The organism is Streptomyces sp. DF42 (genome assembly GCF_058267695.1).
This window is the reverse complement of record NZ_CM177859.1, coordinates 3,649,867-3,705,000: the sequence shown is the minus strand read 5'-3', so window position 1 is coordinate 3,705,000 and position 55,134 is coordinate 3,649,867. Positions and strand designations below refer to the sequence as shown.

The window sequence follows — 55,134 nt, the reverse complement described above, 5'->3', positions numbered from 1 at the left end:
GGGTGAAGCCGCGCCGGAAGGCAGTGGTGGACGGTTCACGAGTGAGAATGCAGGCATGAGTAGCGATACACACGTGAGAAACGTGTGCGCCGATTGACTAAGGGTTCCTGGGTCAAGCTGATCTGCCCAGGGTAAGTCGGGACCTAAGGCGAGGCCGACAGGCGTAGTCGATGGATAACCGGTTGATATTCCGGTACCCGCTGTGAAGCGTCAAACATTGAATCAGGCGATGCTAAGTCCGTGAAGCCGTTCCGGACCCTTCGGGGAATGGAAAGTGGTGGAGCCGACGGACCAGACTTGTAGTAGGTGAGTGATGGGGTGACGCAGGAAGGTAGTCCAGCCCGGGCGGTGGTTGTCCCGGGGTAAGGGTGTAGCCCGTCATCCAGGTAAATCCGGATGGCATGTGGGTGAGACCTGATGCCGAGCCGATTGTGGTGAAGTGGATGATCCTATGCTGTCGAGAAAAGCCTCTAGCGAGTTTCATGGCGGCCCGTACCCTAAACCGACTCAGGTGGTCAGGTAGAGAATACCGAGGCGTTCGGGTGAACTATGGTTAAGGAACTCGGCAAAATGCCCCCGTAACTTCGGGAGAAGGGGGGCCATCACTGGTGATGACATTTTCTGTCTGAGCTGGGGGTGGCCGCAGAGACCAGCGAGAAGCGACTGTTTACTAAAAACACAGGTCCGTGCGAAGCCGTAAGGCGATGTATACGGACTGACGCCTGCCCGGTGCTGGAACGTTAAGGGGACCGGTTAGTGCGCTTTCGGGCGTGCGAAGCTGAGAACTTAAGCGCCAGTAAACGGCGGTGGTAACTATAACCATCCTAAGGTAGCGAAATTCCTTGTCGGGTAAGTTCCGACCTGCACGAATGGCGTAACGACTTCTCGACTGTCTCAACCATAGGCCCGGTGAAATTGCACTACGAGTAAAGATGCTCGTTTCGCGCAGCAGGACGGAAAGACCCCGGGACCTTTACTACAGTTTGATATTGGTGTTCGGTTCGGCTTGTGTAGGATAGCTGGGAGACTGTGAACTCTGGACGCCAGTTCAGGGGGAGTCGTCGTTGAAATACCAGTCTGGTCGTGCTGGATGTCTAACCTGGGTCCGTGATCCGGATCAGGGACAGTGTCTGATGGGTAGTTTAACTGGGGCGGTTGCCTCCTAAAGAGTAACGGAGGCGCCCAAAGGTTCCCTCAGCCTGGTTGGCAATCAGGTGTTGAGTGTAAGTGCACAAGGGAGCTTGACTGTGAGACCGACGGGTCGAGCAGGGACGAAAGTCGGGACTAGTGATCCGGCGGTGGCTTGTGGAAGCGCCGTCGCTCAACGGATAAAAGGTACCCCGGGGATAACAGGCTGATCTTCCCCAAGAGTCCATATCGACGGGATGGTTTGGCACCTCGATGTCGGCTCGTCGCATCCTGGGGCTGGAGTCGGTCCCAAGGGTTGGGCTGTTCGCCCATTAAAGCGGTACGCGAGCTGGGTTTAGAACGTCGTGAGACAGTTCGGTCCCTATCCGCTGCGCGCGCAGGAATATTGAGAAGGGCTGTCCCTAGTACGAGAGGACCGGGACGGACGAACCTCTGGTGTGCCAGTTGTTCTGCCAAGGGCATGGCTGGTTGGCTACGTTCGGGAGGGATAACCGCTGAAAGCATCTAAGCGGGAAGCCTGCTTCGAGATGAGTATTCCCACCCACTTGATGGGGTAAGGCTCCCAGTAGACGACTGGGTTGATAGGCCGGATCTGGAAGCCCAGTAATGGGTGGAGGTGACCGGTACTAATAGGCCGAGGGCTTGTCCTCAGTTGCTCGCGTCCACTGTGTTGGTTCTGAAACCACGAACAGCCCCGTTGTCGGGCCACGACAACGGTGCGGCAGGTTCAACAGTTTCATAGTGTTTCGGTGGTTATAGCGTGAGGGAAACGCCCGGTTACATTCCGAACCCGGAAGCTAAGCCTTACAGCGCCGATGGTACTGCAGGGGGGACCCTGTGGGAGAGTAGGACGCCGCCGAACAAATTGTGAGAAAACCCCCGGCCGGGGATACCGGTCCGGGGGTTTTCTGCGTTTTAGGGCTTATGCTCCGGGGCCCTTCAGAAGAGAGCCCCTTAGTATTACAGACGCCCTGCTGTCTTCAGTGCCAGATATGCATCTGCCAGCGCCGGCGCCAGTTCCTCCGGGGTCTCGTCGACGACCGTGACGCCGTGACGGCGGAGTTGCTCCGCGGTGCGGTGACGTTCGCTCTGCGCCTGGGCGGCAGCGGCAGCTTCGTAAACGGCCTCGGTGTTTCCACGGGCCGTCGTCATGCGGGCGATATAAGGATCTGCCACCGATGCCACCAGAACGGTGTGCCGCTGGGTGAGCTGAGAGAGGACGGGGAGCAGGCCTTCTTCCACGGGTGCGGTGTCGAGGCTCGTCAGCAGCACGATGAGGGAGCGGCGGGGAGCCGTGCGGAGCGCGCTTGCAGTCAGGCCTCGGGCATCCAGTTCGACCAGTTCGGGTTCGAGCGTCGCCATCGCGTTGACCAGGGACGGCAGGACGTCGCGGGCGGTACGCCCCTGGACGAGGGCGCGTACCCGGCGGTCGTATGCCATCAGGTCCACCCGGTCGCCTGCGCGGGACGCGAGTGCTGCCAGGAGGAGGGCCGCGTCCATGGAGGCGTCGAGGCGCGGGGCGTCGCCCACGCGGCCCGCAGAGGTGCGGCCGGTGTCCAGGACGAGCAGGATGTGGCGATCGCGCTCGGGGCGCCATGTGCGTACGGCGACCGAGGACTGGCGGGCCGTTGCGCGCCAGTCGATGGACCGGGTGTCGTCACCAGGGACGTACTCGCGCAGGCTGTCGAATTCTGTTCCCTCGCCGCGGGTGAGAACGCTGGTGCGGCCGTCGAGCTCACGCAGACGGGCGAGTTTCGAAGGCAGGTGCTTTCGGCTGGTGAACGGTGGCAGCACCCGTACCGTCCAGGGGGCCTTGTGGGTGCCCTGGCGGGCGAGCAGACCGAGGGGGCCGTACGAGCGGATGGTGATCCGGTCGGCCTGGCGGTCGCCGCGGCGGGTGGGGCGTAGGCGGGTGGTGACGCGTCGGCGTTCGCCGGCGGGAACCGTCAGGCGGTGGCGGGAGGCTGCCACCTCTGTTCCGGGCTGCCAGCTGCTGGGTGGCCAGGCATCGCGCAGGCGCACCCGAAGAGGGCGGCTGGACGGGTTGGTGACGGTGAGGGTCACCTCTGCGGCCTCGCCCAGGCGTACGGACGTATCGCCGGAGCGGGTCAGGCCGAGGCGTCGCACAGGTGCTGCGAGGGCGAAGTCGCAGGCGCAGGCCACGGCCAGGGGGGCGTTCACCGCGAGGATGCCCGTCCAACTGGCGCCCCAGATTCCGACGGGGAGGGAGCCGAGGGCCGCGAGGAGCGCGGCGCGTCCGGTGAGGGCCATCAGCGGGGGACCGGGACGTGGGCGAGGATCGCGTTGATGACGGAGTCGGCTGTGACCCCTTCCATCTCTGCCTCGGGGCGGAGTTGTACGCGGTGGCGGAGAGTGGGGAGGGACAGGGCTTTGACGTCGTCGGGAATGACGTAGTCGCGGCCCGTGAGCCACGCCCACGCGCGCGAGGTGGCCAGGAGGGCCGTGGCGCCGCGTGGGGAGACGCCGAGGGTGAGCGACGGGGACTCGCGGGTGGCTCGGCAGATGTCCACCACGTAGGCGGTGATCTCCGGGGAGATCGTCGTTTTGGCGACGGCTGCGCGGGCGGCCTCCAGGTCGGCAGGACCGGCCACCGGGCGTACGCCCGCGGCGTGCAGATCGCGCGGGTTGAAGCCCTCGGCGTGGCGGGTGAGGACGTCGATCTCGTCCTGACGGGAGGGCAGAGGGATCGTCAGTTTGAGCAGGAAACGGTCCAGTTGGGCTTCGGGGAGGGGGTATGTGCCCTCGTATTCGACCGGGTTCTGGGTCGCCGCCACCAGGAACGGGTCGGGTAGCGGGCGCGGGGTGCCGTCGACCGTGACCTGGCGTTCTTCCATGGCTTCCAGGAGGGACGACTGGGTCTTCGGGGGCGTGCGGTTGATCTCGTCGGCGAGGAGGAGGTGGGTGAAGACCGGGCCGGGCTGGAACGAGAACTCGGTGGTGCGGGTGTCGTAGATCAGGGAGCCCGTGATGTCGCTCGGCATCAGGTCGGGGGTGAACTGTACGCGCTTCGTGTCGAGTTCGAGTGCGGATGCGAGGGCGCGGACGAGCAACGTTTTGGCGACCCCGGGGACTCCTTCTAGGAGTACGTGTCCACGGCAGAGGAGGGCAACGACGAGGCCGGTCACGGCGGGGTCCTGGCCGACCACGGCTTTGGCGATCTCGGCGCGCAGGGCTTCCAGGGAGGCCCGGGCCCTGCCCGGGTCCCCGGTGTACCCGGCGTTGTCAGTGGTCGGGTCCATCATGGACGGCGTACCTCTCTTTCGAGGGCGTCGAGTTGGTCGGCGAGGGAGATGAGGGCCGCGTCGTCGCTGGGCGGCGGGCCGAAGAGGAGAGAGTCCAGGGCCTGTCCGGAGCCGTGGAGATGGGCGGACAGAGCGGGGAGCAGGGCCTCGGGCGCGTGCGCCTGAACGACGGAGACGCCGACGAGGGGGGCGAGGCGGATGCGGGTGGAGGAACGAAGAGCGGCGGCTGCGCGATCGCGGGCGTTCGCTTTGCGGTAGAGACGGGCGCGGCCTTCGACGGTTTCGGAGGCGCGGATCGCCACGGGGAGTCTTTCGGGCACGAGGGGGCCCAGTCGGCGTGCCCGCCAGAGGGCGGCTAGGGCTGCGGCGACGAAGAGTTGCAGCGTGCCCCAGAGCCAGCCGGAGGGGAGCAGGTCGAAGAAGCCCTTTTCGTCGCCTGTGCCGGTGGCCGAGTTGTCGGAGAGCGAGGGGAGGTACCAGACCAGATGAGGGCGGGAGCCGAGGAGTTGAAGGGCGAGCGAGGCGTTGCCCTGCTTGTCGAGGTGGTGGTTGAAGAGGATGTCGGGTGCGCCGAGGACGACCGTGTCGCCGTCCCCGAACGCGTCCGGGATTCGCAGGAGCGTGGCGAGGCGCTTGCTGGGGTAGCACTCGTCGGCGCCGAGGTGGGTGGTCGTGTAGCGGATGCCGCCCGTGTCTGCAGTGCCCGCGCGGCGGGCGGCGGGCAGTTGGCAGTCGGGGGAGAGCGTCGAGTCGAAGCTGGTGGCGGGGTCCGCGGTGACACCGGGGGCGAGCTTTTCCACGGACCAGCTGCCGGGGGCGACCAGGACGGTGCGTCCGCCGGAGTCTGCGATCGCGGAGTGCAGCTGCGACTGTTGACGGTGCGTCAACACGTCTGGGACGGCGACCAGGAGTGTGGTGTCCGGAGCTGCTGCGGCGCGAGCTTCGTCCAGGGTGGTGACCGTGCGCGTGGTCACATTGTGATCCGCGAGGAGCTCTGCGACGGCGCGGCTGCCGTAGGAGTCGGCGGAGCGCGGGTCGAGTTCGCCGTGCCGGGCGTCGGAGCGGATCACGGCGATCACCACGGCTGCCGCCAGGAGGAGGACGACGGAGAGGGCGATGCCTCGCGCGCGGGTCCACACCTGGCGTGTGGTGGGCGAGACCGAGGTGGTCGGGAGTGTGACCTCGGTGGTCATCCGGCGGCTCCCTGGCGGGCGTTGTGGGCCGTGCTGGGGCTGCTGTTCGCGAGCTGGGGCTTGGTGCGATCGAGGTCGCGGTCGAGTTCGGCCATGCGGTGGTACGACTGCTCGCTCGCCCTTCGGCCGCCGTACGTCACGTCGTCGAAGTCCCGGGCGGCGGCGCGCAGCCGGTCCGTGTGGGAGGGCATGGTGCGGCCCGCTGCCGCGGCTGCCTCGTCCGCGGTGCGGCCGGGGCGTACGTCCAGGAGCGCCCGCTCCTCGAGGGAGCGGACGATGGCGCGCATGCGTTCCTGGACGGCCTGGTTCCAGTGGCCTTGGGCGGCGTGTGCCTCGGCTGCCGCGCGGTGTTCGGCGGCGCTGCGGGGGCGGTCGTCGAACAGGGCGGCCGACGGGGTCGGTTCGCGGCGTGGCGTGCCCAGGCGCCACCACAGTGCGCCCAGCACCGCGAGGACAGCGACGATGACGACGACGAGGCCCAGCGTGCCTCCTGGTGTCGCGGCCGCAGCCGAGCCGAACAGTTTGTCGACCCACTCCCAGAAGGCGTTCAGGGCGCGCTCGAACAAGCTGGGGTCGTTCTCGTGGTACATGCGCTTGGACAGCTCGCGACGGGCCGCATCGCGCGCGGGATCCCGCGGAATCGTCACCGGCGGTTCGTCGCCGGAGCGTATCGACGACAGGACGGAATTGTCGCCGGCACGCAGCAGCGTGCGCACGGCCGCTTCGGCGGCGGCGCGTGGCAAGGCGGTCGGCACTGCTGTGAGAACTCCCCCCGTCACGCTCACTGCATCAGCCTCCCGCGCCGGCTTCGGTGCCGTAGCCCTGGACACCGGCGGCGCGGGCCAGTTCGAGGTCGAGGGCCTCACGGCGGATGCGCATGTCGATGTAGAGGAGCACGGTGACGCCGGCACTGATCGGGAATGTGATCATGGAGCCGATCACCGAGCCCAGCCCGCTGATGACGAGGAACATCCAGCTGAGGTCGCCGCCGCCGCTGTTGTTGAGGAGACTGGCGATGCCGTCGCCGCTGAACAGCGCGGCGAGAAAGGTGAAGGGGATGACGACGATCGCCGAGATGATGCTCGCGATGATCCCGGCGAGCAACTGGATGCCGAAGACACGCCACCAGGAGCCGCGGACGAGCTTCGCGGACCGGCCCATCGACTTCACGACGCCCTGCTTCTCCAGCATCAGAGCCGGCGAGGCCAGGGAGAAGCGGATCATCAACCAGAGTGCGACGATTCCCGCGCCGATGCCGCCGAGGACGGCGAGCGCGACACCCCCGTCGGCGTTCCCGAAGACGGCCACGAGGATGCCGGGCAGCGTGCCTGCGAGGACGACTCCGACGGTGATGACGGGCAGCAGCACGATCAAACCGAGCAGCTTGACGACCTGAGGGCGGGCGTCGCGCCAGGCCTCGCCGGTGCTCACGGACCGGCCGAGGACGGCACGGCTGGTGACGGTGGTGAGCAGGGCGGTCGCGGCGACTGTCGCGATCAGGGAGATCAGGAAGACGGCGCTGGAGCTGAGCATGACCTCGCCCAGGGCGCGGGTCAGTTCACCTGCGGTGGCGCTCGGGTCGTCGAGGGCCGCGGTGCTGGTGTCGTTCAGCACGAGGCCCTGAAGAAGGATGACGAGGATCTCCGTAACCACGGCGACGGTCAGGGAGATGCCCAGGACGGTCCGCCAGTACGTGCGCATGGTGGAGACCGCGCCGTCGAGGATCTCGCCGACGCCGAGAGGGCGGAGAGGGATGACGCCCGGCTTGGCGGCGGGCGGGGGACCGCCCCAACCGCCTCCCCATGCGGGGTATCCGGGAGTGCCGTAAGGCGGGTAACCACCAGGACCGGGAGCGCTGTGGCCACCGGGGCCGGGGGGAGGCTGGGTGCCCCATCCGGGGCCGGGGGGCGGTGGTGGCGGAGTAGGCCGGCCGGGGCCGGTGGGCGCGGACCACTGGGCGGGTGGCGGCTGTTCCTTCGACCATTGCGAGCCGGTGCTCTGCGCGTCGCGGCTGTCCTGCGGGTCGGGACCGGGCTGGTCCGCGCGCTCCGCGGGGCCGGGACGGTCGGTGGGCTCGGCAGGGCCGGACGCGCCGGGCTCCTGCCCGTCGGAGGGGGCAGATCCGGGCGAGGCCCAGCCCGGAGTGTCTTTCATCGTCGCTCCTTCACGGTGCCCGTCCGCGGTCGCGGCGGCAGGTTGGCAGCCATCGTGCCATGGGGTGGTCACCCAGGTACCGGCCGAGGTATGGGCTGCACACCTTCAATTGTCCGCCGGATAAGGGGCAGACTGACGGCATGGCTGATCAGTACGCGCAATCCGGCGAAGACAGCAGGCCGACCGAGACACCGGCGATCCGTTGGGAGGAACCACCCGAAGGCCCGGTACTGGTCCTTCTCGACCAGACGAGGCTGCCGGCAGAGGAGGTCGAGCTTGTCTGCACGGACGCACCCGCGCTGGTGGAGGCGATCCGTTCGCTGTCCGTGCGCGGGGCACCTCTGCTCGGCATCGCGGGAGCGTATGGTGTCGCGCTCGCCGCCGTGCGTGGCTTCGACGTGGACGATGCCGCGGCCGCGCTGGCGGGCGCCCGGCCCACCGCGGTGAATCTCGCCGTCGGTGTGCGCAGGGCTCAGTCCGCCCACCGGGCCGAATTCGCCAAGAGCGGTGACGCCGGGCAGGCCGCGGCGGCGGCGCTTGCCGCGGCGCGGCGGCTGCACGAGGAGGACGCCGAGGCCAGCGCTCGTATGGCAGAGCACGGGCTGGCCCTGCTGGACGAGCTGCTCCCCGGCGGCGGGCACCGGATCCTCACCCACTGCAACACCGGGGCGTTGGTGTCGGGCGGAGAGGGGACGGCGTTCGCGGTGGCGCTTGCGGCGCACCGGGCGGGGAGGCTGCGGCGGCTGTGGGTGGACGAGACCCGTCCGCTGCTGCAAGGAGCTCGTCTGACGGCCTACGAGGCGGCGCGCCGTGGCATGGCGTACACCCTGCTCACGGACAACGCGGCGGGCTCGCTCTTCGCGGCCGGCGAGGTGGACGCTGTGCTGATCGGGGCGGACCGCATCGCGGCCGACGGATCGGTGGCGAACAAGGTGGGGAGCTATCCGCTCGCAGTACTGGCGAGGTACCACCATGTGCCGTTCATCGTGGTGGCACCGGTGACGACGGTGGATCCGGACACCCCGGACGGGGCTGCCATCGAGGTCGAGCAGCGCCCCGGGCATGAGGTGACCGAGGTCACAGCTCCTCAGGTGCCGGTGGCCGGAGCGGAGGCAGGAGGTGGGATTCCGGTGGCGCCGCTGGGGACCCAGGCGTACAACCCGGCGTTCGACGTCACGCCGCCCGAGTTGGTGACCGCGATCGTCACGGAGGAAGGCGCCGTTTCGCCCGTGACGGCTGAGGCGCTCGCTGAGCTGTGCGCCAGGTCACGAACAGCTGATCAGCACACGGGGTGCGCGGAGCCGTAGAGCGGAGAGCTGTGTATCGAGGTCGGTGCGTCGGATGATGGTGAGGGCGTTCAGGACCGTTCTGCGCGCTGCGGTTCCCGCCGACCTGAACAGATCAACGACCTGTGCACGGCCTTCTACGCCCGGCGCGGACAGAAATCCGATGGGCACCGTCCGACCCGGCGCGTGAAGGCCGAGTGCCGAACACGAAGGCACGCGCCGCCGTCGTGGCGTCCGCGCAGCCCGCCTGACCCGAGCCGGTGGGCCGACCATGTGGTCAGGGTGCGCCTACGCTGGGTAGCTGACATCCGTTACGGACATCGACGTCGCGGGACAGGGGCAGACAGTGACGGCCGAGTACGACTATCGTCACGGGCCAGTGAGCCTGCTCACCTGCACCTTCGCCACCGTTATGAGAATGGGATGATGTCGTTTATGAAGGGACGAGTCCTTGTCGTCGACGACGACACGGCACTGGCCGAGATGCTCGGCATCGTGCTGCGTGGTGAAGGTTTTGAGCCGTCGTTCGTAGCTGACGGCGACAAGGCGCTGGCCGCATTCCGTGAGAGCAAACCGGATCTGGTGCTGCTCGACCTGATGCTGCCAGGGCGGGACGGCATCGAGGTGTGCCGTCTGATCAGGGCGGAGTCCGGTGTGCCGATCGTGATGCTCACCGCCAAGAGCGACACCGTCGACGTGGTGGTCGGGCTGGAGTCGGGCGCCGACGACTACATCGTGAAGCCGTTCAAGCCGAAGGAGCTGGTCGCCCGGATCCGGGCGCGGCTGCGGAGGTCGGAGGAGCCGGCGCCGGAGCAGTTGGCCATAGGCGACCTGGTCATCGACGTGGCGGGTCACTCCGTGAAGCGGGACGGGCAGTCGATCGCGCTGACGCCGCTGGAGTTCGATCTGCTGGTGGCGCTGGCCCGGAAGCCGTGGCAGGTGTTCACGCGTGAAGTGCTGCTCGAGCAGGTGTGGGGTTACCGCCACGCCGCCGACACCCGTCTGGTGAACGTGCATGTACAGCGGCTGCGTTCGAAGGTCGAGAAGGACCCCGAGCGGCCGGAGATCGTGGTGACCGTCCGCGGCGTCGGTTACAAGGCAGGACCGAGCTGACATGACCGGTGACAGTGCCGCTTCGGCGCCCGGGCCGGGTGAGGCCCGCGCGGGGCGGCCTGTCGGCCGGAAGACGGCGGGCTCCCGCTGGGGACGTCTGCTCGAGGGCGGGCTGCTGCAGGGCGGAGTCCAGGGCAGCCCGGTCCTGCGCCTGTTCATACGCTGGGTGCGGCGCCCGCTGCTGCCCGTCATGCGGCTGTGGCGACGCAACATCCAGCTCAAGGTCGTCGCCACGACGCTGCTGATGTCGCTCGGTGTCGTACTTCTGCTGGGCTTCGTCGTCATCGGGCAGGTGCGCAACGGCCTGCTTGACGCCAAGGTGAAAGCCTCCCAGAGCCAGGCCACGGGCGGGTTCGCGGTGGCCAAGCAGAAGGCCGACGAAGAGGCGGCGGCCGGAACCGGTGACGGCGGCACGACGGCGGACGGCCGTCCCTCGCAGAACGTCATCCAGTGGATGAGTGAACTGGTGTCCTCGCTGTCCAGCGGTGGTCAGGGCGCCTTCGACGTGGTGACGCTGCCTGCCGGCGACAACAGCGGTGGCGGGCGCGGGCCGCGTGCCTCCGGGGATGTCGACCCCTCCGCGAGCGTTCCCGACGACCTGCGCTCACGGATCAACGACGATACGGCGGCCTCCCAGAGCTACACCCGCATCGTCTACAGCAACAGCAACGAGTCCCAGCCGGCGCTGGTCATCGGCAAGCAGATCAACGACCCCAACGGCGACCCGTACGAGCTGTACTACCTCTTCCCGCTCACGCAGGAGGAGAAGTCGCTGAGCCTGGTCAAGGGCACGCTGGCGACCGCCGGGCTCTTCGTCGTCGTCCTTCTCGGGGCGATCGCCTGGCTGGTGGTGCGGCAGGTTGTGACGCCCGTGCGAATGGCGGCCGGTATCGCCGAGCGGCTGTCCGCAGGGCGGCTGCAGGAACGTATGAAGGTCACCGGCGAGGACGACATCGCGCGGCTCGGTGAGGCCTTCAACAAGATGGCGCAGAACCTGCAGCTGAAGATCCAGCAGCTGGAGGATCTGTCGCGGATGCAGCGTCGGTTCGTGTCGGACGTGTCGCACGAGCTGCGGACGCCGCTGACGACCGTACGGATGGCCGCGGACGTCATTCACGAGGCGCGGGAGGACTTCGATCCGATCACCGCGCGGTCGGCCGAGCTGCTGGCCGACCAGTTGGACCGGTTCGAGTCGCTGCTCGCGGATCTGCTGGAGATCAGCCGCTTCGACGCGGGTGCCGCGGCGCTGGAGGCGGAGCCGATAGACCTCAGGGAGGTCGTGCGGCGGGTCGTCAGCGGGGCCGAGCCGCTCGCCGAGCGCAAGGGGACGCACATACGGGTGGTGGGCGACCTCCAGCCCGTCGTCGCGGAGGCGGACGCCCGGCGCGTGGAGCGGGTGCTGCGCAACCTCGTCGTCAACGCCGTGGAGCACGGCGAGGGCAAGGACGTGGTCGTCAAGCTCGCCGCGGCGGGCGGAGCGGTGGCGGTCGCGGTGCGCGACTACGGCGTCGGGCTCAAGCCCGGCGAGGCCACGCGCGTGTTCAGCCGCTTCTGGCGGGCCGACCCGGCACGCGCGCGTACCACCGGCGGTACGGGCCTTGGGCTGTCCATCGCCCTGGAGGACGCGCGGCTGCATGGCGGCTGGCTGCAGGCGTGGGGCGAGCCGGGTGGCGGCTCGCAGTTCCGGCTGACGCTGCCGCGGACCGCGGACGAGCCGCTGCGGGGCTCGCCGATACCGCTGGAGCCCAGGGACTCGCGGCGCAACCGCGGACTCAACGACGCCGGGCTGCCGCGCGGGGGCGGGGACAAGTCCGCCACCGTGCCCGTGCAGCCGACCGGCGACCAGATACCGCCGATAGCCTCCAGACTGACCGGCGCGGCCCCCACCGCCGATCCGACGGCACTGCCAGGGAACGGCGCGCGCGTGGTGCCCCGGCCCGTCTCCGGGGCGCGACGGCAGGACGAGACGCCCGGCGAGGACAGGGCGCTGAGCGAGACCTCGCGTCCCCCGGGCACCGCGCCGGAGGACTCGAAGAAGCAAGGGGAGGCATTTCGTGGGCGCTGACCGCGAGGGGGGCGCCGGGCGCGGACCGTTGCGCATGGTGGTGTACGGCGTCTGCGGCGTCGTACTGCTGGCGGGGTGCGCCTCGATGCCCGACAGCGGGGACCTGCGTGGCGTCGACTCCACACCGCGGCAGGACACTCAGGTGCGGGTCTTCGCCATGCCGCCCCAGGACGACGCGCAGCCCTCGGACATCGTCTCGGGTTTCCTCGAGGCGTTGACCAGCGACGATCCGAGCTATTCGACGGCGCGCCAGTACCTCACCAAGACTGCCTCGCAGACCTGGAAGCCGGGACTGTCCAGCACGGTCCTCGCGGACGGGCCGGGTATCGACCCCAACCGTCTGGGCGGCCGTGAGGGCAGCGGCGACCTCACGTTCACGCTGACCGGCACGAGGGTCGCCAGGGTGGACGAGCAGCAGGCGTACTCGCCCGCAAGCGGGACCTACAACGCGCCGGTGCATCTCACGCGTGACAAGAGGACCAAGCAGTGGCGCATCGACACGCTGCCGCAGGGCGTGGTCATGGGCAAATCGGACTTCCAGCGCAACTACATGTCCGTCAACAAGTACTACTTCGCCTCGAATGCCGCGGCCGGGACGTCGACGCAGACGGCGGCCGTCGGAGATCCCGTGTACGTGCGGCGCCGCGTCGACCCCATGACACAGATGGTGCGGTCGCTGCTCAACGGTCCCACGACCTGGCTCGACCATGTGGTGCGGACGAGTTTCCCCACGGGTACGGCGTTGCAGAAGGGCGCCGGCACGCTGACGCCCGACGACCAGAACAAGCTGACCGTGCCACTGAACGAGAAGGCGGCCCGCGTCGGTGTGAAGCAGTGCAGTGAGATGGCGGCCCAGCTCCTGTTCACGCTGCAGAACCTCACCCCGGCGGTGGACCAGGTCGAGTTGCTGTCCGGTGATACGCGGCTGTGCTCGCTCTCCGAGGACCACGCAGACGACGTGGCCGCGCGGGGCTCGATGGAGCATCCCGGCTACGTGTACTTCATCGACGACAAGAGCCGGCTCGAACGGATAGCGGTCGGCAACAACGGCACCAAGGACGATCCGGTGCCCGGAGCACTGGGCGAGGGCAGCAAGGCGCTGCGGTCGGTGGCCGTGTCACGCGACGAGGACACCGCGGCGGCCGTCGGTGGCGACGGCAAGAACCTGTACGTCACGTCGCTGGTGTCCGGCAGTTCGCTCGGGGACCCGGTGCTGGCAAGCCGGGGCAAGTCGGAGCAGGACCGGCTGACGCCGCCGAGCTGGGACGGGAACGGCGACCTCTGGGTGGCCGACCGGGACCGCGACAAACCCCGGCTGCTCCTGCTGGAGCAGGGCAAGGGTGTGCCGCTCGTGGTGAAGACTCCGGAGCTGGACGGCCGCATCGATAACGTCCGGGTGGCTGCCGACGGGGTGCGGATTGCGCTCGTGGTGACGAAGAACGGCAAGAAGTCGCTGTTCATCGGACGGATCGAGCGGCGGCAGGAGGCCGCGGAGGACCGGCCGACGGTTTCCGTGCTCGGACTGCGGTCCGCGTCACCGGAGTTGGAGGACGTCACGGCCATGTCGTGGGCCGGGGACAGCCGGCTCGTGGTGGTCGGGCGCGAACAGGGCGGACTGCAGACCATGCGGTACGTCCAGGTCGACGGCTCAACGCCGGAGGGGCCCGCGCCCGCGGCCCTCAGCGGGATCAAGGAGATCACCGGGGCGGAGTCCGACGGACTGCCGCTGGTGGCGTACTCGGAGGACGGGATCGTTCGGCTGCCGGCCGGGACGCAGTGGCAGAAGGTCACGGACGGGGTGGCGCCGGTCTATCCGGGGTGAACCGCTGCCCCGGGGCGGTGTGCGTCCGGGACGAGTTGTCCACAGGGAGTTGTCCACAGGGGTGGCAGGGCGGCTTGGGCATTGGCACAGTGGTGCGCATGCGGGGGTGGTGGCAGGACCTCACCGACCTGGTGCTGCCGGCCGAGTGCGGAGGCTGCGGAAGGCCTCGCACGGTGCTCTGCCCTGAGTGCCGTGCAGCCCTGAGCGGGGCCGCACCGAGCCGGGTGCGACCGGTGCCGGAGCCGCCCGGGCTGCCCGTGGTGCACGCGGCCGCCCGGTACGCCGACGAGGTCCGGGCCGTGCTCCTGGCCCACAAGGAGCGCGGCGCGCTGGCACTCGCGGCACCGTTGGGCACGGCTTTGGCAGGAGCTGTGCGGGCGGGGCTCATGGACAGGTCCGGCACCGTGGCCGTGGGCGGTGACAGACCCGTGCTGCTCGTGCCCGTTCCGTCGGCGCGCAGGGCGGTGCGCGCGCGGGGGCACGATCCTGCGCGGCGGATCGCGCTCGCGGCGGCGAGTGAGCTGCGGCGGACCGGGACCGCGGCCAGAGTGCTCGCCGTGCTGCGACAACGGCGTGCCGTGGCCGACCAGGCGGGGCTCAACTCCCGGCAGCGGCTGGACAATCTGGCGGGTGCGCTCGCGGTGGCACCCGGCGGCGAGCGGCTGCTGCGCGGCGGTTCGGTCGTGCTCGTCGACGACCTGATGACGACGGGTGCGTCCCTTGAGGAGGCGGCGCGCGCCGTGCACACGGCAACGGCGGCAGAAACGGGGCTGATTTCCAGCGGCGATGCAACTACGGCCGTGTACGCGTCAGCTGCCCGGGAAAGCACAGGGGAACGGACGGCTGGATCAATGGACGAAGGGATCGACAGGAGGCACTCAGTGCCGGGAAAGGCGGGTGCAGGCGGCCCGGGTGACGTGATCCGCGCAGCTGTGGTCGCGGCGTCGCCAGATTCCTTCGAAGTAAACCGGAACTGACTGTCAACTTGCATCGTTGCAGGTAATGAGAGGGTCAATTCACCTGAACGGAGGTACGCCGCGGTAGAGGGTGACGACATCCGTCCGCGCGAGATATGTTCGGTTGTGAGAGAAAGGCGCAGGCCATCTCTCTCATACGCGAATGCCGGGCTGCGGGTTTTCCACAATCATCCGCAGTGGTGGAGTGGAGATCTTGCCCGCGGGGGAGGAGGTGGAAGTCACCGAGTCCGAGGTTCCGGAGCTGCCGGAGCCTGGTGCAAAAGGGAGATGCTCCGCCGTTGGAGCGGAGTGATCCGGGAACGGAGTTCTGCGTGGACATCGTCGTCAAGGGACGCAAGACCGAGGTGCCCGAGCGGTTCCGCAAGCACGTGGCTGAGAAGCTGAAGCTGGAGAAGATCCAGAAGCTCGACGGCAAGGTGATCAGCCTCGACGTCGAGGTGTCCAAGGAGCCCAACCCCCGACAGGCCGACCGTTGCGACCGAGTGGAGATCACGCTCCGCTCCCGCGGTCCGGTGATCCGGGCGGAAGCAGCGGCCAGCGATCCGTACGCGGCACTCGACCTGGCGGCGGAGAAGCTGGACGCCCGGCTGCGTAAACAGCACGACAAGCGATTCTCTCGCCGTGGCTCGCGCAGGATCCCGGCCGCCGAGGTCCCCGACCATGTCCCGGGCGCGGCGACTCTCAACGGGAACGGCCACCCCGTCCACGAGGAAGAGCCGGACGGAGTGCCCACCAAGAAGATCGGCTCGCTGGAGGTCAAGGGCGAAGGCCCCCTGATCGTCCGCGAGAAGACCCACGTCGCCTCCCCGATGACCCTCGACCAGGCCCTCTACGAGATGGAACTGGTCGGGCACGACTTCTACCTCTTCGTCGACTCCGAGACGAAGGAACCGAGTGTCGTCTACCGGCGGCACGCCTATGACTACGGCGTCATCCACCTCAGCACCGATCCGATGGTCGCCCAGGGGCATTCTCCCGCGCCCGGCGGCACGCTGGGCGGCTGACCCGCGCGGCTGACGGCTGAGCCGGTGCCCCTGGAGCGCCTGTGCGCCCCCAGGGGCACCGGTGTGCGACCCCTTCGACCCCGCTCTGTCACCGCGTTGTCGTCCGGGCATGGAATCATGGCGGCAGCGGTCCAACCGGTGGGCCGTTGCCTTGGGTTGGCGATGGCGCAGCACCACAGGCCACAGCCTTCAGGGGGAGGAACGATGGCGGACAGCTTCGGACCGATGCATGACGAGGGTGCCGACGGCGGCGTCGTCGGCATGGGCCCGGACGGGGGAGCTCCACGCAAGGAGCCGATCCGGGTGCTTGTCGTGGACGACCACGCCCTCTTCCGCCGGGGCCTGGAGATCGTGCTCGCGGCCGAGGAGGACATCCAGGTCGTCGGGGAGGCCGGGGACGGCGCGGAGGCCGTCGACAAGGCCGCCGACCTGCTGCCCGACATCGTCCTGATGGACGTGCGGATGCCCAAGCGGGGCGGGATCGAGGCTTGCACCTCCATCAAGGAAGTGGCCCCCAGCGCCAAGATCATCATGCTGACGATCAGCGACGAGGAAGCCGACCTCTACGACGCGATCAAGGCGGGTGCGACCGGTTATCTCCTCAAGGAGATCTCCACGGACGAGGTGGCCACCGCCATTCGCGCGGTGGCCGACGGGCAGTCGCAGATCAGCCCTTCGATGGCGTCGAAGCTGCTCACCGAGTTCAAGTCGATGATCCAGCGGACCGACGAGCGTCGGCTCGTCCCCGCGCCGCGGCTGACGGACCGCGAGCTGGAGGTCCTCAAGCTCGTGGCCACGGGCATGAACAACCGGGACATCGCCAAGGAGTTGTTCATCTCCGAGAACACCGTGAAGAACCATGTGCGCAACATCCTGGAGAAGCTGCAGCTGCATTCCAGGATGGAGGCGGTGGTGTACGCGATGCGGGAGAAGATCCTCGAGATCCGGTGACGCTCAGCCGAGTGCGCGGGCGAGCTCCTTGGCCAGGGCCTCGCGCAGTTCGGGCGTCTCCGTCCGTTCCACCCGTACGTCCGTGCAGTCCACCCAGCTCGCGGCTTCCGCCAGGGCCTGGGCCACCGCGGGGACCGCCTTGGGGCCGTCCAGGGTGACCTGCCTGGCCACCAGCGTGCGGCCCTCACGGGCAGGGTCGACGCGGCCGACCAGACGGCCGCCCGCGAGCACCGGCATCGCGAAGTAGCCGTACACCCGCTTCGGCTTGGGGACGTAGGCCTCCAGACGGTGGGTGAAGCCGAAGATCCGCTCCGTGCGTGCCCGTTCCCAGATCAGGGAGTCGAACGGGGACAGGAGTGTGGTGCGGTGGCGGCCGCGTGGCAGTGCCTCCAGGGCCGCCGGGTCGGCCCAGGCCGGCTTGCCCCAGCTCTCGACCGTGACGGGGACCAGGCCGGAATCGGCGATGACCGAGTCGACCTGCTCGCCCTTGAGCCGGTGGTAGTCGGCGATGTCCGCGCGGGTGCCGACGCCAAGGGACCGGCCCGCCAGACCGACCAGCCGGCGCAGGCACTCCGTGTCGTCCAGCTCGTCGTGCAGCAGTGCCTCCGGGATCGCGCGCTCGGCGAGGTCGTAGACCCGCTTCCAGCCGCGGCGCTCCACGCACACCACCTCGCCGTGCATCAGGGCGCGCTCGACGGCGACCTTGGCGCCGGACCAGTCCCACCACTCGCTGGTGCGCTTGGCGCCGCCCAACTCCGTGGCCGTGAGGGGGCCTTCGGCGCGGAGCTGCTTGATGACCTGGTCGTAGGCGCCGTCCGGGAGGTCGTGGTTCCAGTGCGGGCGGTTTCGGTAGGCGCGGCGGCGGAAGGCGAAGTGGGGCCACTCCTCGACGGGGAGGATGCACGCGGCGTGCGACCAGTACTCGAAGGAGTGCGGGAGGTCGGACGCGGCCTTCCAGTAGGCACTCTCCACCGTCTGGCGGCCGACGGCGCCGAGGCGGGCGTACGCGATGAGCTCGTGGGAGCGCGCCAGGACCGAGATCGTGTCCAGCTGGACCGCGCCGAGGTGGCGGAGGACGCCGCGGACGCCGGCCCTGCGGTCGGGCGTGCCCATGAAGCCCTGGGCGCGCAGGGCGATGCGGCGGGCGTCGTCTGCCGAGAGGTCGGTGATGGGGCGCGGGGTCGTCATGGTCCGCACGATAGGCGCCGGGACTGACAATCGCCGGTGGCCTGCACATTCGTCACGAGGCGCCCGGTGCGGAGGCAGGCGCCGGGAGATACGGCGCCGTCGAGGCAAGGCCCAGGTCCGAGGGCAGCAGCGAACCCACCCAGCAGTCCCGGCGTACGCCCTGGTGGATGATCGCGGAGCGCAGGACGCCCTCGATGACGAAGCCGGCGCGTTCCGCCACCGCGCGGGAGGCTCTGTTGCCGACCTCCGCACGCCATTCCACCCGGTCCACCGACAGGTGGGTGAAGGCCCAGCGGGAGGCGGCGACGGCGGCTTCGGTGACATAGCCGTTGCCCCGGTGCTCCTTGGTGCCCCAGAAGCCGATCTCGGTGACGCTCAGGGAGTGCATGGTGAGGCCGAGCATGCCCACCAGTTCCTCCCCTTCGGGGAGGAAGAGACCGAAGGTGAGCATCGAGCCGCTCGCCCAGCTCTCGGGGACCAACTCGTGGGTGAAGCTCCGCGCGTGCTCGGGGAGATAGGGCGAGGGGATCGAGGTCCAGCGCTGGATGTCGGGGTCCTGGGCGGCGGCGTACACGGCGTCGGTGTGTTCGGCGCCGACGGTGCGCAGAAGGAGACGGGCGGTCGTGAGCGTCACGGGTTCCATCGGCCGATTCTGCTGGGACGGCCGACGAGCACGCCATGTTTTTAGCCGTGTGTGAGCGGGTGATCACAATTCGCGCAATTCGTCGGCGAGGCGCGGCACCATCCGCGAGGCCCGGCCGTTGACCCTTTTGAAGAAGATTTGAGGCGGTGCGAGAAGCCGCCTGCCGTCGTCGTCCCGGCAGGCCTCCCGGCTTGGCGGTCTCCTCGCATACGATGGCCGTTGCTCAGCAAGTCAAATGGAAACCGACCGTCCCAGGCCCGACCGGCAAGGAGACCAACCCCCGTGTCCGTCCTCTCGAAGATCATGCGTGCAGGCGAAGGCAAGATCCTGCGCAAGCTGCACCGCATCGCGGACCAGGTCAAGTCCATCGAAGAGGACTTTGTCGACCTCTCCGACGCCGAGCTGCGGGCCCTCACCGATGAGTACAAGCAGCGGTACGCCGACGGAGAGAGCCTGGACGACCTGCTCCCCGAGGCGTTCGCCACCGTTCGCGAGGCCGCCAAGCGTGTCCTTGGACAGCGTCACTACGACGTCCAGATGATGGGTGGTGCCGCGCTCCATCTCGGTTACGTCGCCGAGATGAAGACCGGTGAGGGCAAGACCCTGGTCGGCACCTTGCCCGCGTATCTCAACGCGCTCTCCGGTGAGGGCGTCCACCTCATCACGGTCAACGACTACCTGGCCGAGCGCGACTCCGAAATGATGGGCCGCGTCCACAAGTTCCTGGGCCTGACCGTCGGTTGCATCCTCGCCAACATGACGCCGGCCGAGCGCCGCGAGCAGTACGAGTGCGACATCACGTACGGCACGAACAACGAGTTCGGCTTCGACTACCTGCGCGACAACATGGCGTGGTCGAAGGACGAACTGGTGCAGCGCGGCCACAACTTCGCCATCGTCGACGAGGTCGACTCGATCCTGGTCGACGAGGCCCGTACGCCGCTGATCATCTCCGGCCCGGCCGACCAGGCCACCAAGTGGTACGGCGACTTCGCCAAGCTGGTCACGCGCCTGAAGAAGGGCGAGGCGGGCAACCCGCTGAAGGGCGAGGAGGAGACCGGCGACTACGACGTGGACGAGAAGAAGCGCACGGTCGCCATCCACGAGCCCGGCGTCAGCAAGGTCGAGGACTGGCTGGGCATCGACAACCTCTACGAGTCGGTGAACACCCCGCTGGTGGGCTACCTGAACAACGCCATCAAGGCCAAGGAGCTCTTCAAGAAGGACAAGGACTACGTCGTCATCGACGGCGAGGTCATGATCGTCGACGAGCACACCGGCCGTATCCTCGCGGGCCGCCGCTACAACGAGGGCATGCACCAGGCGATCGAGGCGAAGGAAGGGGTGGACATCAAGGACGAGAACCAGACCCTCGCCACGATCACCCTGCAGAACTTCTTCCGCCTCTACAGCAAGCTCTCCGGCATGACCGGTACGGCGATGACCGAGGCCGCCGAGTTCCACCAGATCTACAAGCTTGGCGTCGTCCCGATCCCGACCAACAGGCCGATGGTCCGCAAGGACCAGTCGGACCTGATCTACCGCACCGAGGTGGCCAAGTTCGAGGCGGTCGTCGACGACATCGCCGAGAAGCACGAGAAGGGCCAGCCGATCCTCGTCGGTACGACGTCGGTCGAGAAGTCCGAATACCTCTCTCAGCAGCTCTCCAAGCGCGGCATCCAGCACGAGGTGCTGAACGCGAAGCAGCACGACCGTGAGGCGCCGATCATCGCCCAGGCCGGCCGCAAGGGCGCCGTGACCGTGGCCACGAACATGGCCGGTCGTGGTACGGACATCAAGCTCGGCGGCAACCCGGACGACCTCGCCGAGGCGGAGCTGCGCCAGCGCGGCCTCGACCCGGAGGAGCACATCGAGGAGTGGGCCCAGTACCTGCCCGCCGCTCTGGAGCGTGCCGAGCAGGCCGTGAAGGCGGAGTTCGAGGAGGTCAAGGACCTCGGCGGGCTCTACGTCCTGGGCACCGAACGGCACGAGTCGCGTCGTATCGACAACCAGCTGCGCGGTCGTTCCGGCCGTCAGGGCGACCCCGGCGAGTCCCGTTTCTACCTCTCCCTCGGCGACGACCTGATGAGGCTCTTCAAGGCCCAGATGGTCGAGCGCGTGATGTCGATGGCGAACGTCCCGGACGACGTGCCGATCGAGAACAAGATGGTCACGCGCGCGATCGCCTCCGCCCAGTCTCAGGTCGAGCAGCAGAACTTCGAGACCCGTAAGAACGTCCTGAAGTACGACGAGGTCCTCAACCGCCAGCGTGAGGTCATCTACGGCGAGCGGCGCCGCGTCCTGGAGGGCGAGGACCTGCAGGAGCAGGTCGTGCACTTCATGGACGACACGATCGACGCGTACATCGGCGCGGAGACCGCCGAGGGCTTCGCGGAGGACTGGGACCTCGACCGGCTGTGGGGCGCCTTCAAGCAGCTCTACCCGGTCAAGGTGACCGTCGAGGAGCTGGAGGACGCGGCCGGTGACCGCGCGGGTCTGACCGCCGAGTACGTCTCCGAGTCCATCAAGGACGACATCCACGAGCAGTACGCGTCGAGGGAGTCGCAGCTCGGCTCCGAGATCATGCGTGAGCTGGAGCGCCGGGTCGTGCTGTCGGTCCTGGACCGCAAGTGGCGCGAGCACCTCTACGAGATGGACTACCTCCAGGAGGGCATCGGCCTGCGCGCGATGGCGCAGAAGGACCCGCTGGTCGAGTACCAGCGGGAGGGCTTCGACATGTTCACCGCGATGATGGAGGGCATCAAGGAGGAGTCCGTCGGCTACCTGTTCAACCTGGAGGTCCAGGTCGAGCAGCAGGTCGAGGAGGTCCCGGTCGAGGACGCCCAGCCGGTCGACATGGGCAAGCAGGACGCGGTGCCGGCGCAGGCGGGCTCGCGTCCCGAGATCCGTGCGAAGGGGCTGGACGCTCCGCAGCGCCGGAACCTGCACTTCTCCGCACCGACCGTGGACGGCGAGGGGGGCACCGTCGAGGGTGACTTCGGCGACGACGACGAGCCCGTGCGCTCCGAGGCCGACGGTCTCACGCGCGCGGAGCGGCGCAAGCAGTCCCGGGGCGGGCGGCGCCGCAGGAAGTAGGAAGCGGCGCCTGGGCGCCGTAGGAGCGGCTTGAAGGGTCGGGTCACCTCGGGGTGGCCCGGCCCTTCGGCGTACTGCCCGTCCTAGCCGTCCGTGGGGCGCGGTGGGCGCGGGCCGCCGAGCTCGACCGCCGTGCAGCGCCAGCGCAGGTCCTGGCCGCGTTCCAGGCGGAAGGCCATGGCCCGCAGCTGGTCGCCGGCGCCGACGCGCGCGAAGGCCTCGACGGCGCCGGGACGGGCTTCGTAGTAGCCGATGTCGCGGACGACCGGGCGGGTGCCGCGAGCGCGCAGAGGGCCGCGTTCCGCGAGCCAGGCCAGTTCGTCGTAGGCCCGGCCCGCGGTGTGCCGCAGCATCGAGTGGACCGGGCGCTGACCGCTCAGCACGGCGAGCAGGAGATCGGCGAAGACGTCGGTGGGACGGGGGCGGGGGGCCGGCCTGGGGTGGCCGGCCGTGATCCCGGCGGCCGGGGCGGCCGATGCGGCCTCACCCGGGGCGGGAGCGACGTCCGGCGGGGCGTGGGTGGTGGTGCGGCAGGCGGGTGCCATGGGGGTGCTCGCGCCGGGGTCCGGGGCTGACGGCGCGGTGGTCTTCGGCGGGGTGACCGGCCTGGCGCGTGCGGCGGTCGCGCTCATGGCCGGCCCTGCGGGTGCTGCCGGCGGGCGGTTGTCCTCGGGCCTGGTGTTCGGAGAGTGGCCGACGGCCCGGGAGCCCGGTGGACGGCCGCCGCCCGGTGCGGTCCGGGTCGGGGTTCCGCCCGGGACACGAGGAGGGGCGCCGCCGGGGCGGCGGGAGTCGCGTCGGCCGGGAGGGCGGGTGCCCGGCTGGTGCTGCGCCCTGGTCATGACCTTGTGCATGCGCTTCCCCGATCGGAGGGCCCGGTTGATACCGGGCGGTAACTTCGCGTTGGGGATCTTGTACGGGGCGCGGGACCGCCGCGGCAAGGACCTGAGGGCCCGGGTCGGCACGGCTGGATTCTTCACCCATCAGGGTGACGGAGGGGGTGCCGGAGCCCATGATCACGGGGGCGCGCCGGGTGACTTCCCGGGCGGGAGGTGGACGCCTCCTGGCCTGGGGGCAGGGACTCGAAAGGGGACCCCCGCACGTATCCTGAAGCCCCTCCGGACGGCGCGGCTGCCGCGCCCGGTACCCGACCACGAAAGCGGCCAGACATGCGCGTCTACGTCCCCCTGACCCTCTCCGGTCTCGCCGAGGCGTACAAGACGGGAGAGCTGGGGGCGGGGCCGCTCGCCGCCTACGCCGTCACGCCCGCCCTGCGCGAGTGGTACCTCTCCGACGACATCGAGGAGCTGGAGTACGCGGCTCTGAACCGCGCCGCGCTGGCCTCGCTGCGGCTGCTGGCCGCGGACCCCGGGGCGGTACGGCGCCGGGTCGTGGTCGCCGTCGACGTGCCCGACGGTGCGGCAGCCGCTGACCCCGACCGGGGTCTCGACACGGCCGCGCTCGGCGAGGTACGGGTGACCGGGACGGTACGGCTTGCCAAGGCGGCCGCCGTGCACGTCGACCTCGACGACGCCGAGACGGACGTGGCCGCCGCGGCCGAGGCGCTGGAGGCGGCGGACCGCGGGGACGACGACGCGCAGTTCGTGGTGGACGGCGCCGAGGACCACGAACTGCTGTGGTACGCGACGCAGGAGATCCCCAACCTGGTGGACCTCGGGACCTGAGCCCTCCCGCGCCCGGCTCAATGCCTGTCTGACCTCTCCACACCTGTCTGACCTGTATCTCTCTTGATTGTCAGTGGTGGCGGGTACGTTTTCGGCATGGGGATGCAGACAGGGACGCACATCGTCTGGGACTGGAACGGGACGCTGTTCCACGACAATGACGCGATCATCGGGGCGACGAACGCGGCATTCGGCGAACTGGGCCTTGAGCCGATCACGATGGAGCAGTACCGGGCGCTGTACTGCGTGCCGGTGCCGAAGTTCTACGAGCGGCTGCTGGGGCGACTGCCCACGGACGCCGAGTGGGAGGTCATGGACGTGACCTTCCACCGCTACTACACCGAGCACCGGGTCGGCTGCGGGCTCACCGCCGGCGCGGTGGAGCTGCTCGCCGGATGGCGGTCGGCGGGCCGCAGCCAGTCGATCCTCAGCATGTACGGGCACGACGAACTCGTCCCGCTGGTGCGGGGGTTCGGGATCGAGGCGCATTTCATACGTGTCGACGGGCGGACCGGGCCCTCGGGTGGCAGCAAGGCGGAGCACATGGTGCGGCATCTCGCCTCGCTGACCGGTGTGGACCCGGCTCGTACGGTGGTGATAGGCGACGCCGCCGACGACGCGGTGGCCGCGCGGCACGTGGGGGCGCGGGCCGTGCTCTACACCGGCGGTTCGCACGGGCGGGCCAGTCTGGAAGAGGTGGGCGTGCCGGTGGTGGACTCGCTGGCGGAGGCCGTCGCGGAGGCGGAGCGGCTGGCGGCCTGAGCCGGCGGGCGTACGCGCGGCGGTGGGGTCGGTCAGGTCACCGGTGCCTTCGCGCGCAGCACGGTCAGGAACTCGCGCATCCAGCCCGGGTGGTCCGGCCAGGCGCGGGACGAGACCAGGGTGCCGTCGACCACCGCCTCGGCGTCCTGGAAGCTGGCGCCCGCGGCCTGCATGTCGGGTTCCAGCGCCGGATACGCCGTGACGCGGCGGCCGCGCAGACCGTCCACCGCGGCGGTCAGCAGGGGCCCGTGACAGATCTGGGCCACCGGCTTGTCCGCGTCGAAGAAGGACTTGAGGATCTTGCGGAGTTCGGGGTCGTTGCGGAGGTACTCGGGGGCGCGGCCGCCCGGGATGACGAGGGCGGCGTACTGGCCGGGATCGACCTCGGCGAAGGCGAGGTCGGCCGGCCAGGTGTAGCCGGGCTTCTCGGTGTAGGTGTCGAAGCCGGGTTCGAAGTCGTGGACGACGAACCGGAGCTGCTTGCGGGCGGGGGCCGCGATGTGGACTTCGTAGCCCTCCTCGCGGAGGCGCTGGTACGGGTACAGGACCTCGAGTGACTCTGCTGCGTCGCCGGTGACGATGAGGATTTTCGCGGTCATGTCGGGCGGCTCCCCTCGGGAGGGCGTGCGCTGTCATGGGCAACGTGCCTCTTTGAGGGCGGTCCTGCCAAGGGGTCCGGTCGTTTTCGAGCAAGGGGGATCAGATGAAGGGCTGCAATCGCCGACCCGCACGACAACAGGGCTCACGCCCCTGTGCAGAGTGTCAAAGTTCGACCCCTAGTTTTGTGCACATACGGCTCATGACGGGCCCCCCATGGTGAGCGATAGCCTTATGGCGTGATCAGCGCGATAGCTCGCGGGGGCATCCATGCCCCTGCCCTACGCCCGGTGAGCACGGAACACCTCCGTGGCCGGGTGGCGGTCGCTGGTCCTCGCGGGCGGGACGGGGTCGCACGGACCCCCAGGACGCCGCACACCCCCCGGAAGCAGACGACGCCGAGAGCAGCGTCACACCCCGTGGGCGCGTCGGCAATGGCCGATACCCCCCCGCTCATCTCCCCTTGCGGCATAGCGTCGGAGCAGACCGGACACCCCGCGTCACGGCGTCACGTCCCAGGGGAAGAGCCCGTACTTTCTTCTACGTCACGCAACGGCGCGCGACAGGAGCCAGAGGACAATGCAGACCAAGCTGGACGAAGCCAAGGCCGAGCTGCTAGAGAGGGCCGCCCGGGTAGCTGAGAACAGCCCGGTCGGGGGGCACCTACCGACCGGGACGACGGATGAGGGCACGCCCGACCGGGACAGCGTGCTCGCGTTCCTCCAGCGCTACTACCTGCACACCGCCCCGGAGGACCTCAGCGACCGCGACCCGGTCGACATCTTCGGAGCCGCACTCTCGCACTACCGGCTGGCCGAGAACCGCCCGCAGGGCACGGCCAACGTGCGGGTGCACACGCCCACGGTGGAGGAGAACGGGTGGACGTGCAGCCACTCCGTCGTCGAGGTCGTCACCGACGACATGCCCTTCCTGGTCGACTCCGTCACCAATGAGCTGACGCGGCAGGGGCGCGGCATCCACGTCGTCATCCACCCGCAGATCGTCGTCCGCCGGGACGTCGCCGGCAAGCTCATCGAGGTGCTCAGCGCGCAGTCGGGCGGCGACCTTCCGCACGACGCGCACACCGAGTCCTGGATCCACGTCGAGATCGACCGCGAGACCGACCGCGGCGACCTCAAGCAGATCACCGCCGACCTGCTGCGCGTCCTGTCCGACGTCCGCGAGACCGTCGAGGACTGGGACAAGATGCGGGACGCTTCGCTGCGCATGGCCGACGAGCTGCCCGCCGAGCCCGTCGCCTCCGACCTGCGCGAGCAGGACGTCGAGGAGGCCCGCGAGCTGCTGCGCTGGCTGTCCGCCGACCACTTCACCTTCCTCGGCTACCGCGAGTACGAGCTGCGCGAGGACGACTCGCTGGCCGCCGTGCCCGGCACCGGCCTCGGCATCCTGCGCTCCGACCCGCAGCACGCCGCGGACGAGAGCCACCCGGTCAGCCCGTCCTTCGAGCGGCTGCCCGCCGACGCCCGCGCCAAGGCGCGCGAGCACAAGCTCCTCGTCCTGACCAAGGCGAACAGCCGCGCGACCGTGCACCGGCCGTCGTACCTGGACTACATCGGCGTCAAGAAGTTCGACGCGGACGGCAACGTCGTCGGCGAGCGCCGCTTCCTCGGTCTGTTCTCCTCCGCCGCGTACACCGAGTCGGTCCGCCGGGTTCCGGTCATCCGCCGCAAGGTCGAGGAGGTCCTGGAGCGCGCCGGCTTCTCGCCCAACAGCCACGACGGGCGCGACCTGCTGCAGATCCTGGAGACCTACCCGCGCGACGAGCTCTTCCAGACCCCGGCCGACGAGCTCGAGACCATCGCCACCTCCGTCCTCTACCTCCAGGAGCGCAGGCGGCTTCGCCTCTACCTGCGCCAGGACGAGTACGGGCGCTACTACTCCGCCCTCGTCTACCTCCCGCGCGACCGCTACACCACCGGTGTCCGCCTCAGGATCATCGACATCCTGAAGGAGGAACTCGACGGCACCAGCGTCGACTTCACGGCCTGGAACACCGAGTCGATCCTGTCCCGGCTGCACTTCGTGGTGCGCGTCCCGCAGGGCACCGAGCTGCCGCAGCTGTCCGACGCCGACAAGGAGCGCATCGAGGCGCGGCTGGTGGAGGCCGCGCGTTCCTGGGCCGACGGCTTCGCCGAGGCACTGAACGCCGAGTGCGGCGAGGAGAAGGCCGCGGAGCTGCTGCGCAAGTACGGCAGCGCCTTCGCCGAGGGCTACAAGGCGGACCACACGCCGCGTGCCGCGGTCGCCGACCTCGTCCACCTCGAACAGCTCAGCGAGGCGCAGGCGGCGAGCGGCAAGGACTTCTCGCTCAGCCTGTACGAGCCCGTGGGCGCCGCCCCCGAGGAGCGCCGGTTCAAGATCTACCGCAGGGGCGAGGCCGTCTCCCTGTCGGCGGTGCTGCCGGCCCTCAGCCGGCTCGGCGTCGAGGTGACGGACGAGCGGCCGTACGAGCTGCGCTGCTCGGACCGCACCACCGCGTGGATCTACGACTTCGGCCTGCGCATGCCCAAGTCGCAGAACGGCGGCGGCGACTACCTCGGCGACGACGGCCGCGAGCGCTTCCAGGAGGCCTTCGCCGCCACCTGGACCGGCAAGGCGGAGAACGACGGCTTCAACGCCCTCGTGCTCAGCGCCGGGCTGAACTGGCGCCAGGCGATGGTGCTGCGGGCGTACGCGAAGTACCTCCGGCAGGCGGGCTCCACCTTCTCGCAGGACTACATGGAGGACACCCTCCGCAACAACGTCCACACCACCCGGCTGCTGATCTCCCTGTTCGAGGCGCGGATGTCGCCGGACCGCCAGCGCGCGGGCCGCGAGATCGTCGACGCCCTCCTCGAAGAGGTGGACGCGGCCCTCGACCAGGTGGCCTCCCTCGACGAGGACCGGATCCTGCGGTCCTTCCTGACGGTCATCAAGGCGACCCTCCGTACGAACTTCTTCCAGGAGGCCGCGGGCGGCAAGCCGCACGCGTACGTGTCCATGAAGTTCGACCCGCAGGCGATCCCCGATCTGCCGGCGCCGCGCCCGGCGTTCGAGATCTGGGTGTACTCGCCGCGTGTGGAGGGCGTGCACCTGCGCTTCGGCAAGGTCGCACGCGGAGGTCTGCGCTGGTCCGACCGGCGTGAGGACTTCCGGACCGAGATCCTCGGCCTGGTCAAGGCACAGATGGTGAAGAACACCGTCATCGTGCCGGTCGGTGCCAAGGGCGGCTTCGTCGCCAAGCAGCTGCCGGACCCGAGCGTGGACCGGGACGCGTGGCTGGCCGAGGGCATCGCCAGCTACAAGACGTTCATCTCGGCCCTGCTCGACATCACGGACAACATGGTGGCCGGCGAGGTCGTGCCCCCGGCCGACGTCGTGCGCCACGACGAGGACGACACCTACCTCGTCGTCGCCGCCGACAAGGGCACCGCGACCTTCTCGGACATCGCCAACGGGGTCGCGGAGACGTACAACTTCTGGCTGGGCGACGCCTTCGCCTCCGGCGGCTCCGCGGGCTACGACCACAAGGGCATGGGCATCACCGCCCGCGGTGCCTGGGAGTCCGTCAAGCGGCACTTCCGGGAGCTGGGCGTCGACACGCAGAGCGAGGACTTCACGGTCGTCGGCATCGGCGACATGTCCGGCGACGTGTTCGGCAACGGCATGCTGCTGAGCGAGCACATCCGCCTGGTCGCCGCCTTCGACCACCGGCACATCTTCATCGACCCGAACCCGGTCGCGGAGACCTCGTACGCCGAGCGCCGCCGCGTGTTCGAGCTGCCACGCTCCAGCTGGGCCGACTACAACACCGAGCTCATCTCGGCCGGTGGCGGCGTGTTCCCGCGCACCGCCAAGGCCATCCAGCTCAACTCGCACATCCGTGAGGCCCTCGGTATCGAGGGCAAGGTCTCCAAGATGACCCCGGCCGACCTGATGAAGGCCATCCTCCAGGCCCCGGTGGACCTGCTGTGGAACGGCGGCATCGGTACGTATGTGAAGGCCAGCACGGAGACCCAGGCAGACGTCGGCGACAAGGCCAACGACGCCATCCGCGTCGACGGCGCCGACCTGCGCGTCAAGGTCGTCGGCGAGGGCGGCAACCTGGGTCTGACCCAGCTCGGCCGGATCGAGTTCGCACGGCACGGCGGCAAGATCAACACGGACGCCATCGACAACAGCGCGGGCGTGGACACCTCCGACCACGAGGTGAACATCAAGATCCTGCTCAACGGCCTGGTGGCGGACGGCGACATGACCGTCAAGCAGCGCAACAAGCTGCTCGCCGAGATGACCGACGAGGTCGGCCACCTGGTCCTGCGCAACAACTACGCGCAGAACACGGCGATCGCCAACGCGCTCGCCCAGTCCAAGGACATGCTCCACGCCCAGCAGCGCTACATGCGCCACCTGGTGCGCTCGGGCCATCTGGACCGGGCGCTGGAGTTCCTCCCGGCCGACCGCCAGATCCGCGAGCGCCTCAGCGCGGGCCAGGGCCTCACCAGCCCGGAGACGGCCGTCCTGCTGGCGTACACGAAGATCACGGTCGCCGACGAGCTGCTGCACACCTCGCTGCCGGACGACCCGTATCTGCGCGGTCTGCTGCACACCTACTTCCCGGCCGCGCTGCGCGAGAAGTTCACCGACCAGATCGACGGCCACCCGCTGAACCGTGAGATCACCACGACCGTCCTGGTCAACGACACGGTCAACACGGGTGGCACGACCTATCTGCACCGCCTGCGCGAGGAGACCGGCGCCTCGCTGGAGGAGATCGTCAGGGCGCAGACCGCGGCCCGCGCGATCTTCCGCTCCGCACCGGTGTGGGACGCGGTGGAGGGGCTGGACAACCAGGTCGAGGCCGCCGTCCAGACCCGTATCCGCCTGCACTCGCGCCGGCTGGTGGAGCGCGGCACGCGCTGGCTGCTCAACAACCGGCCGCAGCCGCTGCAGCTCGCCGAGACGGTCGACTTCTTCGCCGAGCGCGTCGAGCAGGTCTGGCAGCAGCTGACGAAGCTGCTGCGCGGAGCGGACCTCGAGTGGTGGCAGCAGATCTACGACGAGCTGACCGGCGCCGGCGTCCCGGACGAGCTGGCCACACGGGTGGCGGGGTTCTCCTCCGCGTTCCCGGCGCTGGACATCGTGTCGGTGGCCGACCGCATGGGCAAGGAGCCGATGGACGTCGCCGAGGTCTACTACGACCTCGCCGACCGGCTGCACATCACCCAGCTCATGGACCGCATCATCGAGCTGCCCCGCAGCGACCGCTGGCAGTCCATGGCCCGCGCCTCCATCCGCGAGGACCTGTACGCGGCCCACGCGGCCGTGACCTCGGACGTCCTGGCCGTGGGCAACGGCACCTCGACTCCCGAGGAGCGCTTCAAGGCGTGGGAGGAGAAGAACGCGGCGATCCTGGGCCGGGCACGCTCGACCCTGGACGAGATCCAGGGCTCGGAGACGTTCGACCTCGCCAACCTGTCGGTGGCGATGCGGACGATGAGGACACTGCTGCGGACGCATTCGTAAGCCCTGTGGCCACGTCGTAGGCCTACGCAGGCCTATGCGGGCCTACGCGACGAGGGCGCCCGGAGCCGAACGGCTCGGGGCGCCCTCGTCGTTGAAGCGTCAGAACGTCAGAACGTCAGGCAGTCAGGAGGCGACGGCGACCTTGGGCTTCGGCTTGGCCTTGTCGCTCTTGTCACCGGTGAAGGCCTCGTACTCCCTCATGACGTCCTCGGTCGGTCCGTCCATGCGCAGTTCGCCGCGCTCCAGCCACAGCACGCGTTCGCAGGTGTCGCGGATCGACTTGTTGTTGTGGCTGACCAGGAACACCGTGCCCGCGTGTTTGCGCAGTTCGCGGATGCGTTCCTCGGACCGCTTCTGGAAGGACCGGTCGCCGGTGGCGAGCGCCTCGTCGATGAGGAGCACGTCGTGGTCCTTGGCGGCGGCGATGGAGAAGCGCAGACGGGCGCCCATGCCGGAGGAGTACGTGCGCATCGGCAGGGTGATGAAGTCGCCCTTCTCGTTGATGCCGGAGAAGTCGACGATGTCCTGGTAGCGCTCCTTGACCTCCTCGCGGGACATGCCCATGGCGAGGCCGCCGAGGTAGACGTTGCGCTCGCCGGTCAGGTCGCCCATCAGGGCCGCGTTGACGCCGAGGAGAGAGGGCTGGCCGTGGGTGTAGATATGGCCGTTCTCCACCGGCAGCAGGCCCGCGACCGCTTTCAGCAGCGTCGACTTGCCCGAGCCGTTGGTGCCGATCAGGCCGATCGCCTCGCCCTTGTAGGCGACGAACGACACGTTCTTGACGGCGTGCACCTTGCGCACGCCCGCCGCCTTCTCGGCCTGCCCCCGGCGCAGCATGCGGTTGAGGGCGGCGGTCGCGGAGCCGCGTCCGGCGCCGGTGCCGTTGACCCGGTAGACGATGTCGACGCCGTCGGCGACGACCGTGGGGATCTGGTCGGCGGGGAGCGCGTCGGTGAGCTGGGGGAGCGCGTCGGTGTACGCGTCCGCGTACTCGTCGGTGAACTCGTTGGTGTACTCAGCCACGGCCGTACGTCTCCTCAGCCTTCCAGAAGTAGATGAAGCCGCCGACGCCGGCGAGCAGCGCCCAGCCCACCGAGAGCACCCACACGTGGGGCGGCAGCTGGTGCGAGTGGAAGCTGTCGATCAGGGCGTAGCGCATCAGGTCGATGTAGACGGCGGCCGGATTGGCCTTGAGGGCCGGGGCCACCCAGTGCGGCAGCCCGCTGCCCTTGCCGGTCAGCTTGTCGATGTTCCACATGACGCCCGAGATGTACATCCAGGTGCGCAGCACGAAGGGCATCAGCTGCGCGATGTCCGGCGTCTTGGCACCCATCCGCGCCATGATCATCGCGACGCCCGCGTTGAAGGTGAACTGCAGCACGAGGGCCGGGATCGCCAGCACCCAGGAGAAGGCGACCGGCACGCCGAAGCAGAGCAGGATGACGACCAGGGCGGCCATCGAGAACAGCAGCTGCTGGAGCTGCTGCAGGCAGAAGGAGATCGGCAGCGCGGCCCGCGGGAAGTGCAGCGCCCGGACCAGGCCGAGGTTGCCGGAGATCGCGCGGGTGCCCGCCATGATCGAGCTCTGCGTGAACGTCCAGATGAACACGCCCGTGACCAGGAACGGGATGTAGTCAGGCACGCCCTTCTTGGTGTGCAGCAGGACGCCGAAGATGAAGTAGTACACCGCCGCGTTCAGCAGCGGGGTCATGACCTGCCAGACCTGGCCGAGCTTCGCCTGGCTGTATTGCGCCGTGAGCTTGGCCGTGGCGAACGCCGTGATGAAGTGGCGCCGGTCCCACAACTGCCGGACGTACGCGGGCAGGGAGGGACGGGCACCGCTGACCGACAGGCCGTGCCGTGCGGCGAGCGCCGCGAGGTCGTCGTCGGCCGGGGCCGGCGCCGGGGGCGGTGTGTGGATGACCTGGCTCACATCCGCTGCTTTCGCTCGGGGGGAGGGGATGCTGGCGTCCGGCCGGCCCGTTGCCCCACGTTTCCTTACGCTTCTCTTCATGTTCTCTTACGTCGGGACGGGACCGTATCGTCGCAACGGGAGCGTAGGCCGATTTGACGTCGGAACGCAACCGTTTCGTCGTAACGCCCTATGCTGGTCCGCATGACGACGAACGCCGACGAGCCCCAGACGCGTCCGCGCCGCCGTGCCCCCGCCGGGGCGGCCGTACTCCGCGAGGACGTGACGGAAGCCATCCGGGCGGCCGTCTTCGAGGAGCTCGCGGCAGTCGGCTATGCGCGGATGTCCATCGAGGGGATCGCGCGCCGCGCGGGCGTCGGCAAGACCGCGGTCTACCGCCGCTGGCGCTCCAAGCTGCACCTGGTGCTCGACGTCGTCTCGGCGATCGCGGTGATGGGCCTGCCGACGCCGGACACGGGCTCCCTGGAGGGCGACCTGCGCCTGCTGTACGAGGTCACCTCGCGCGCCCTGCGCCACCCGGTGGCCTCGCAGATCATCCCGGACCTGCAGGCCGAGGCCGCCCGCAACCCCGAGATCGCCGAGGCGATGCAGAAGACGCTGAGGGAGGGGCAGGAGGGCGTGGCCAGCAAGATCCTGGTGGCCGCCGAGCGGCGCGGCGAGATCCGCGACGGGTTCGACGACGAGCTGGCCCTCGACCTGATCTCGGGTCCCCTGTACTGGCGCTCGGTGGTGATCCGCAGCCCGAAGCTGCCGAAGGGGTATCTCGGGGCGCTCGCGCGGGCCACCGCGGAGGCGCTCAAGGCGCTGTGAGCGTCTCAGGCGCTGCGAGTACGCTGCGCTCCCCGGCCGCCGGTGGCCGTGGAGCGAGTCGCCGCGCCGCGGAGGTCGACGGCGGCGCCTCGGCAAGCCAGTGCCGCGTCAGCCAAGGTTTGCCCGTCAAGGAGCGGCGTCCGGTACCTGCTCTCGGCGTGCCGGCCGGAAGTCCTCGTACCGGACGTACTTGGGACCGCTTTCGGCCGGTGCGGCGAAGGCGGTCCCCCCGCCCGAGCCGGGCGGAGCCGGTTCGAGGGCGGGGGCGCGTGTGCCGGGCGTCGCGACGGGGTGCACCCTGGCTGACGCGGCACTAGTCCCGCGACGCCTCCGGATGGAGTCGCACCCAGCCCTCCCAGGCCGAGGTGATCATGTCCTGGATGTCGTGCTTGGCCTTCCAGGCCAGTTCGGTGGCGGCGCGGTCGGCGGAGGCGACGACTCGGGGTGGGTCGCCGGGGCGGCGCGGGGTGACGGTCGGGGAGCGGTCGTAGCCCGTGATCGCGTTGATGTGGTCGATCATTTCGCGGACGGAGACGCCCTCCCCGCGGCCGATGTTGAGGGTGAGGTCGCGGCCGGGGGACGACCGGAGCGCGCGGGCCGCCGCGACATGTGCCTCGGCCAGGTCCACCACGTGGATGTAGTCGCGTACACACGTCCCGTCGGGGGTCGCATAGTCGTCGCCGAAGATGCGCGGGGGTGCGTTCTCGGTGAGCTTCTCGAAGACCATCGGGATCAGGTTGAAGACTCCGGTGTCCGCGAGCCGGGGGGTCGCCGCGCCCGCCACGTTGAAGTAGCGCAGAGAGGCTGTGGACAGGCCGGTCGCCCGGCCCGTCGCGCGGACCAGCCACTCGCCGGCCAGCTTCGTCTCGCCGTACGGCGACATCGGCACGCAGGGCGTCTCCTCCGTCACCAGGTCCACGTCCGGCATGCCGTAGACGGCCGCGGACGACGAGAACACGAAGGACGGCACGTCGGCCGCCGTCACGGCCTCCAGGAGGACGCGCAGGCCCTCGACGTTCTCCCGGTAGTAGTGCAGGGGCAGGTCCACCGACTCGCCCACCTGCTTCTTCGCCGCCAGATGCACGACCCCGGTGACGTCGTGGTCCGCGAGCACCCGCCCGACCCGCTCGCCGTCCAGCGTCGAACCCACCACCAGCGGCACCCCGTCCGGCACGCGCTCGGCGATGCCCGTCGACAGGTCGTCGTACACCACGGCCCTCTCGCCCGCCTCGGACATCGCCCGGACGACGTGCGCCCCGATGTAGCCGGCACCGCCGGTGATCAGCCAGGTCATGTTCGGCCGTCCCCTCGTCAGTTGGCCTGAGGTGTGCGATGTGCGCTGAGGTCGGTATCAGTGAAGCAGGCCCGCGGAGTCATACGTGCACCACCGGTGCAACGCCCCGTGAATCGGGGGACATCTGTGGTGCCCGGTTCCGCTTCGTGGGCGGGGTGGCGGTGGAGCGCCACAGGCGGGTGAAGGACAGTACGGCGGCCACGGCGAGCAGCCCGTTGCGGGCGAGCATCAGGCCGCAGCCCGTCCACGTGCAGGCCCTGACCTGGGCGTACAGGGTCGGATAGGCGACGGCGCTGAGCGCGGTCGCCACCAGGATCAGGGCGGCTGCCGGGCGTTGCACGGTGTGCCGCGAGGTCAGGCACACGGCGGCCGTGCCCAGCAGCCAGATCATGTACTGCGGGCTGATCACCCGGCTGGTGACGGTGAACAGCAGCACCGCGCTCAGCGCCGCGTCGTACGGCGTCGCGGGCGTCCAGTGCCGGGCCCGCAGCCGCCACAGGAGCAGCAGCCCGAAGGCGACCGCCGTGAGCGCGAGGGACACGTGCGCGACGGTCCGCACATGCGGTCCCGTGAACTCCAGCGCGCCGTACTGGTAGCGGACTTTCCCCGGCCACCCGGCATGCGTGGCCAGGGCGAGCGCCGTGCCGCCGAGCGACTCGATCTGCACGCCCCGGCCGCCCTGTTGCCGCAGGAACGCCAGCGGGTTGGCGAACAGCGCCGACAGGAGCGCGAGCGACCCGGCCCCGGTGACGGCGGCCCAGACCCACGCGGAACGCGTCGTGCGCCCCCTCGGGGTACCCAGCAGCACCAGCGCCGGCCACACCTTCACCAGCGCGCCGAGCGCCGCCAGTGCCCCGTACGCGCGCGTGGAGCGCGACAACGTCAACAGGGAGAGGACGGCGAACGCCGTGACCTGCAAGTCGTAGCGGGCGAGCGGGACGTGCAGGAGGAGCGGGAGACCGGCCACCCACATCGCGGCCCCGAGGAGGGTGCGGCCGGTACGGGTGCCCGAGTGGGCCAGGGCCAGTGTGATCGCCGCGTCGGCGGCGAGGGTGAGAGCCACGAACGCCTGAAAGTAGGTCAGGCCCGGCAGCAGTACGGGCGACAGCAGTACCGCGCCGGCGCCCGGGGGGTACTGCCACAGCGGGTCGTGCGCGGGGAAGGCGCCGTGTGCGAGGACGCCGTACCAGTGGTGGTACAGGCGCCACACCTCCCGTGCTACCCCGCCCCGGCCGAGCAGTGGCGTCGCGTTGTGCGCGAGCAGCCACAGCATCAGGGCACGGGTGGCGAGCCAGGCGGTGCCGAGTGTGAGGAGACGGTGTGTGCGGACAAGGGTGATCGCTGCATTCATCACGGCGGATGGTAAGCCGGGCGAATGGTGTGTTAGAGCTAAAACACCGTCAATCCCCGTTAAGCGCTCGCCAACCACACAAAATCAGCCGTGTGGAGATCGAGGACGCGGGACGGGCGAACCGTCGGTGGGTGCGTGCGGAGATCGTGGCCGTGGCGGTGCCCGTCGCGGCCATACTCGCGATCGGGCTGTGGGGTCTCGACCGCGGTGGCATGTGGGGCGACGAGAGCGTCACCTTCCTGGTCGGGCGGCGGACGGTGCCGCAGATCTGGCAGCTGCTCCACGGGATGGACGCGGTGCACGGCCTGTACTACCTGTTCATGCACGTCGTGCTCGCCGTCCACCCCGGCGAGGTCGTCCTGCGCCTGCCGTCCGTGTGCGGGGCGGCCGCGACGGCCGGCCTGGTCGCTGCCCTGGGCGTCCGGCTGGCCCGGCCGAGAGTCGGGCTGTGGGCCGGGCTGCTCTACGCGGTCACACCTCTGACCGGCCACTACGCGCAGGAGGGACGGTCGTACGCGATCGTCGCGGCGGGTGTGGCCGGGGCGACGCTGCTGCTGGTGTCGGCCGTGGAGGGCCGGCCGCGGCGGGGGTGGTGGTGGCGGTACGGGGGTCTCCTCGCCGTGACCTGTCTGCTGCACGAGCTGGTGGTTCTGGCGCTGTGCGCGCATGCCGTGACCCTGCTGCTCGCGCGGGTGCCGAGGGGGGTGTGGCTCGACTGGGTGCGGGCGGCGGCGCTGGTGGGGGTCGTTGTGCTGCCCCTGGTGTGGGTGTCCCAGCGGCAGTCGGGGCAGGTGGCCTGGCTGGTCGCGCCCGGGTGGGACAACGCGGAGGCGCTGGTGGGAGACTTCGCCGCCGGTCCGACGGGGGCGGCGTTCTGGGTGTGCGTCCTGCTGATGGTGGTGGGGCTCGGGGCAGGGCGGCCGGCGGTGGTCGCGTTCCCGTTGCTCGTGCTGCCGCCGGCGATCCTGATGACCGTGTCGCAGTACCGGCCGCTGTATCACGAGCGGTATGTGCTGTACGCGCTGGCGGGGGCGCCGTTGCTGACAGCCGCGGGCCTCGACCGGGTGGCCGTGGCCCTGGGGCACCTGCGACCCCTCGGCAGCCGGCGGCGCTACGGCCGCTACGTCACCCTCACCGGTGTCCTGACCGTCGGCCTCGCCTTCGTCCAGTGCCTCCCCCTCTACCGGCAGGACCGCTCCCCGGCGCACCGCCCCGAGAACCTCGCCGCCGTCGCCGCCGTCGCCGCCCACGACATCCGCCCCGGCGATCCGGTGCTGTACCTGCCGTCGACCTGGCGGCTCGCGGCACTGACGTATCCGAAGGGGTTCAGCCAGGCCCGCGACGTCGCGCTCCGGGAGTCGGGGCCCCGGTCGGGCACCCTCAGCGGCCGCGAATCCGCCCCCGGCGACCTACGGCACAAGCTCCTCGGCGCGGCCCGCGTCTGGGTCGTCGCCGATTCGAGGCTGCTGCGCTCGCGGCTGCGTCCGGGCAACCGGGCCGACCGCATCAAACTCGCGCTCGTGGAGGAGCAGTTCACCGCCCGCGAGAAATACGTCAGCGGCCGCGTGACCCTGCGCCTCTACGTCCGCCGCCCGGCGCGGACGACGGCTTCTCCGCCCGCGGCGGCCCTGGGAGCGACCGCCCGGCCCACCAGCGGCTCACCCTGTCCGCCGCCAGGCTGCGAGAGGCTGCCGGGGTTGCCGTCCCGTCCGTAGTCCGGCGGGTCACGGCCTATGCCCGTTGTTCCGGACGCCCCGCCGACTCCGAGGGCACGGCCGCGTCCAGGGCGTGGGTCAGCTCGTCGAGGCGGGCGCGCAGGGTGCGGATCTCGTCGACGTCGAAGCCCGTCGCCGCGGCGATGCGGCGCGGTACCTGCACCGCGCGCTCGCGCAACGCCGTGCCCTGCTCGGTCAGCCGGACCTCGACCGAGCGCTCGTCGCGGGCGCTGCGCTCACGCCGTACCAGACCGGCCGCCTCCAGCCGCTTGAGCAGCGGGGACAGGGTGCCGGAGTCGAGCCGCAGGTGTTCGCCCAGCTTCTTGACCGGCAGATCGCCGTGCTCCCACAGCAGCAGCATCACCAGGTACTGGGGATAGGTGAGCCCGAGGTCCTTGAGGACCACGCGGTAGACGCCGCCGAAGGCGCGCGAGGCGGCGTGCAGGGAGAAGCAGATCTGCTGGTCGAGGCGGAGCCAGTCGGTCGCGGGGGTCTCGGGCTCGGTGGTCATGCCTCCAGGATAGCTCTTGCGAGCCATTCAGTTGTGCACAACTGAATTGTGTGCTCTACTTATGGCCGTGAGGCGGCCACGGAAGAGCCGCCGAACGTGAACTCGAGAGGGATGGTCATCCATGGACGCGCTCTACACCGCTGTCGCCACCGCCACCCACGGCCGTGACGGTCGCGCCGTTTCCAACGACGGCAAGATCGACCTCAAGCTGGCCCCCCCGGTGGAGCTGGGCGGCAACGGCGAGGGCACCAACCCGGAGCAGCTGTTCGCCGCCGGATACGCCGCCTGCTTCGGCAGCGCCCTCGGCCTCGTCGGCCGCCAGGCGAAGGTCGACGTCAGCGACGCCGCCGTGACCGCCGAGGTCGGCATAGGCAAGCAGGGCGAGGGCTTCGCCCTCAAGGTCACCCTCCGCATCGAGCTTCCGGACACCGTGGACGAGGCGACCCGCCGCAAGCTCGTCGAGACCGCCCACCAGGTGTGCCCCTACTCCAACGCCACCCGCGGCAACATCGAGGTCGACCTCGTCATCGAGTAGCCCCCACGGATCACCGGACCCGCCTCGGGCCCGGCCCGGGTCCCGCCGGGGAGAAGTGAGCGCGGACGTCGGCGACCCGGCGTCCGCGCTGTCGTTCGTCCCGGGCGGGCCGGGGGCGGACGAACGCCACCGCCCCCGGCACAGCACCCTCCTCGGCAGCCCCCAGGGCCGATGCGCCGCCACCGTAGGTCCCCCGAGGAGCGCCGGAACGGCGGACGTCAGCTCATCGAGTGGGCCCGTTCAGCGGCCGGGGCGGGCAGCGCGGGGGTTGCCGCCGGTTCCGGCATCTGCTCGCCGAGCAGCAGCGTCCGGACGACCCGCTCGGCGGCCCGCCCGTCGTCGAACTCGCAGAACCGCTCCCGGAAGCCGGCCCTGAGGCCCGCCGACTCCTCGTCCCGCCATGTCTCCGAGGCGAACAGCCACGCCAACTCCCGGTAGGAGCGCGACACATGGCCCGGCGCCTCGGCGGTGATGTCGAAGTAGGCACCCCGGCTCGCCGCGTACGCGCCCCAGTCGTCGGCGTGGATCACGATCGGCCGGTCCAGGTTGGCGTAGTCGAACATCAGGGCCGAGTAGTCGGTGACCAGTACGTCGGAGGCGAGCATCAGGTCCTCGACGTGCGGCTCGTCCGTGGCGTCGATCAGCACGCCGCGTGCGTGCAGATCGGCGAGTCCGAGCCCGCGCGTCGTGCCGGTGGCGAGACAGGGGTGCAGGCGTACGACGAGGGTGTGTCCGGCGCCGAGGTCCGCGGCGAACCGGGCCAGGTCGATCCGGTCGACGTGCCCGCCGCGCCGGTACTCGCGGCGGGTCGGGGCGTACAGCACGACCGTGTTCCCGGCGGGGACGCCGAGCCGCGCGCGGACGGCCGCGCCGTGATCCGCCGCCGGGTCGACCAGTACGTCGTTGCGCGGGCTGCCCGTCCGCAGCGAGGTGAAGTGACAGGGATACGCCCGGTCCCACACCAGCTCGGAGTGGCGGTTGGCGACCAGGCTCAGGTCCCAGCGGTCGGCGCGGTGCAGCATCTTCGGCACGCTGAACCCGTGCCGGGCGCCGGGCTTGGTCAGCAGGTCGGCGCCCATGTACTTGAGCGGGGTGCCCTGATGGGTGTGCAGGTGGATCTGGCCGGGGCGTTTGACCAGCGCGCCGGGCCAGTTGACGTTGTTCACCCAGTACGTGGCCCGCGCCATGACCGAGCGGTAGCGCCGCGAGCCCGGCGTCACATGGTCGATGCCGGGCGGCAGCGAGTCCACCGCGTCCTCCCGGACCACCCACACCCCGTGGATGTGCGGCGCCAGTTCGCGGGCCTTGGCGTGGATCGCGGCCGGGTCGCCGTGCACGCCCGCATGGTGGGTCGCCGAGTAGACGGCGAGGTGCGGATCGAGCGGCAGCTTCGACTGGGCCCGGTACGAGGCGTGCTGGGCCGCCGTCGACGCCCTGCCCAGCGTGCGCCTCCTGCCGGCCCCGGCGAGCCTGCGCAGGCCGCGCGACGCGCGCAGGGCCGCGTACGAGGCGTACGGCGCCGAGGCCAGCAGCCGCATCTCCGTGCCGCGGTCTCCGTCCGGCGGCACGAAGCCCTCGGGACAGTGCCGCTCGTGGAAGGCGCGGATCTCGCGGTAGAAGTTGCCGCGGTCCGCCAGGGTCACCCGGTCCTCGCGGGCGATCACGAACAGCATGTGGTCCAGGGCCCGTTCGAACAGCAGCGGGCGCGCCCAGGCGAGGTCGTCATGCTCCTCCAGGAACGCGAACAGGCCCTCGTACTGCGTGAAGATGTCGAAGTGCCGGCGCCCCGGGGTCTTGGTGATGGCGCCCTGCCGCCGCTGCCGGTACTCGACGCCGATCCGGTTCAGACAGGCGATGCGCTCGGCCAGCACCATCGACCGGTAGGTGACCGGCGCGTCCTCGTACAGGCCGGGCGCGTACTGCAGGCCGTGCTCCTGGAAGAAGTCGCGCCGGTACGCCTTGTTCCAGGCGACCAGGAACAGGTGGACGTACTGCGGGCTCTGACGGAGGTCGAAGACGTCCTGGCCCGCCGCGGCCAGCAGGGTGGAGGCGTCACTGGGGCCGCCCCGCCCCCACCAGTGGGTGCGTACGTGGTCGAAGACCAGGATGTCCGGGTCCTCGGCGCTCTTCAGCCGGTCGGCGACGGCGGCCAGCAGACCGGGCGTGTAGAAGTCGTCGCTGTCGAGGAAGAGGACGTAGTCGCCGCGCGCCTGCTCCAGGCCGGCGTTGCGGGCCCGGCCGAGGCCGACGTTCTCGGGCAGGTGCAGCACCCGCACCCGCTCGTCGCGCTCCGCGTACTCGTCGAGGATCGCGCCGCAGAAGTCGGGCGAGCGGTCGTCGACGGCGATCACCTCGAAGTCGGGGTACGACTGTCCGAGCACCGAGTCGATGCACTCGCGCAGGAAGCCCTGCACCTTGAAGACGGGGACGATGATGCTGAAGCGGGGCACGGGTTCAGTTCCTCACAAGGGCGGGGACCGGGGCCGGGGTGCGCTCGGCGAGCGGGATCACGGGCGGGATCGACTCGGGTGGCTCTCCCAGCAGCACCCGGCGTACGACGCGCTCGGCGGCGCGACCGTCGTCGAACTGGCAGAAACGCTCCCGGAAGGCGGCGCGCGCGGCCGTGGACTCGGGCGACGCCCAGGAGCCGTCGCGAAAGACGCGGGCGAGTTCGCCGGGTGTCCGTGCCACCGGGCCCGGCGGGGCCTCCATCAGGTCGAAGTAGACGCCCCGGGTCTCCCGGTAGACGTCCCAGTCGTCCGCGTACACGACGACGGGCCGGTCCAGGTTGGCGTAGTCGAACATGATCGACGAGTAGTCGGTGATCAGGGCGTCGGCGGCCAGGCACACGTCCTCGGAGGAGCGGTGCGCGGTGACGTCGATGATCCGGCCGGTGTTCCGTGCCGTGCCCTGGTCGTAGAAGTAGTGGGCCCGCAGGAGGACGACGATGTCCTCGCCGGCCTCCTCGCAGAAGGCCTCCAGGTCCAGGCCGGTGTCGAAGCCGGTGTGGTAGTCGCGGTGGGTCGGCGCGTAGAGGACGGCCGTCTTGCCCTCCGGGATCCCCAGCTCCGCCCGGATCCGGGCGACGTCCGCCGCCGTCGCCGTGTAGTAGACGTCGTTGCGCGGATAGCCGTACTCGAGCGTTTCGTGCGCGGCCGGGAAGGCCCGCTCCCACATCTGCGTGGAGTGACGGTTGGAGGTGAGGTTGTAGTCCCAGCGGTCGATGCGGGCCAGCAGCTTGGTGAAGCTGCCGGTCGCGGCCGCCACCACGGGATACGTCGCCTGGTCCACGCCCATCTTCTTCAGCGGGGTGCCGTGCTGGGTCGACAGGTGCACGCTGCCGGGGCGCTTGACGACCGCGTCCGCGAAGTTGGCGTTGTTGACCAGGTACGTGGCGCGGGCCAGCACGTCCCAGTACTTCGCGCTGCCGATCACCGCATGCTCGATGTCCTGCGGCACGGTGTGCGCCTGGTCCGGCTCGACCAGGAACACCGAGCGCAGATGCGGGGCGAGTTCGCGGGCCTTGGCGTGGATCGCGGCCGGGTTGCAGGCGTAGCCGCGGCCCCAATAGGCGCAGTACACCGCCAGGTTCGGATCCAGCGGGCGGCGCAGATTGGCCGCGTACCGCAGACGCGTGCGCACCATGCGGGGGCGCGGGAGGTGCTCGGCGGCCTTCGACGCCGACTGGTTGACGCCCCGCAGGGCTCGGAAGGCCGTGTACGCCCCGGTCGCCAGCAGCCGGTGCTGGACGCCGAGACTGCCGCCCGGCATGCGGTGGCCGGCCGGGCGGTGACGGCGGTACAGCCTGCTCGCCAGCCGGAAGAAGATGCGGCGCTTGGCGGGCAGCCGCTTCGGATGGACGGCGGTCTTCAGCACGGCCGCGAAGAGCTGCTCGAACAGCGGGACCAACCGGTCGGCGGGCAGGCCCTGTTCGGCGGCGCGGGTGAGGACCAGGTCGGTCTGGGCGAGGAGTTCGAGATGGTGCTCGCCGGGCAGCGCGAGCCGGCTGCCTTGCCTGCGCACCAGATGCCGTACGACGGCCTGGCGCAGTACCGCGACCCTCTCGGCCTTCAGCGTGACCGATCCTCCGAAGCCGATATCGGTGAAGTGGCCCTCGGGAAAGGTGAGTTGCTGCTCGATGAGGAAGGCCCTGCGGTAGGCCGCACTCCACGCGGGCAACTGCACGCCCGTAAGCGCGGGCACCTGGTCGGGGGAGAAGGCGCCCGCCGGTGTCCTGGGCAGGAGCAGTGCGGCCGGGTTGCTCGGCTCGCCCTCCCACCAGGGGACGCGCTCGTGCTCGACGTACAGGACGTCGACGTCACCGGTCTCGGTCAGGCGTGCGTCCAGTGCGGCCAGGGCGCCGGGGACGAGGAGGTCGTCGCAGTCGAGGAACACCAGATACGCGCCGGTCGCCGCCCGCATCCCGCAGTTGCGGGCCCCGGCCAGCCCGCCCGACGGGGGTGAGTGCACCGGGGCCACCCGGGAGTCGCGCTCGGCGAACCCGGCGACGACGTCCGCCGCGGGCGCCTCGGGGGCGTCGCAGACCGGAATCAGCTCGAAGTCGCCGAAGGACTGGGCGAGCACGGAGTCCAGTGCCTGGGACAGCCGGCCTGTCACCCCATGGGACGGGACGATGATGCTGAAGCGGGGCATTCTGCTCTTTCTGTCGATGTTCCTGCGGGCCCGGGGTGCGTCTCAGCCCGCGCGGCGCCGGCCCGGCCGCCCGGTGGGACGCCAGGTGGACGGCCGGCTCGGTGTGGGCCGCGACGGGCTGGAGGGCATGCGAACTCCCCGGAGTGAGAACGGCGTTCAGAGGCTGTCGGTGACGGTCAGGGGCCCGGTGGGTTGCGGCACGGTGGCTTGCGGGGAGCGCGCGAGGGTCGCGGCCACCGACGGGACGGGGTGGCGCTCCTCGAGCGGGACGAACGCCGGGACATCCTTTCCGCCCAGGACGACATGGCGTACGACCCGCTCGCTGGCGCGTCCGTCGTCGTACGGGCAGAAGCGCTCGCGGAAGGCGGTGCGCAGCTGGCTGGAGCGGGAGCCGCGCCAGTGGCCGGTGGCGAAGATGTCGATCAGCTCGTCCTCATTGCGCCCGACCGCGCCGGGCGCGAAGGACCGCACGTCGAAGTAGGTGCCGCGGGCCGCCTCGTAGGCCGCCCAGTCGTCGTCGGCGGCGTGGACCACGATCGGGCGGTCCAGGTTGGCGTAGTCGAACATGATCGACGAGTAGTCGGTGAGCAGCACGTCCGAGGCGAGACAGAGGTCCTCCACGCTCGGACGGCCGGTGACGTCGATGATCCGCGCACCCTGCTGGACGGGCCCGTGGGTGCGGGCGAGGACGACGAAGCGGGGGCCGAGGCGGCGCAGCAGGCGTTCCAGGTCGAGGTCGGAGCGCTGGGTGCGGCGGTGGTCGCGGTGGGCGGGTGCGTAGAGGATCGCGACGCTGTCGTCGGGGATCCCCAGGGACGCGCGCAACCGGGCCACGTCCGTCGAAGCCGCCTTCTGGAACACGTCGTTGCGGGGGTGGCCGTATTCGAGCGTGGTGTAGCCGCCCGGGAAGACGCGCTCCCAGACGAGGGTGGAGTGGCGGTTGGCCGACAGGACGTAGTCCCATGTGTCGACGCCGTCGAGGAGCCTTTCGAAGTCCACGTCACGTGCCGCGGCCGGGCGCTCCTGGAGGTCGAGGCCCGTATGTCCCAGCGGAGTGCCGCGCTGGGTCTGGATCAGGATCTGGCCGCGTCGCTTGACCGTCCCGGGCTCGAAGTCGGTGTCGCTCACGAGGTACTTGGAGCGGGCCAGGGCCGTCCAGTGGGCGGCCGTGTCGGGGCGGGCGAGCCACGCCGTGCGGATGTGCGGCGCGAGCGCGCGGAAGGCATCCTCCAGCGCGGCCGGGTTGCCGCCGTGCCCACGGCCGTCGTGCCCGGCGAAGACGGCGCGGTCGGCACGCAGCGGGAGCCGGAGCTGGATGCGGTAGTGCAGACGCAGGGCCGTCGCCCTGGCCGTGCGCAGGAGTTTGACGGCGAGCTTGCCCGCCTGGCGGCGCAGGGCTGCCGCGCCCTGCAGTGCCCGGTACGTGCGGTGCAGGCCCCAGCGGATCAGGGTGTACCGCAGGCGTGAGTGCGGCGGGACCGGGGCGCCGGGAACGCGGTAACGGCGGTAGTGAGCACGGGCCTTGCGCAGGAACTCGGCGCGGCAGCCGCGGGGCAGACGGTCGCGGCGGGCGAAGACCTTCGTCAGATGGTCGACCATGCGGCGGAACAACACCGGCCGCCAGCAGGCGAGTTCGGGGCGCTCGTCGAGGAACGCGAAGACACGGTCGTACTGCTCGAAGAGGTCGAAGTGCTTGACGCTGGTGGTGCCGAGGATGTTGCCCTGGCGGCGCTGGCGGTAGTGGACGCACACCCGGTCCAGGGTCGTGATCGACTCGGCGGACATCAGGACCGGGAAGGTCCACGGGGTGTCCTCGTAGTAGCCGGGAGGGAAGGTGAAGCCCTCGCGCTCGACGAACTCCCGCCGGTACGCCTTGTTCCAGGCCACCATCAGCAGGGCCAGCAGGCCGGGGCGGTCCTTCAGCCGGAAGGGGGCCGGGCCCTCTTCGGTGAGCTGGGCGGAGACCACGTTGCGGACGGACTCGCCCGACCAGTAGGTGCGCGCGTAGTCGTAGACGATGACGTCCGGTTCGCCCGTCTCCTTCAGCCGGTCCGCGATCGAGCGCAGGGCGTTCGGAGTGAGGGTGTCGTCGCTGTCCAGGAAGACCAGGTAGTCGCCGCTCGCCTGCTCGATGCCGGCGTTGCGGGCGCGGCCCAGGCCCTGGTTCTCGGCCAGATGCACGGGGCGTACGCGTGGGTCGCGGGCGGCGAACTCGTCGATGATCGCGCCGCATCCGTCCGGCGAGCAGTCGTCGACCGCGATCAGTTCGAGATCGGGATACGACTGCGAGAGCACCGATTCCAGGCACTCGTGCAGATACGCCTGAACCTTGTACGCGGGGACGATGACACTGAACCTGGGCAAGGCACATCCATGGGGTCGGCGCGGACGACTGGGCCTTGCCCGGGAACGGCCGATGGAGTGACTTGGTTACGGTTTCGTACGGCATAAGGGGGACACCGGGTGAACGGCGCCCCCCTTTTCCCTTGCCGTGGGGTTACTTGACCGCGCCCGCCATCACCCCGGACACGAACTGCCGCTGGAACGCGAAGAACACGACCAGCGGGATCACCATCGATATGAACGCGCCGGGCGCGAGCACGTCGATGTTGTTGCCGAACTGCCGTACCTGCTGCTGCAGTGCGACCGTCAGCGGCTGCGACTCGGCGTTCGAGAACACCAGCGCCACGAGCATGTCGTTCCACACCCACAGGAACTGGAAGATGCCGAGGGACGCGATCGCCGGTGCGCCGAGAGGCAGCACCACGGTGAGGAACAGGCGTGTCTCGCCGGCGCCGTCCAGCCGTGCCGCCTCCAGGAGTTCGCGCGGGATCTCGGCGAAGAAGTTCCGCAACAGGAAGATGGCGAACGGCAGTCCGAAGCCGACGTGGAAGAGGACCACGCCGATGATGTCGCCGAAGATCCCGATCTTGCCGAAGAGATCGGCCAGCGGGATCAGCGCCACCTGGACCGGTACGACGAGCAGCGCGACCACGGCCAGGAACCACCAGTCGCGGCCCTTGAAGTCCATCCACGCGAAGGCGTATCCGGCCATCGCGCCCAGCAGCACCACGAGCAGGGTGGCCGGGACCGTGATCCAGACCGTGTTGAACAGCGCGTGGGTGATCGCGTCCTGTTCCAGGAGCGACTTGTAGCTCCTGGCGGTCAGCTGGCTCGGCGCGGTGAACACCTTCCACCAGCCGGAGGTGGCGATGTCGGTCGGGTCGCGGAACGACGAGACCAGCAGCCCGAAGGTGGGCACCAGCCAGAAGACGGCGACCAGGATCAGGAAGACCCGCATCACCCCGCCCCCCGCGCCGCTCGCCACCCGGGCGGCGAAGGAGCGTTTGGCGCGCACGGTCGAGTCGAGGGTGGTCACCGACGCTCCTTCCTCAGCCGGCGGATGTTCACGAACATCACCGGCAGTACGAGCAGCAGCAGGATGACGCCGATCGCGCTGCCCACGCCCTCGTTGCCACCGCCGCCGAAGGACGACAGGAACAGCTGCAGGGCAAGGACGTTGGCGTCGTCCTGACTTGGTTGCGGGGCGATGATGTAGACCAGGTCGAAGACCTTCATCACGTTGATCATCAGCGTGATGAGGACGACGATCAGGACGGGCGCGAGAAGGGGCACGGTGACCCTTCTGAACACCTGCCACTCGTTGGCGCCGTCCACGCGGGCCGCCTCCAGGAGGTTGCGGTCCACGCCCGCCAGGCCCGCCGCGATCAGCACCATCGCGAAGCCCGCCCACATCCACACGTACGCGCCGATGATGGCCGGGGTGACGAGCGTCGGGCCGAGCCAGTCGATGCCGTTGTAGGGAGCGGAGAAGTTCGAGGCGGGGAGCCGCAGTTGGGCCCCGTCGGCCTGTGCCGGGAGGCTGAAGGTGCCGTCCGCGCCGCTCTTGGCGGAGGCGACCACCCTGCCGTCCTTCACGGCCTCCACCTTCACGCCCTTCAGCGCCTTCTCACCCGGGTCGACCTTGCCCTTCGTGCCGCCGCCGCCCAGCTTGAAGTCCAGCCAGACGGTGCCGGTGACGCCGGAACCGCTCGCCGCCTTCGCGTTCTCGGGGGTGCCCGGGAGCTTGTTGGGCGCGATGCCGACCAGCGGGAGCAGGGCCGGGGTGCCGGCGTGCACGGTGCCGGTCGTGGTGAACGAGCCGCCGCCGGACGGCTTGAGGCCGCTCGCCGTCCCGCCGGGCCGGGCGCCCGGATACACCGACGACGACACGAACGTGTCATGGACCGACTTGGCGACCGCGTTGGCGGCGCCCAGCGCCGGATCCTGCTCGTACACCAGGCGGAAGATGATGCCCGCGGCGAGCATCGAGATCGCCATCGGCATGAAGACGAGCAGCTTGAACGCCGTTCCCCAGCGCACCCGTTCGGTCAGCACCGCGAAGATCAGACCGAGCGCGGTGACCACCGCGGGCGCCACCGCCACCCAGATCGCGGTGTTGCGTACGGCGGTCAGGGTGGCGTCGTTGCTGAAGATGTCGCCGTAGTTCTTCAGACCCACGAAACCGGAGCCGTCGGCGTCGTAGAGACTGCGCCAGACCGAGTACCCGATCGGGTAGACCACGAGCGCCCCGAGAAGCACGAACGCGGGCAGCAGGAAGAGCACCGCCACCCACAGCCGAGTCCCCGTGACGCTCTTGCGCGGCGAGGCGGAGGGCGTCGGCAGTGCGCCGGCGCCCCCCGTCGAGTTCGCTACGGACGTCATGGCCCCGCCGTCAGCCGGCCGCGTAGGCCTTGGCCGCGTCGGCCTCCAGCTTCTGCTGGGCGCCGGCCACGTCCTTCGGGTTGCGCAGGAAGTCCTGCAGGTCCTTCCACTCGCCGACGCCCGCCGTGCCGCCGAAGGCGGCCGGTGCCTGGTCGGACATGTCGAACCGGAAGTTGTCACCGGCCGCGATCAGCGCCTTGGCGATCTGGCGCGTGATGGCGTCCTTGTACGTGGACTGGTCCATCTCCTTGTTGGGGGAGAGGATGCCGCCCTGTGCCGCCCAGATCTCGGCGGCGTCCGTCGAGGCCAGGAAGGTCAGCAGAGCCTGAGCGCCCTTGCCGTCCTTCAGCGCCACGGCCACGTCACCGCCGCTGACCACGGGGGACTGGCTGCCGACCGCCGGGAACGGGAAGACCTTCGCGTCCGTGCCCAGCTTCGCCTTGGTGTCGGCGTTGATGTTCGCGGCCACGAAGTCGCCCTCGAAGACCATCGCGGCCGGGGTGGAGCCGGAGAAGGTCTGGGTGACCGACTTCGGGAACTCCGTGTTCAGCGCGCCCTTGGTGCCGCCCGCGATCAGGTCGTTCTTGCCCCACAACTGCGCGAGCGTGGTGAGGGCCTCCTTGACGGAGGGGTCCGTCCACTTGATCTTGTGCGCGGCCAGCTGGTCGTACTTCTCGGGCCCGGCCTGGGACAGGTAGACGTTCTCGAACCAGTCGGTGAGCGTCCAGCCGTCCGCGCCGCCGATCGAGACGGCCGGCGAGCCGGCGTCCGACAGTGTCTGCGCGGTGGTGAGGAAGTCCTTCCACGTCTTGGGCGTCTGGGAGATGCCCGCCGCGTCGAAGGCCTTGGTGTTGTACCAGACCAGGGACTTGTTGGCGGCCTTGGCGTAGATGCCGTACTGCTTGCCCTTCCAGGCGCCGAGGTCGACCCAGCCCTTGCCGAAGTTCTTCTCCAACTGGGCCTGGGCGTCCGCGCCGAGGGGCTTGAGCCAGCCCTTGTCCGCGAACTGGTGCAACACACCGACCTGGGGCAGGAACGCGACGTCCGGCGGCTTGCCGCCCTGGATCTTGGTACCGAGGAACGTGGAGGTGTTGTTGCCCGTCGGCACGAAGTTGACCTTCGCGCCGGTGCGCTTCTTGAACTCGTCCAGGACCTTCAGGAAGTTCTCCTGTTCGGGTCCGGTCCAGACGGCGGCGACCTCGAGAGTCTGGCCGTTGAGCTTGGGGAGCGTGACGGTGCTGCCGCTCGCGCTCGAGCCCCCTCCGCCGTTGTCGCTCTTCTTGTCGCCGCCGCCGCATCCCGTGAGTGCCAGCGCGAGCGCTGCCGCGAGGAGGGCGGCTGCGGGTTTGGCGGCCCTGTGTGTCCGGTTCGTGCTGCTCGTGCTGCGCATTACTGCCCCGTTCTTCGATCTTCGTCGAACGTCGAGCGCTGTCCCGTGCGATCTGGTCTACGCCCGTCCGAATGGGTCGGCAAGTACGCGTCCTGTGTCAACCGGGGGATCGTGACCGCCTCGTGACCAGGTGCGCTGCGTTGGTGCGATCGACCGACCCTGGGGGCTGCGCCCCCAGACCCCCCTTCGGCCTGGACGGCCTCGTCCTCAACCGCCGGACGGGCTGAAATTGCCTGGACCGGTCTGCCAAGTGCCGAGGGATCGGGACCTGCGAAGTGCCGAAGGAACAGGACCTGCGGATGCCGAAGGAACAGGATTTGCGGATGCTGAGCCAGCAGGACCTACAGGACCTACAGGAGCGACGGGACCTCTGTCGCCGAGACCTCTCGTGCCGCTCTCTCCAGAGCGCTGGCCAGCAACGCCAAGTCCGTCGGGCCGTTGCCCAGTTCGCGTACGGGTCTGCGCGTCGGGGGGTCGCCCATGCGCCGCCAGTCCAGGGGGACGACCGTCGGGCGCAGGGTCGCCGTGCGCGGGATGCGGCCCGTGACGCGGCCGCCCTGGAAGGCGGTCGAGCGGCCGTGGGACCAGGTCAGGTGGCCGCGGCCCGGTGCCGGTTCGTCAGGGCCGGTGGCGGGGGCGTCCAGGGCCACCCGGAGGGTGGCCCTCCGCGCGGGTTCGGTGTCCGCGGTACGGCCGCCCGGGGCGGTCGCGGCCACCAGGTGGACGCCGAGTCGCCCGCCCTCGCGGGCCACCGCCTCCAGCGCCCGCATGACGGAACCCGCGGCCGGGCGGCCCGGTGAGCCGAGCGCGGGGGAGACCAGCGCGTCCAGGTCGTCCACGACCACGACCAGCCGGGGCAGCGGCGGCGCCGCCTCCGTCCGCCGGCGTGCCGCCCCCGGGCGCAGCCGCATCGTCGAACTGGACGCGGTGTCCAGGTCGCCGGTCGCACTCGCTCCGGTCGCCCGCTGGGACACGATGCGGCCCGACAGCTCCCGGCCGGTGTGCCACTCGGTGAACTCACCGCGGCCGAGCAACTCGGCCCGCCGCTTCAGCTCCGCGCTGAGGGACTGGGCGAACTCCCGCATGCGGACGGGGTCGTTGGCGGTGAGGTGGGTCGTCACGTGCGGGACGTCCGTACACACGCGCAGGCCGTCGCCGTGGCCGCCTCCCCCGGCGGGGGCACCCCCGGCGCTCACGCTGTCCCGGCCGTCCATCAGGACGATGCCCAGCCGGTCGGGGCGCTCGGCCGCGGCCAGCGAGGCGACCACGGCCCGCAGCAGCTCCGTACGTCCGCTGCCCGCCGGACCCTCGACCAGCAGATGCGGGCCGTCGGCCGCGAGATCGGCGCAGACCGGGCCGCGCGGACCGGCACCGAGCACGGCCCAGGCGCGGCCGCCGCGCACCTGGGTGTCGTCCGCCGCGTCCGCCCAACGTGTCATCAGCGACGCCGGGGTGGCCCTCGCCAGCCCCAACTCGTCCAGCAGCCGCGCCGCTTGGGGCAACGGCACCGAGACGCGCGCCTGCCGCTCGGTCCCGGAACCGTCGGTCCGCAGCGGGGCCAGCGCCCGCGCGAACCGCTCGGCCCAGGGGAGGGAGACGGCGTCCACGGCGGCCACGGTGCCGGGACCTATGGGGCCGGCGAGCGGGGACGGCGCGGGACGGTCCGCGGGTGTGGGCGGTGCGGGAGCGGTGGCCGCCCGGGCTGACGGGGTGGGCCTGGGCATCGTGTGGGTCTCGGTCGGTGCGGGTGGGTCCGCGGGGCCGCCGCGCTCCTCCGCTCCCGGCGCCCGCCCCGCGGGCCCGCTCCCGGGGGCGACGGGCGTCCCGGAGCCGGTCCGCGCCACCCGCATCAGCCGCAGCGCCGTCGCCACGTCCCCGCTCAGCAGCGCGACCGCGCCGCACTCGCGGAAGGCCGGCGCCACCGCGCAGGCCGCCTCGTAGGTCTCCGTCACCGGCGACGCGGGCGAGGCGGAGGCCGTCTCGGCGAGGCAGACGACGTGTATGCCGGCCCGTGGCCCCTCCAGCGCGAGCCGCGCCACCGCCTCGCGCACATCGGCGCCGCCGGGGTCACCGTCCACGACGACCACGGTGTACGGGCCTGCGAAGCCGTCCGCCTCCTCCGCGCCCTCGTCCGCACGGGCCCAGGAGGGCCTGCGGACGGCACCGCGGGGTGCGGGCCGCGCACCGGACGGGGCCGCCGGCGGCCGTGATCCGTTCCGTGTCTCCGCCTGCTGGTCCTCCAGGCGTCTGAGCAGCTCGTCCGTGCGGGCCGTGGCCTGTTCGCGGTCGTAGGCGAGCAGCAGGCGGCAGTCCTGGCCGTGGCCCGGGCGGAGATGGGGGAGCCAGCCGAGCCAGGACCATTCGGCGGTGCGCTCCTCAAGCGGGCGGGAGCGGTCCGCGGTGATCAGGACGATCTCCAGGGACTCGGGGGAGTGCAGCGCGGCGAGCTGGGCCACCACCGCGCGGGCCAGCCCGGACAGCCGGGTGCGGGGACCGGCCAGGCCCAACGCCCCGGCCTCCCGCAGATCCGCCGTCACCGGCACCGCGGGCAGCAGCCCCGAGCCGTCGGGCGCCGCCCGGTCCGCCGTGCCGAGCCGCACCGTGAGCGCCTCCGGGTGTCCCGGACCGCGCTCCCACAACCGTGGGCCCGGGCCGAGCGCCGTCAGCAGCAGCGACGCCGGGTCGGGCCAGGCCTCCGGGAGCTGGGGGCCGGCGAGCGGCGCGGGCCCCGCCGTCGTATCGGCACGGTCTTCCTCGTCGTACGCCTCGTCCTCGGGCGGCAGCTGATCGCCGCGTCCGCCGGCCAGGCGTCGCGCCCACGCCGTGAGCCCGCCGCGCCTGCGCAGGCCCGGCGGTATGTCCGTGCCGCGCAGCGGTGTTCCTTTGCGCCGGCCCGCTCCGGGGGCCTCCGTGCCGTCGTCGCCCCGCGTGCGTGCGCCGGAGGGTTCGCCGCCGCTCGCCGTGTCAGGGGCGGACGGCCCCGCGGCAGCAGAGGTGTCCCACACGACCGCGCCGAAGTGTCCGGCATGGGTGTCCCCCCGCTCGGGCGAGGGCGAGAGCGGGGGAGTGTCTTCGCTCCCTGTGAACCGGTCCGCCTGCCTGTTCTCGATCCGCGGCGCCCTGCCCTGGACCGGCACCACGGCCGGTTCTGCGGATCCGTGGCCCTGGAGGGCGGCGCCGCGCGAGGGTGCGTCCGGGCCGCCGTCGGCCACGCGTGCGTGCGGCGCCGCCGCTGTGTCACCACCGGTGGAGGCCGCCGGGACCGCGCCCCGTGGGCCACCGGCGCCCTCGGCCGCCTGCTCGCCCCCGGACGGCACCCGCACATGCCCTTCCCCGTCCGGAGCCGTCGGCACCCGCGCCCCCGGCCCCCCGGCCGGAGCGACCCGCAGCGCCGACTCACCGATGCGCAGCAGCGCACCCGGAGCGAAGCGCACCGGGCGGGTGCCGACGCGGGTGCCGTCCAGCGTCGTGCCGTTCGTCGAGGCGAGGTCGGTGACCGCGACCTGGCCGTCGGCGGCGACCGTGACCGCGCAGTGCAGCCGGGAGACGTCCGGGTCGTCGAGCGGGACGTCGGCGTCGGCGGAGCGGCCGATGCGGATCTCGCCGCCGTGCAGCAGGTGGACGCCGCCCGCGTCGGGGCCCGCGACCACGTGCAGCTGGGTCGGGGCGTCGTCCAGCTCCGGGTGGGGCTCGGGCTCGGCCGGGGCGCCCAGGGAGAGCACGGCGCCGTCGGTCAGCGGGGGCTCGCCGAGGGTGCAGCGGCGGTCGTCCAGGCGCTCCGCGCCCGCGTACAGCACCACCGGGCCGCCGGACTCGCGGCCGCGCTCGGTCTGAGCGGCGCCCCCGTCACCCGCGACCGCCGAGGCCAGAGCCGACGCCACCGCGGCCAGGGCCGTGCCGGCCGGCGCCGTGACCAGCACGTCGCAGCTCGCGGTGCGGCCCCGCGCCCGGTCGGGCGGGCCCAGCGGGTCTACGACGGTCAGCCGGATCTGCATCGGCGTCAGCGGTCCCTTCTGCGCGGACGCGGACAACCCCCACCCCCACGCGAGCACATCGGCCAGTACTGCAGGCATCCTCGCATCTGCCACTGACAACGCGCCCGCCGCTCCGGAACAAGTGATCTTGATTGGTCGGCTCTGCCCGCAAAAGTGCCTGACAGATGACGTACCCGCGTCCGCTTGAGATCGGTCACGTCCGCTTTCGGGCAACCGGGGAACCGAGTCGAGCGTCTTTCCTTCGAACATGTCCCGGGACGTGTACGTAAGACGCTGGGACGGAGACAGGTGGGTGCCGCGCGCCGCGGCACTACAGTGGGTCGGAACGGTAAGCAAGCAGCAGGGAGCACATGACGTGCGGCCGGTAGGCAGCAAGTACCTGCTCGAGGAGCCGCTCGGTCGCGGCGCCACGGGCACCGTCTGGCGGGCCCGCCAGCGAGAGACCGCGGGGGCCGAGGCCGCCGTGGCCGGTCAGCCCGGCGAGACCGTCGCGATCAAGGTCCTCAAGGAGGAGCTCGCGAGCGATCCCGACATCGTGATGCGGTTCCTGCGTGAGCGCTCCGTCCTGCTGCGGCTGACCCACCCGAACGTCGTCCGCGTCCGCGACCTGGTGGTCGAGGGTGATCTGCTGGCGCTCGTCATGGACCTCGTCGAGGGCCCCGACCTGCACCGCTACCTGCGCGAGAACGGCCCCCTCTCACCCGTCGGCGCCGCTCTGCTCACCGCCCAGATCGCCGACGCGCTCGCCGCCAGTCATGCCGACGGGGTCGTGCACCGCGACCTGAAGCCGGCCAACGTCCTGCTCCGGCAGAACGGCGGGCAGATGCACCCGATGCTGACCGACTTCGGCATCGCGCGCCTGGCCGACTCCCCGGGCCTGACACGGACGCACGAGTTCGTCGGCACGCCCGCGTACGTCGCGCCGGAGAGCGCCGAGGGCCGCCCGCAGACCTCCGCCGTCGACATCTACGGCGCCGGCATCCTGATGTACGAGCTGGTCACCGGCCGTCCCCCCTTCGGCGGCGGCTCGGCCCTGGAAGTCCTGCACCAGCACCTGAGCGCCGAACCGCGCCGCCCCTCCACGGTCCCGGACCCGCTCTGGACGGTCATCGAGCGCTGCCTGCGCAAGAACCCGGACGAGCGGCCCAGCGCCGAGAACCTCGCGCGCGGTCTGCGGGTCGTCGCCGAGGGCATCGGCGTGCACGCGAACTCCGCGCAGATCGCCGCCGCGGAGGCCGTGGGAGCCCTGCTGGTCCCCGACCCGACGCCCGCCGCCGTCCCCGGCTCGGCCGACCCCACGCAGGTGATGCAGCACGGCGCGGGTGCGTACGACCCGAACGCGGCGACCAGCTTCCTGCCCCACACCGGCTCACCGGGCCCGGCGGGCGCCGCCGACCCCACCGCCGTACTCCCCAGCACCGGGGCCGCCGACCCGACCGCCGTCATGCCCCCGGTGCCCCAGGGACAGCCGGGGCCCGAGCAGCCGCACCCCTGGCAGAACCAGCTGCGCGCCGCCCGCGACCGCAACGAACAGACGCAGGTCCAGCAGTACCTCGCCCCGAACGAGGATCCGCTGCGCCGCCGCCCCCAGCGGCAGGTCGCCCGCCCGCAGCAGCCCCAGCAGCAGCAGCCCCAGCAGCGGCGACCCCAGCAGGGACCGCCGCAGGGGTACGGCTACCCGCAGCAGCAACAGCCGCAGCAGTACGCCCCGCCGCAGCACCAGCAGCCCCAGCGGTACGCGCCTCCGC

General features: G+C 70.5%; 36 protein-coding genes and 2 rRNA genes (2 of these 38 cut by a window edge). 17 read left to right on the top strand and 21 right to left on the bottom strand.

Translation table 11 applies throughout. From position 1 onward, the window contains the following. Both ACYUED_RS16810 and rrf read left to right on the top strand, forming a co-directional pair. Positions 1 to 1,799 (top strand): 23S ribosomal RNA (locus tag ACYUED_RS16810); it begins 1,319 nt to the left of the window's first position. A gap of 95 nt (positions 1,800 to 1,894) precedes the next feature. After that, positions 1,895 to 2,011 (top strand): 5S ribosomal RNA (gene rrf, locus ACYUED_RS16805). Positions 2,012 to 2,109: 98 nt separating this feature from the next. On the opposite strand, the gene ACYUED_RS16800 is transcribed toward rrf, so the two are convergent. Genes ACYUED_RS16800 through ACYUED_RS16780 form a run of 5 tightly spaced genes read right to left on the bottom strand, consistent with a single transcriptional unit; the run spans position 2,110 to position 7,759 of the window. Continuing rightward, positions 2,110 to 3,420, bottom strand: coding sequence for a DUF58 domain-containing protein (locus tag ACYUED_RS16800; protein ID WP_491293088.1), 1,311 nt, complete (start codon positions 3,418 to 3,420; stop codon positions 2,110 to 2,112). Then, positions 3,420 to 4,409, bottom strand: a complete 990-nt coding sequence (locus ACYUED_RS16795) for an AAA family ATPase (protein WP_491294289.1) — start codon at positions 4,407 to 4,409, stop codon at positions 3,420 to 3,422. The genes ACYUED_RS16800 and ACYUED_RS16795 overlap by 1 nt, the downstream gene beginning before the upstream one ends. Then, positions 4,409 to 5,605 (bottom strand): DUF4350 domain-containing protein, encoded by a 1,197-nt coding sequence (locus ACYUED_RS16790; RefSeq protein ID WP_491293087.1) that lies wholly within the window; start codon positions 5,603 to 5,605, stop codon positions 4,409 to 4,411. Before ACYUED_RS16790 ends, ACYUED_RS16795 begins: the two co-directional genes overlap by 1 nt. Continuing rightward, positions 5,602 to 6,390, bottom strand: a complete 789-nt coding sequence (locus ACYUED_RS16785; RefSeq protein WP_491293086.1) for a DUF4129 domain-containing protein — start codon at positions 6,388 to 6,390, stop codon at positions 5,602 to 5,604. The genes ACYUED_RS16790 and ACYUED_RS16785 overlap by 4 nt, the downstream gene beginning before the upstream one ends. Positions 6,391 to 6,394: 4 nt before the next feature. Continuing rightward, positions 6,395 to 7,759: a DUF7847 domain-containing protein gene (locus ACYUED_RS16780; RefSeq protein ID WP_491293085.1), complete on the bottom strand. Its 1,365-nt coding sequence runs from the start codon at positions 7,757 to 7,759 to the stop codon at positions 6,395 to 6,397. Between the two features lie 140 nt (positions 7,760 to 7,899). Between ACYUED_RS16780 and mtnA the strand changes: the two genes are divergently transcribed. The 7 genes from mtnA (at position 7,900) to ACYUED_RS16745 (ending at position 16,977) form a co-directional block, all read left to right on the top strand. Beyond that, positions 7,900 to 9,066: an S-methyl-5-thioribose-1-phosphate isomerase gene (gene mtnA, locus ACYUED_RS16775; RefSeq protein WP_491293084.1), complete on the top strand. Its 1,167-nt coding sequence runs from the start codon at positions 7,900 to 7,902 to the stop codon at positions 9,064 to 9,066. A 402-nt stretch (positions 9,067 to 9,468) separates the two neighbouring features. Then, positions 9,469 to 10,158, top strand: coding sequence for a two-component system response regulator MtrA (mtrA, locus tag ACYUED_RS16770; protein WP_187284748.1), 690 nt, complete (start codon positions 9,469 to 9,471; stop codon positions 10,156 to 10,158). Position 10,159: 1 nt separating this feature from the next. After that, the gene (gene mtrB / locus ACYUED_RS16765; protein WP_491293083.1) at positions 10,160 to 12,223 is read left to right on the top strand and encodes an MtrAB system histidine kinase MtrB; all 2,064 of its coding nucleotides are present in this window, start codon (positions 10,160 to 10,162) and stop codon (positions 12,221 to 12,223) included. Further along, positions 12,213 to 14,045, top strand: coding sequence for an LpqB family beta-propeller domain-containing protein (locus tag ACYUED_RS16760; RefSeq protein ID WP_491293082.1), 1,833 nt, complete (start codon positions 12,213 to 12,215; stop codon positions 14,043 to 14,045). The genes mtrB and ACYUED_RS16760 overlap by 11 nt, the downstream gene beginning before the upstream one ends. Positions 14,046 to 14,143: 98 nt before the next feature. Next, entirely contained in the window at positions 14,144 to 15,022 is an 879-nt protein-coding gene (locus tag ACYUED_RS16755; protein WP_491293081.1) for a ComF family protein, read from the top strand. 311 nt (positions 15,023 to 15,333) lie between these two features. Next, positions 15,334 to 16,026: a ribosome hibernation-promoting factor, HPF/YfiA family gene (gene hpf / locus ACYUED_RS16750; protein ID WP_491293080.1), complete on the top strand. Its 693-nt coding sequence runs from the start codon at positions 15,334 to 15,336 to the stop codon at positions 16,024 to 16,026. 204 nt (positions 16,027 to 16,230) lie between these two features. Beyond that, the gene (locus ACYUED_RS16745) at positions 16,231 to 16,977 is read left to right on the top strand and encodes a response regulator (RefSeq protein ID WP_491293079.1); all 747 of its coding nucleotides are present in this window, start codon (positions 16,231 to 16,233) and stop codon (positions 16,975 to 16,977) included. A 3-nt stretch (positions 16,978 to 16,980) separates the two neighbouring features. Here the strand turns inward: ACYUED_RS16745 and ACYUED_RS16740 are convergent, their stop codons facing one another. Both ACYUED_RS16740 and ACYUED_RS16735 read right to left on the bottom strand, forming a co-directional pair. Continuing rightward, a complete protein-coding gene (locus tag ACYUED_RS16740; RefSeq protein WP_491293078.1) occupies positions 16,981 to 18,165 on the bottom strand; it encodes a winged helix-turn-helix domain-containing protein in 1,185 nt (394 codons plus the stop codon). 52 nt (positions 18,166 to 18,217) lie between these two features. Then, complete coding sequence (locus tag ACYUED_RS16735) at positions 18,218 to 18,808, bottom strand: GNAT family N-acetyltransferase (protein ID WP_491293077.1); 591 nt, start codon at positions 18,806 to 18,808, stop codon at positions 18,218 to 18,220. A gap of 282 nt (positions 18,809 to 19,090) precedes the next feature. On the opposite strand from ACYUED_RS16735, the gene secA reads away from it, so the two are divergent. Beyond that, entirely contained in the window at positions 19,091 to 21,904 is a 2,814-nt protein-coding gene (secA, locus tag ACYUED_RS16730; protein WP_491293076.1) for a preprotein translocase subunit SecA, read from the top strand. Between the two features lie 83 nt (positions 21,905 to 21,987). On the opposite strand, the gene ACYUED_RS16725 is transcribed toward secA, so the two are convergent. Continuing rightward, on the bottom strand, positions 21,988 to 22,758 hold the full coding sequence (locus tag ACYUED_RS16725) for an Rv3235 family protein (RefSeq protein ID WP_491293075.1): 771 nt from the start codon (positions 22,756 to 22,758) through the stop codon (positions 21,988 to 21,990). 315 nt (positions 22,759 to 23,073) lie between these two features. Between ACYUED_RS16725 and ACYUED_RS16720 the strand changes: the two genes are divergently transcribed. Together ACYUED_RS16720 and ACYUED_RS16715 are read left to right on the top strand one after the other, a co-directional pair. Next, on the top strand, positions 23,074 to 23,589 hold the full coding sequence (locus ACYUED_RS16720) for a DUF6912 family protein (protein ID WP_491293074.1): 516 nt from the start codon (positions 23,074 to 23,076) through the stop codon (positions 23,587 to 23,589). Positions 23,590 to 23,685: 96 nt separating this feature from the next. Continuing rightward, the gene (locus tag ACYUED_RS16715; protein WP_491293073.1) at positions 23,686 to 24,351 is read left to right on the top strand and encodes an HAD family hydrolase; all 666 of its coding nucleotides are present in this window, start codon (positions 23,686 to 23,688) and stop codon (positions 24,349 to 24,351) included. A gap of 32 nt (positions 24,352 to 24,383) precedes the next feature. Here ACYUED_RS16715 and ACYUED_RS16710 read toward each other — a convergent pair whose 3' ends face one another. Beyond that, on the bottom strand, positions 24,384 to 24,950 hold the full coding sequence (locus ACYUED_RS16710; protein ID WP_491293072.1) for a DJ-1/PfpI family protein: 567 nt from the start codon (positions 24,948 to 24,950) through the stop codon (positions 24,384 to 24,386). 577 nt (positions 24,951 to 25,527) lie between these two features. Between ACYUED_RS16710 and ACYUED_RS16705 the strand changes: the two genes are divergently transcribed. Beyond that, the gene (locus ACYUED_RS16705; RefSeq protein WP_491293071.1) at positions 25,528 to 30,474 is read left to right on the top strand and encodes an NAD-glutamate dehydrogenase; all 4,947 of its coding nucleotides are present in this window, start codon (positions 25,528 to 25,530) and stop codon (positions 30,472 to 30,474) included. Positions 30,475 to 30,597: 123 nt separating this feature from the next. On the opposite strand, the gene ACYUED_RS16700 is transcribed toward ACYUED_RS16705, so the two are convergent. Further along, positions 30,598 to 31,404, bottom strand: coding sequence for an ABC transporter ATP-binding protein (locus ACYUED_RS16700; RefSeq protein ID WP_491294288.1), 807 nt, complete (start codon positions 31,402 to 31,404; stop codon positions 30,598 to 30,600). Between the two features lie 85 nt (positions 31,405 to 31,489). Next, on the bottom strand, positions 31,490 to 32,407 hold the full coding sequence (locus ACYUED_RS16695) for an ABC transporter permease (protein ID WP_491293070.1): 918 nt from the start codon (positions 32,405 to 32,407) through the stop codon (positions 31,490 to 31,492). Positions 32,408 to 32,578: 171 nt separating this feature from the next. Here ACYUED_RS16695 and ACYUED_RS16690 point away from each other — a divergent pair, with 171 nt between their 5' ends. After that, positions 32,579 to 33,217 (top strand): TetR/AcrR family transcriptional regulator, encoded by a 639-nt coding sequence (locus ACYUED_RS16690; RefSeq protein WP_491293069.1) that lies wholly within the window; start codon positions 32,579 to 32,581, stop codon positions 33,215 to 33,217. A gap of 313 nt (positions 33,218 to 33,530) precedes the next feature. On the opposite strand, the gene galE is transcribed toward ACYUED_RS16690, so the two are convergent. After that, positions 33,531 to 34,511: a UDP-glucose 4-epimerase GalE gene (gene galE / locus ACYUED_RS16685; protein ID WP_491293068.1), complete on the bottom strand. Its 981-nt coding sequence runs from the start codon at positions 34,509 to 34,511 to the stop codon at positions 33,531 to 33,533. 79 nt (positions 34,512 to 34,590) lie between these two features. Next, entirely contained in the window at positions 34,591 to 35,862 is a 1,272-nt protein-coding gene (locus ACYUED_RS16680) for a glycosyltransferase 87 family protein (protein WP_491293067.1), read from the bottom strand. A 92-nt stretch (positions 35,863 to 35,954) separates the two neighbouring features. On the opposite strand from ACYUED_RS16680, the gene ACYUED_RS16675 reads away from it, so the two are divergent. Then, on the top strand, positions 35,955 to 37,577 hold the full coding sequence (locus ACYUED_RS16675; RefSeq protein ID WP_491293066.1) for a glycosyltransferase family 39 protein: 1,623 nt from the start codon (positions 35,955 to 35,957) through the stop codon (positions 37,575 to 37,577). A gap of 16 nt (positions 37,578 to 37,593) precedes the next feature. On the opposite strand, the gene ACYUED_RS16670 is transcribed toward ACYUED_RS16675, so the two are convergent. Further along, on the bottom strand, positions 37,594 to 38,088 hold the full coding sequence (locus ACYUED_RS16670) for a MarR family winged helix-turn-helix transcriptional regulator (protein ID WP_491293065.1): 495 nt from the start codon (positions 38,086 to 38,088) through the stop codon (positions 37,594 to 37,596). A 121-nt stretch (positions 38,089 to 38,209) separates the two neighbouring features. Between ACYUED_RS16670 and ACYUED_RS16665 the strand changes: the two genes are divergently transcribed. Next, positions 38,210 to 38,623: an organic hydroperoxide resistance protein gene (locus ACYUED_RS16665; protein WP_491293064.1), complete on the top strand. Its 414-nt coding sequence runs from the start codon at positions 38,210 to 38,212 to the stop codon at positions 38,621 to 38,623. Positions 38,624 to 38,841: 218 nt separating this feature from the next. Here the strand turns inward: ACYUED_RS16665 and ACYUED_RS16660 are convergent, their stop codons facing one another. The 7 genes from ACYUED_RS16660 to ACYUED_RS16630 form a co-directional block, all read right to left on the bottom strand. After that, positions 38,842 to 41,073 carry a bifunctional glycosyltransferase/CDP-glycerol:glycerophosphate glycerophosphotransferase gene (locus ACYUED_RS16660; RefSeq protein ID WP_491293063.1) on the bottom strand — a complete coding sequence of 744 codons (2,232 nt, stop codon included), beginning with the start codon at positions 41,071 to 41,073 and terminating at the stop codon, positions 38,842 to 38,844. A gap of 4 nt (positions 41,074 to 41,077) precedes the next feature. After that, positions 41,078 to 43,276, bottom strand: coding sequence for a bifunctional glycosyltransferase/CDP-glycerol:glycerophosphate glycerophosphotransferase (locus ACYUED_RS16655; RefSeq protein ID WP_491293062.1), 2,199 nt, complete (start codon positions 43,274 to 43,276; stop codon positions 41,078 to 41,080). Positions 43,277 to 43,432: 156 nt separating this feature from the next. Further along, complete coding sequence (locus ACYUED_RS16650) at positions 43,433 to 45,640, bottom strand: bifunctional glycosyltransferase/CDP-glycerol:glycerophosphate glycerophosphotransferase (RefSeq protein WP_491293061.1); 2,208 nt, start codon at positions 45,638 to 45,640, stop codon at positions 43,433 to 43,435. A 133-nt stretch (positions 45,641 to 45,773) separates the two neighbouring features. After that, a complete protein-coding gene (locus ACYUED_RS16645; RefSeq protein ID WP_491294287.1) occupies positions 45,774 to 46,577 on the bottom strand; it encodes a carbohydrate ABC transporter permease in 804 nt (267 codons plus the stop codon). A 74-nt stretch (positions 46,578 to 46,651) separates the two neighbouring features. After that, positions 46,652 to 48,001 (bottom strand): carbohydrate ABC transporter permease, encoded by a 1,350-nt coding sequence (locus ACYUED_RS16640; RefSeq protein ID WP_491293060.1) that lies wholly within the window; start codon positions 47,999 to 48,001, stop codon positions 46,652 to 46,654. A gap of 10 nt (positions 48,002 to 48,011) precedes the next feature. Next, positions 48,012 to 49,391, bottom strand: coding sequence for an ABC transporter substrate-binding protein (locus ACYUED_RS16635; RefSeq protein WP_491293059.1), 1,380 nt, complete (start codon positions 49,389 to 49,391; stop codon positions 48,012 to 48,014). A gap of 350 nt (positions 49,392 to 49,741) precedes the next feature. After that, positions 49,742 to 53,386: an FHA domain-containing protein gene (locus ACYUED_RS16630; protein WP_491294286.1), complete on the bottom strand. Its 3,645-nt coding sequence runs from the start codon at positions 53,384 to 53,386 to the stop codon at positions 49,742 to 49,744. A gap of 355 nt (positions 53,387 to 53,741) precedes the next feature. Between ACYUED_RS16630 and ACYUED_RS16625 the strand changes: the two genes are divergently transcribed. Continuing rightward, positions 53,742 to 55,134 carry the 5' portion of a serine/threonine-protein kinase gene (locus ACYUED_RS16625; protein ID WP_491293058.1) on the top strand. It continues 245 nt past the right edge of the window, so only the first 1,393 of its 1,638 coding nucleotides appear in the window; the start codon lies at positions 53,742 to 53,744; its stop codon lies beyond the right edge, outside the window.

Bases quoted from the DNA above. Each gene is read 5' to 3' on its own strand.
- ACYUED_RS16655 (WP_491293062.1), bottom strand. From the start codon at position 43,276: ATGCCCCGCTTCAGCATCATCGTCCCGTCCCATGGGGTGACAGGCCGG.
- ACYUED_RS16740 (WP_491293078.1), bottom strand. From the start codon at position 18,165: ATGACGACCCCGCGCCCCATCACCGACCTCTCGGCAGACGACGCCCGC.
- ACYUED_RS16635 (WP_491293059.1), bottom strand. From the start codon at position 49,391: ATGCGCAGCACGAGCAGCACGAACCGGACACACAGGGCCGCCAAACCC.
- mtrB (WP_491293083.1), top strand. From the start codon at position 10,160: ATGACCGGTGACAGTGCCGCTTCGGCGCCCGGGCCGGGTGAGGCCCGC.
- ACYUED_RS16800 (WP_491293088.1), bottom strand. From the start codon at position 3,420: ATGGCCCTCACCGGACGCGCCGCGCTCCTCGCGGCCCTCGGCTCCCTC.
- ACYUED_RS16640 (WP_491293060.1), bottom strand. From the start codon at position 48,001: ATGACGTCCGTAGCGAACTCGACGGGGGGCGCCGGCGCACTGCCGACG.
- ACYUED_RS16725 (WP_491293075.1), bottom strand. From the start codon at position 22,758: ATGCACAAGGTCATGACCAGGGCGCAGCACCAGCCGGGCACCCGCCCT.
- ACYUED_RS16755 (WP_491293081.1), top strand. From the start codon at position 14,144: ATGCGGGGGTGGTGGCAGGACCTCACCGACCTGGTGCTGCCGGCCGAG.
- ACYUED_RS16705 (WP_491293071.1), top strand. From the start codon at position 25,528: ATGCAGACCAAGCTGGACGAAGCCAAGGCCGAGCTGCTAGAGAGGGCC.
- mtrA (WP_187284748.1), top strand. From the start codon at position 9,469: ATGATGTCGTTTATGAAGGGACGAGTCCTTGTCGTCGACGACGACACG.
- ACYUED_RS16670 (WP_491293065.1), bottom strand. From the start codon at position 38,088: ATGACCACCGAGCCCGAGACCCCCGCGACCGACTGGCTCCGCCTCGAC.
- ACYUED_RS16715 (WP_491293073.1), top strand. From the start codon at position 23,686: ATGGGGATGCAGACAGGGACGCACATCGTCTGGGACTGGAACGGGACG.
- ACYUED_RS16710 (WP_491293072.1), bottom strand. From the start codon at position 24,950: ATGACCGCGAAAATCCTCATCGTCACCGGCGACGCAGCAGAGTCACTC.
- ACYUED_RS16690 (WP_491293069.1), top strand. From the start codon at position 32,579: ATGCTGGTCCGCATGACGACGAACGCCGACGAGCCCCAGACGCGTCCG.
- ACYUED_RS16720 (WP_491293074.1), top strand. From the start codon at position 23,074: ATGCGCGTCTACGTCCCCCTGACCCTCTCCGGTCTCGCCGAGGCGTAC.
- mtnA (WP_491293084.1), top strand. From the start codon at position 7,900: ATGGCTGATCAGTACGCGCAATCCGGCGAAGACAGCAGGCCGACCGAG.
- ACYUED_RS16795 (WP_491294289.1), bottom strand. From the start codon at position 4,409: ATGGACCCGACCACTGACAACGCCGGGTACACCGGGGACCCGGGCAGG.
- ACYUED_RS16665 (WP_491293064.1), top strand. From the start codon at position 38,210: ATGGACGCGCTCTACACCGCTGTCGCCACCGCCACCCACGGCCGTGAC.
- galE (WP_491293068.1), bottom strand. From the start codon at position 34,511: ATGACCTGGCTGATCACCGGCGGTGCCGGCTACATCGGGGCGCACGTC.
- ACYUED_RS16745 (WP_491293079.1), top strand. From the start codon at position 16,231: ATGGCGGACAGCTTCGGACCGATGCATGACGAGGGTGCCGACGGCGGC.
- ACYUED_RS16630 (WP_491294286.1), bottom strand. From the start codon at position 53,386: ATGCAGATCCGGCTGACCGTCGTAGACCCGCTGGGCCCGCCCGACCGG.
- ACYUED_RS16790 (WP_491293087.1), bottom strand. From the start codon at position 5,605: ATGACCACCGAGGTCACACTCCCGACCACCTCGGTCTCGCCCACCACA.
- ACYUED_RS16780 (WP_491293085.1), bottom strand. From the start codon at position 7,759: ATGAAAGACACTCCGGGCTGGGCCTCGCCCGGATCTGCCCCCTCCGAC.
- ACYUED_RS16680 (WP_491293067.1), bottom strand. From the start codon at position 35,862: ATGAATGCAGCGATCACCCTTGTCCGCACACACCGTCTCCTCACACTC.
- ACYUED_RS16645 (WP_491294287.1), bottom strand. From the start codon at position 46,577: ATGCGGGTCTTCCTGATCCTGGTCGCCGTCTTCTGGCTGGTGCCCACC.
- ACYUED_RS16735 (WP_491293077.1), bottom strand. From the start codon at position 18,808: ATGGAACCCGTGACGCTCACGACCGCCCGTCTCCTTCTGCGCACCGTC.